This is a genomic window from Caulobacter sp. GW822-FHT07D08, assembly GCF_058798735.1.
The window spans coordinates 1-55,168 of sequence record NZ_JBXAKU010000012.1 but is presented as its reverse complement, the minus strand read 5'-3'; the positions used below and the strand labels follow the sequence as shown (position 1 = coordinate 55,168).

53 protein-coding genes and 4 pseudogenes (1 of these 57 cut by a window edge) are annotated in these 55,168 nt (G+C 67.9%); 36 read left to right on the top strand and 21 right to left on the bottom strand.

All coding sequences use genetic code 11. The features are described from left to right. The 9 genes and pseudogenes from ccmE to uczS form a co-directional block, all read left to right on the top strand. Window positions 1-120: pseudogene (ccmE, locus tag AC1RJ9_RS20185) on the top strand (cytochrome c maturation protein CcmE) (its annotated part extends 357 nt beyond the left edge of the window); the annotation flags it as partial. Window positions 121-230: 110 nt separating this feature from the next. Continuing rightward, entirely contained in the window at window positions 231-2,213 is a 1,983-nt protein-coding gene (locus AC1RJ9_RS20180; RefSeq protein ID WP_492839745.1) for a heme lyase CcmF/NrfE family subunit, read from the top strand. Next, window positions 2,210-2,662, top strand: a complete 453-nt coding sequence (locus AC1RJ9_RS20175) for a cytochrome c-type biogenesis protein (protein WP_492839744.1) — start codon at window positions 2,210-2,212, stop codon at window positions 2,660-2,662. The genes AC1RJ9_RS20180 and AC1RJ9_RS20175 overlap by 4 nt, the downstream gene beginning before the upstream one ends. Before the next feature lie 145 nt (window positions 2,663-2,807). Then, window positions 2,808-4,382 (top strand): Do family serine endopeptidase, encoded by a 1,575-nt coding sequence (locus AC1RJ9_RS20170; protein ID WP_492839743.1) that lies wholly within the window; start codon window positions 2,808-2,810, stop codon window positions 4,380-4,382. A gap of 2 nt (window positions 4,383-4,384) precedes the next feature. Beyond that, window positions 4,385-4,482, top strand: a pseudogene (locus AC1RJ9_RS20165) (hypothetical protein); the annotation flags it as partial. A 172-nt stretch (window positions 4,483-4,654) separates the two neighbouring features. Continuing rightward, entirely contained in the window at window positions 4,655-5,326 is a 672-nt protein-coding gene (uczR, locus tag AC1RJ9_RS20160) for a two-component system response regulator UczR (RefSeq protein WP_492839742.1), read from the top strand. Window positions 5,327-5,358: 32 nt separating this feature from the next. Continuing rightward, on the top strand, window positions 5,359-5,574 hold the full coding sequence (locus AC1RJ9_RS20155) for a hypothetical protein (protein ID WP_492839741.1): 216 nt from the start codon (window positions 5,359-5,361) through the stop codon (window positions 5,572-5,574). A gap of 13 nt (window positions 5,575-5,587) precedes the next feature. Continuing rightward, window positions 5,588-5,890 carry a type II toxin-antitoxin system RelE/ParE family toxin gene (locus AC1RJ9_RS20150; protein WP_492839740.1) on the top strand — a complete coding sequence of 101 codons (303 nt, stop codon included), beginning with the start codon at window positions 5,588-5,590 and terminating at the stop codon, window positions 5,888-5,890. A gap of 3 nt (window positions 5,891-5,893) precedes the next feature. Then, on the top strand, window positions 5,894-7,300 hold the full coding sequence (uczS, locus tag AC1RJ9_RS20145; RefSeq protein WP_492839739.1) for a two-component system sensor histidine kinase UczS: 1,407 nt from the start codon (window positions 5,894-5,896) through the stop codon (window positions 7,298-7,300). A gap of 5 nt (window positions 7,301-7,305) precedes the next feature. Here uczS and AC1RJ9_RS20140 read toward each other — a convergent pair whose 3' ends face one another. Together AC1RJ9_RS20140 and AC1RJ9_RS20135 are read right to left on the bottom strand one after the other, a co-directional pair. After that, on the bottom strand, window positions 7,306-8,184 hold the full coding sequence (locus AC1RJ9_RS20140; RefSeq protein ID WP_492839738.1) for a M56 family metallopeptidase: 879 nt from the start codon (window positions 8,182-8,184) through the stop codon (window positions 7,306-7,308). A gap of 1 nt (window position 8,185) precedes the next feature. After that, window positions 8,186-9,076 (bottom strand): M56 family metallopeptidase, encoded by an 891-nt coding sequence (locus tag AC1RJ9_RS20135; protein WP_492839737.1) that lies wholly within the window; start codon window positions 9,074-9,076, stop codon window positions 8,186-8,188. A gap of 107 nt (window positions 9,077-9,183) precedes the next feature. Between AC1RJ9_RS20135 and AC1RJ9_RS20130 the strand changes: the two genes are divergently transcribed. The 5 genes from AC1RJ9_RS20130 to AC1RJ9_RS20110 all read left to right on the top strand — a co-directional run bounded on the left by AC1RJ9_RS20130 (window position 9,184) and on the right by AC1RJ9_RS20110 (window position 14,320). Next, entirely contained in the window at window positions 9,184-12,078 is a 2,895-nt protein-coding gene (locus AC1RJ9_RS20130) for a bifunctional [glutamine synthetase] adenylyltransferase/[glutamine synthetase]-adenylyl-L-tyrosine phosphorylase (RefSeq protein ID WP_492839736.1), read from the top strand. An 86-nt stretch (window positions 12,079-12,164) separates the two neighbouring features. Continuing rightward, a complete protein-coding gene (locus AC1RJ9_RS20125; RefSeq protein WP_492839735.1) occupies window positions 12,165-12,611 on the top strand; it encodes an EF-hand domain-containing protein in 447 nt (148 codons plus the stop codon). 26 nt (window positions 12,612-12,637) lie between these two features. Further along, the gene (locus AC1RJ9_RS20120) at window positions 12,638-13,204 is read left to right on the top strand and encodes an RNA polymerase sigma factor (protein ID WP_492839734.1); all 567 of its coding nucleotides are present in this window, start codon (window positions 12,638-12,640) and stop codon (window positions 13,202-13,204) included. Between the two features lie 13 nt (window positions 13,205-13,217). Beyond that, complete coding sequence (locus AC1RJ9_RS20115; protein WP_492839733.1) at window positions 13,218-13,652, top strand: hypothetical protein; 435 nt, start codon at window positions 13,218-13,220, stop codon at window positions 13,650-13,652. Further along, window positions 13,649-14,320 (top strand): periplasmic heavy metal sensor, encoded by a 672-nt coding sequence (locus AC1RJ9_RS20110; RefSeq protein WP_492839732.1) that lies wholly within the window; start codon window positions 13,649-13,651, stop codon window positions 14,318-14,320. Before AC1RJ9_RS20115 ends, AC1RJ9_RS20110 begins: the two co-directional genes overlap by 4 nt. A gap of 3 nt (window positions 14,321-14,323) precedes the next feature. On the opposite strand, the gene AC1RJ9_RS20105 is transcribed toward AC1RJ9_RS20110, so the two are convergent. The 3 genes and pseudogenes from AC1RJ9_RS20105 to AC1RJ9_RS20095 all read right to left on the bottom strand — a co-directional run bounded on the left by AC1RJ9_RS20105 (window position 14,324) and on the right by AC1RJ9_RS20095 (window position 16,438). Beyond that, complete coding sequence (locus AC1RJ9_RS20105) at window positions 14,324-15,571, bottom strand: dipeptidase (RefSeq protein WP_492839731.1); 1,248 nt, start codon at window positions 15,569-15,571, stop codon at window positions 14,324-14,326. 119 nt (window positions 15,572-15,690) lie between these two features. Beyond that, window positions 15,691-15,855, bottom strand: a pseudogene (locus AC1RJ9_RS20100) (JAB domain-containing protein); the annotation flags it as partial. 190 nt (window positions 15,856-16,045) lie between these two features. Next, on the bottom strand, window positions 16,046-16,438 hold the full coding sequence (locus tag AC1RJ9_RS20095) for a MerR family transcriptional regulator (protein WP_062093426.1): 393 nt from the start codon (window positions 16,436-16,438) through the stop codon (window positions 16,046-16,048). A gap of 67 nt (window positions 16,439-16,505) precedes the next feature. On the opposite strand from AC1RJ9_RS20095, the gene AC1RJ9_RS20090 reads away from it, so the two are divergent. From AC1RJ9_RS20090 to AC1RJ9_RS20000, 19 genes are all read left to right on the top strand, one after another. Beyond that, complete coding sequence (locus tag AC1RJ9_RS20090) at window positions 16,506-17,162, top strand: cation efflux transmembrane domain-containing protein (protein ID WP_062093427.1); 657 nt, start codon at window positions 16,506-16,508, stop codon at window positions 17,160-17,162. A 51-nt stretch (window positions 17,163-17,213) separates the two neighbouring features. Then, window positions 17,214-19,169 carry an FTR1 family protein gene (locus tag AC1RJ9_RS20085; RefSeq protein WP_062093428.1) on the top strand — a complete coding sequence of 652 codons (1,956 nt, stop codon included), beginning with the start codon at window positions 17,214-17,216 and terminating at the stop codon, window positions 19,167-19,169. 214 nt (window positions 19,170-19,383) lie between these two features. Continuing rightward, entirely contained in the window at window positions 19,384-19,833 is a 450-nt protein-coding gene (locus AC1RJ9_RS20080; RefSeq protein WP_492839730.1) for a hypothetical protein, read from the top strand. Between the two features lie 61 nt (window positions 19,834-19,894). Further along, window positions 19,895-21,157 carry a TolC family protein gene (locus tag AC1RJ9_RS20075; RefSeq protein WP_492839729.1) on the top strand — a complete coding sequence of 421 codons (1,263 nt, stop codon included), beginning with the start codon at window positions 19,895-19,897 and terminating at the stop codon, window positions 21,155-21,157. Continuing rightward, window positions 21,157-22,323, top strand: coding sequence for an efflux RND transporter periplasmic adaptor subunit (locus AC1RJ9_RS20070; RefSeq protein ID WP_492839728.1), 1,167 nt, complete (start codon window positions 21,157-21,159; stop codon window positions 22,321-22,323). The genes AC1RJ9_RS20075 and AC1RJ9_RS20070 overlap by 1 nt, the downstream gene beginning before the upstream one ends. 31 nt (window positions 22,324-22,354) lie before the next feature. Then, window positions 22,355-25,600 carry an efflux RND transporter permease subunit gene (locus tag AC1RJ9_RS20065; RefSeq protein ID WP_492839727.1) on the top strand — a complete coding sequence of 1,082 codons (3,246 nt, stop codon included), beginning with the start codon at window positions 22,355-22,357 and terminating at the stop codon, window positions 25,598-25,600. Window positions 25,601-25,709: 109 nt separating this feature from the next. Then, entirely contained in the window at window positions 25,710-26,060 is a 351-nt protein-coding gene (locus AC1RJ9_RS20060) for a DUF190 domain-containing protein (protein ID WP_492086185.1), read from the top strand. 11 nt (window positions 26,061-26,071) lie between these two features. Beyond that, window positions 26,072-28,096, top strand: coding sequence for a heavy metal translocating P-type ATPase (locus AC1RJ9_RS20055; RefSeq protein ID WP_492839726.1), 2,025 nt, complete (start codon window positions 26,072-26,074; stop codon window positions 28,094-28,096). A 525-nt stretch (window positions 28,097-28,621) separates the two neighbouring features. Further along, the gene (locus AC1RJ9_RS20050) at window positions 28,622-29,146 is read left to right on the top strand and encodes an SRPBCC family protein (RefSeq protein ID WP_492839725.1); all 525 of its coding nucleotides are present in this window, start codon (window positions 28,622-28,624) and stop codon (window positions 29,144-29,146) included. Between the two features lie 84 nt (window positions 29,147-29,230). Beyond that, the gene (locus AC1RJ9_RS20045; protein WP_062095847.1) at window positions 29,231-29,596 is read left to right on the top strand and encodes a hypothetical protein; all 366 of its coding nucleotides are present in this window, start codon (window positions 29,231-29,233) and stop codon (window positions 29,594-29,596) included. A 59-nt stretch (window positions 29,597-29,655) separates the two neighbouring features. After that, the gene (locus AC1RJ9_RS20040; RefSeq protein ID WP_492839724.1) at window positions 29,656-30,888 is read left to right on the top strand and encodes a TolC family protein; all 1,233 of its coding nucleotides are present in this window, start codon (window positions 29,656-29,658) and stop codon (window positions 30,886-30,888) included. A gap of 11 nt (window positions 30,889-30,899) precedes the next feature. Then, a complete protein-coding gene (locus tag AC1RJ9_RS20035) occupies window positions 30,900-32,075 on the top strand; it encodes an efflux RND transporter periplasmic adaptor subunit (protein WP_492839723.1) in 1,176 nt (391 codons plus the stop codon). Beyond that, window positions 32,065-32,484 (top strand): hypothetical protein, encoded by a 420-nt coding sequence (locus AC1RJ9_RS20030; RefSeq protein ID WP_062099738.1) that lies wholly within the window; start codon window positions 32,065-32,067, stop codon window positions 32,482-32,484. Before AC1RJ9_RS20035 ends, AC1RJ9_RS20030 begins: the two co-directional genes overlap by 11 nt. Next, window positions 32,481-35,699, top strand: coding sequence for an efflux RND transporter permease subunit (locus AC1RJ9_RS20025; RefSeq protein WP_492839722.1), 3,219 nt, complete (start codon window positions 32,481-32,483; stop codon window positions 35,697-35,699). Before AC1RJ9_RS20030 ends, AC1RJ9_RS20025 begins: the two co-directional genes overlap by 4 nt. A 67-nt stretch (window positions 35,700-35,766) precedes the next feature. Further along, window positions 35,767-36,186 carry a flagellar basal body rod protein FlgC gene (gene flgC, locus AC1RJ9_RS20020; protein WP_492839721.1) on the top strand — a complete coding sequence of 140 codons (420 nt, stop codon included), beginning with the start codon at window positions 35,767-35,769 and terminating at the stop codon, window positions 36,184-36,186. Between the two features lie 103 nt (window positions 36,187-36,289). Continuing rightward, window positions 36,290-37,180: a cation diffusion facilitator family transporter gene (locus AC1RJ9_RS20015; protein ID WP_492839720.1), complete on the top strand. Its 891-nt coding sequence runs from the start codon at window positions 36,290-36,292 to the stop codon at window positions 37,178-37,180. Between the two features lie 74 nt (window positions 37,181-37,254). Further along, window positions 37,255-37,608 carry a DUF190 domain-containing protein gene (locus AC1RJ9_RS20010; RefSeq protein WP_492839719.1) on the top strand — a complete coding sequence of 118 codons (354 nt, stop codon included), beginning with the start codon at window positions 37,255-37,257 and terminating at the stop codon, window positions 37,606-37,608. A 58-nt stretch (window positions 37,609-37,666) separates the two neighbouring features. Continuing rightward, window positions 37,667-37,834, top strand: a complete 168-nt coding sequence (locus tag AC1RJ9_RS20005; RefSeq protein WP_492839718.1) for a hypothetical protein — start codon at window positions 37,667-37,669, stop codon at window positions 37,832-37,834. Window positions 37,835-37,912: 78 nt separating this feature from the next. Next, window positions 37,913-38,989: an acyltransferase family protein gene (locus AC1RJ9_RS20000; RefSeq protein ID WP_492839717.1), complete on the top strand. Its 1,077-nt coding sequence runs from the start codon at window positions 37,913-37,915 to the stop codon at window positions 38,987-38,989. A gap of 57 nt (window positions 38,990-39,046) precedes the next feature. On the opposite strand, the gene AC1RJ9_RS19995 is transcribed toward AC1RJ9_RS20000, so the two are convergent. Then, window positions 39,047-39,667 carry a hypothetical protein gene (locus AC1RJ9_RS19995; protein WP_492839716.1) on the bottom strand — a complete coding sequence of 207 codons (621 nt, stop codon included), beginning with the start codon at window positions 39,665-39,667 and terminating at the stop codon, window positions 39,047-39,049. Between the two features lie 26 nt (window positions 39,668-39,693). Beyond that, window positions 39,694-40,128 (bottom strand): hypothetical protein, encoded by a 435-nt coding sequence (locus AC1RJ9_RS19990; RefSeq protein ID WP_492839715.1) that lies wholly within the window; start codon window positions 40,126-40,128, stop codon window positions 39,694-39,696. 224 nt (window positions 40,129-40,352) lie between these two features. Between AC1RJ9_RS19990 and AC1RJ9_RS19985 the strand changes: the two are divergent. Beyond that, a pseudogene (locus AC1RJ9_RS19985) lies at window positions 40,353-40,579 on the top strand (heavy metal translocating P-type ATPase); the annotation flags it as partial. Between the two features lie 201 nt (window positions 40,580-40,780). Further along, entirely contained in the window at window positions 40,781-41,506 is a 726-nt protein-coding gene (locus tag AC1RJ9_RS19980) for a class I SAM-dependent methyltransferase (protein WP_492839714.1), read from the top strand. 20 nt (window positions 41,507-41,526) lie between these two features. On the opposite strand, the gene AC1RJ9_RS19975 is transcribed toward AC1RJ9_RS19980, so the two are convergent. From AC1RJ9_RS19975 to AC1RJ9_RS19915, 13 genes are all read right to left on the bottom strand, one after another. Further along, window positions 41,527-41,862 carry a copper resistance CopC family protein gene (locus AC1RJ9_RS19975; RefSeq protein ID WP_492839713.1) on the bottom strand — a complete coding sequence of 112 codons (336 nt, stop codon included), beginning with the start codon at window positions 41,860-41,862 and terminating at the stop codon, window positions 41,527-41,529. Window positions 41,863-41,925: 63 nt separating this feature from the next. Then, entirely contained in the window at window positions 41,926-42,567 is a 642-nt protein-coding gene (locus AC1RJ9_RS19970) for a hypothetical protein (protein ID WP_492839712.1), read from the bottom strand. Continuing rightward, window positions 42,567-43,316: a HupE/UreJ family protein gene (locus tag AC1RJ9_RS19965; protein WP_492839711.1), complete on the bottom strand. Its 750-nt coding sequence runs from the start codon at window positions 43,314-43,316 to the stop codon at window positions 42,567-42,569. The genes AC1RJ9_RS19970 and AC1RJ9_RS19965 overlap by 1 nt, the downstream gene beginning before the upstream one ends. A 91-nt stretch (window positions 43,317-43,407) precedes the next feature. Next, window positions 43,408-44,754 carry an MFS transporter gene (locus tag AC1RJ9_RS19960; protein ID WP_492839710.1) on the bottom strand — a complete coding sequence of 449 codons (1,347 nt, stop codon included), beginning with the start codon at window positions 44,752-44,754 and terminating at the stop codon, window positions 43,408-43,410. Window positions 44,755-44,800: 46 nt separating this feature from the next. Continuing rightward, window positions 44,801-45,916, bottom strand: a complete 1,116-nt coding sequence (locus AC1RJ9_RS19955; RefSeq protein ID WP_492839821.1) for a nickel/cobalt efflux transporter — start codon at window positions 45,914-45,916, stop codon at window positions 44,801-44,803. 7 nt (window positions 45,917-45,923) lie between these two features. Continuing rightward, on the bottom strand, window positions 45,924-46,199 hold the full coding sequence (locus AC1RJ9_RS19950; protein WP_492839709.1) for a metal-sensing transcriptional repressor: 276 nt from the start codon (window positions 46,197-46,199) through the stop codon (window positions 45,924-45,926). 220 nt (window positions 46,200-46,419) lie between these two features. Further along, the gene (locus AC1RJ9_RS19945; protein WP_492839708.1) at window positions 46,420-47,037 is read right to left on the bottom strand and encodes a class I SAM-dependent methyltransferase; all 618 of its coding nucleotides are present in this window, start codon (window positions 47,035-47,037) and stop codon (window positions 46,420-46,422) included. Between the two features lie 95 nt (window positions 47,038-47,132). Continuing rightward, complete coding sequence (locus tag AC1RJ9_RS19940; RefSeq protein ID WP_492839707.1) at window positions 47,133-50,273, bottom strand: efflux RND transporter permease subunit; 3,141 nt, start codon at window positions 50,271-50,273, stop codon at window positions 47,133-47,135. A 9-nt stretch (window positions 50,274-50,282) separates the two neighbouring features. Continuing rightward, window positions 50,283-51,542, bottom strand: coding sequence for an efflux RND transporter periplasmic adaptor subunit (locus tag AC1RJ9_RS19935; protein WP_492839706.1), 1,260 nt, complete (start codon window positions 51,540-51,542; stop codon window positions 50,283-50,285). Then, entirely contained in the window at window positions 51,539-52,831 is a 1,293-nt protein-coding gene (locus tag AC1RJ9_RS19930; protein WP_492839705.1) for a TolC family protein, read from the bottom strand. The genes AC1RJ9_RS19935 and AC1RJ9_RS19930 overlap by 4 nt, the downstream gene beginning before the upstream one ends. Window positions 52,832-52,899: 68 nt before the next feature. Next, the gene (locus AC1RJ9_RS19925; RefSeq protein ID WP_492839704.1) at window positions 52,900-53,211 is read right to left on the bottom strand and encodes a hypothetical protein; all 312 of its coding nucleotides are present in this window, start codon (window positions 53,209-53,211) and stop codon (window positions 52,900-52,902) included. Window positions 53,212-53,335: 124 nt separating this feature from the next. Next, window positions 53,336-53,584: a GDCCVxC domain-containing (seleno)protein gene (locus tag AC1RJ9_RS19920; RefSeq protein ID WP_492839703.1), complete on the bottom strand. Its 249-nt coding sequence runs from the start codon at window positions 53,582-53,584 to the stop codon at window positions 53,336-53,338. 5 nt (window positions 53,585-53,589) lie between these two features. Next, window positions 53,590-54,003: an MFS transporter permease gene (locus AC1RJ9_RS19915; protein WP_492839702.1), complete on the bottom strand. Its 414-nt coding sequence runs from the start codon at window positions 54,001-54,003 to the stop codon at window positions 53,590-53,592. 83 nt (window positions 54,004-54,086) lie between these two features. Between AC1RJ9_RS19915 and AC1RJ9_RS19910 the strand changes: the two genes are divergently transcribed. Further along, window positions 54,087-54,539: a MerR family transcriptional regulator gene (locus tag AC1RJ9_RS19910; RefSeq protein ID WP_492839701.1), complete on the top strand. Its 453-nt coding sequence runs from the start codon at window positions 54,087-54,089 to the stop codon at window positions 54,537-54,539. Between the two features lie 60 nt (window positions 54,540-54,599). On the opposite strand, the gene AC1RJ9_RS19905 is transcribed toward AC1RJ9_RS19910, so the two are convergent. Then, window positions 54,600-54,989 (bottom strand): copper-binding protein, encoded by a 390-nt coding sequence (locus tag AC1RJ9_RS19905; protein WP_492839700.1) that lies wholly within the window; start codon window positions 54,987-54,989, stop codon window positions 54,600-54,602. Window positions 54,990-55,168 lie beyond the last annotated feature (179 nt).

The following is a 55,168-nucleotide window of genomic DNA, read 5'->3' as shown; positions in this document are numbered from 1 at the left end:
GTCGCCAAGCAGGTGCTGGCCAAGCACGACGAGCGCTACATGCCGCGCGACGTCGCCAAGGCGCTGAAGAAGCAGGGCGAGTGGCGCGGCGAGGGCGCGGGGGCTCCGAGCTATGGATCCTCCCCCCAAGGGGGAGGCGGTCGCGAAGCGACCGGTGGGGGAAGTTCTGCCGCCCCGGCCACGCCCCCCTCCGACCTTCGGTCGCCTCCCCCACGGGGGGAGGATCGTCGATGATCGTTGAACTGGGCGCCTTCGCCCTGATCCTGTCGCTGATGCTGTCGGTCGCCCAGACCGGGCTGTCGGCCGTCGGCGGCGCGCGGCGTTCGCCGGTGCTGGCCGGGGCCGGACGCGGCGCGGCGGTGGCGACCTTCGTGGCCGTGGCCGTGGCCTTCGCGGCCCTGATCCACGCGTTCGTGGTGTCGGACTTCTCGGTGGCCAACGTCGCCGCCAACTCTCACACCGCCAAGCCGCTGCTCTACAAGGTGGCCGGGGCCTGGGGCAGCCACGAGGGCTCGATGCTGCTGTGGTGCCTGGTTCTGACCGGGTACGGCGCGGCCATGGCCTTCTTCGGCGACAGCCTGCCGCCGCGCCTGCGCGCCTACGCCATCGCCATCCAGGGCGCGCTGGGCGTGATGTTCCTGGCCTATACCGTGTTCGCCTCGAATCCTCTGACCCGCCTGGTCGATGTGCCGGTCGAGGGCCGGTCGCTCAATCCGCTGCTGCAGGACTGGGCCTTGGCCGTCCACCCGCCGTTCCTCTATAGCGGTTATGTCGGCTTCTCGGTGGTCTATTCCCTGTCGCTGGCGGCCCTGATCGAGGGCCGGATCGACGCGGCCTGGGCCCGCTGGGTGCGACCCTGGACCCTGGCGGCCTGGAGCCTGCTGACCGTCGGCATCACGCTCGGCGCCTTCTGGGCCTATTACGAACTGGGCTGGGGCGGCTGGTGGTTCTGGGATCCGGTCGAGAACGCCAGCTTCATGCCGTGGCTGATCGGGGCGGCCCTGCTGCACTCGGCCATCGTCACCGAAAGGCGCGGGGCGCTGCCGGGTTGGACGGCGTTCCTGGCCCTGGCGGCGTTCACCTTCTCGATGCTGGGCGCCTTCCTGGTGCGCTCGGGCGTGCTGACCAGCGTCCACGCCTTCGCCGTCGACCCGACGCGCGGCGTGCTTCTGCTGATCATGATGGGCGTCGCGGCGGGCGCGGGTTTCCTGCTGTTCGGCCTGCGCGCCGGTAGCCTGAACCCCGGCGGCCAGTTCCGCCCCGTGAGCCGCGAGAGCGCCATCGTGCTCAACAACATCCTGCTGTCGACGGCGACGGCGGTGGTGCTGCTGGGCACGCTCTATCCGCTGATCCGCGAGGCCATGGACGGCGAGGCCGTCTCGGTCGGCGCGCCGTTCTTCAACCTGACCTTCGTGCCGCTGATGGTGCTGGCCTTCGCCGTGCTGCCAGCCGGACCCCTGCTGGCCTGGAAGCGTGGCGATGCGAAAAGCGTGGCCCGCAAGCTGTGGATCGTCCTGGCCGTCGCCGCCGCGCTGGGCCTTGTCGCCTACGGCGTCGTCCAGCCGCGCAAGGCCCTGGCCAGCGCGGGCCTGGCGCTCGGCTTCTGGCTGCTGGGCGGGGCGCTGCTGGAGATGAGCGAGCGCTTGAAACTGTTCCGCGCTCCGGTGGCCGAGAGCGTCCGTCGCGCCCGAGGCCTGCCGCGCGGCGCCTGGGGCACGACCCTGGCCCACGCCGGTCTTGGGATCTTCGTGCTGGGGGCCTCGTTCGAGACCGCCTGGCGCGTCGAAGCCGCTCAGGCCTTGAGCCTGAACGAGAGCCACGCCCTGGGTGCCTACACCCTGACCCTGACCGATGTCGGCACGGTCGAGGGACCGAATTACCTGGCCGAGCGCGGGATCGTGAAGGTGGTCGACAAGGCCGGCAAAGAGATCTGCCACGCCGAGCCCGAGCGCCGCTTCTATCCGACCGGATCGCAGACCACCTCGGAAGTCGCCATCTGTCCGCGCATGCTGGACGACATCTATGTCGTGCTGGGCGAGCGCCGGGCGGGCGAGGGGGGCAAGCCGGCCTGGCTGGTGCGCGCCTATGTGAACCCGTGGGTGCGGCTGATCTTCCTGGGGCCGCTGATCATGGCCCTGGGCGGCGCCGTGTCGCTGTCCGACCGCCGCGTGCGCCTGGGCGTTGGCCGCCGCGCCGGCGAGGCCGTGTCGTGAGCCGCGTCCGCGCCCTGCTGGTGGCCCTGGCCGCCGTCGCCCTGATGGGCAGCGCCTCGGAACCCACCGAGCGTCTGCCCGATCCGGCGCAGGAGGCCCGCGCCCGCGTCCTCTTCAAGGAAGTGCGCTGCCTGGTCTGTCAGAACGAGTCGATCGACGACTCCGAGGCCCAGCTGGCCGGCGACCTGCGACGAATTGTCCGCGAACAGGTCAAGGCGGGCCGCAGCGATGGCGAGATCCGCGCGTTTCTTGTGCAGCGTTATGGTGAGTTCGTGCTGCTGAAGCCGCGCTTTTCCGCTGGCAATGCAGCGCTTTGGCTAGCGCCGGTTGGTGTTCTGCTGGTGGGCGGCGTCCTGATGGTCGGCCTTCTGCGGCGTCGCCAGACGGTCGAGACAGAGCTTTCGCAGGACGAAGAAGACCGCGTCGCTAAATTGCTGCAAGACGATTGACACGATTGCGCCGAAATGGAGCCGCAAGAAGCGGGCTCCAATGACGCGAAGGTAGTCCGAGAACCATTGCACCTTTCGCCGTCACGACTAGGTTCTCAGATCCAAAGGGACCGCGCGCGGGACGCGCGGGTGAGGAAAGCAGAGAATGACCGCTAGGAAGTCGGGTTTCGTTGTGGGCGCCATCGCTGGCGCGGGCGTGGCTTGCGCCGCTCTGGCCGGTGTGGGCATGCGCATGGGAACGGCGGCCGCAGAGGCCCCCGTGGCCCGTCCGGCCGTGGCCGGTTCGCCGTCGTTCGCGCCGCCGCCGGGCGCGCCTTTGTCGTTCGCCGACATCTTCGAGAAGGTTTCGCCCGCGGTCGTCCAGATCAACGTGACCTCCAAGGCCTCGCCGCAGGCGCTGCGCATTCCGGGTCTGGAAGGTTTCGACATCGTGCCGCGCGGCCAGAAGGGCAAGCCGGGCCAGGACGGTGAGGACGGCGACACGCCGACCACGCCGAAGCAGCAGTCGGCCGGTTCGGGCTTCTTCATCTCGGCCGACGGCTACATCGTCACCAACAACCACGTCGTGGCCGACGCCGACGACATCCAGGTGGTGATGAAGGACGGCCGCGAGCTGAAGGCCACCCTGGTCGGCCGCGACGAGGGCACCGATCTGGCGGTGGTCAAGGTCATCGACCCCAAGGCCAAGGGCGCGGACTTCCCGTATGTGAACTTCGAGAACCAGGCCAAGCCGCGCGTCGGCGACTGGGTCATCACCATCGGCAACCCGTTCGGTCTGGGCGGCACCGCCACGGCCGGCATCATCTCGGCCTATGGCCGCGACCTGGGCGACAACACCTCGTCGTTCGTCAACTACATCCAGATCGACGCGCCGATCAACCGGGGCAATTCGGGCGGTCCCAGCTTCGACATCTATGGCCGGGTGATCGGCGTCAACAGCGCCATCTACTCGCCGTCGGGCGGCTCGGTCGGCATCGGCTTCGCCATTCCGGCGGACATCGCCGAGGCCACAGCCAAGCAGCTGATCTCGGGCGGCAAGGTCGTTCGCGGCTATATCGGCGTCACCATCCAGGACTTCAGCGCCGAGTCGGCCGAGGCCCTGGGCCTGAAGGACGTGAAGGGCGCGATCGTCGCCGAGCTGGTCCCGGGCGGTCCCGCCGCCAAGGCCGGCCTGCTGCCGGACGACATCCTGACCGGCGTCAACGGCGTGACGATCGCCAACCGCTCGGAACTGACCCGCGAAGTGGCCAAGGCCCGTCCGGGCGAGAGCATCAAGATGTCGATCATCCGTGACGGCAAGCCGCGCGTGATCGACGTCAAGTCGGGCACCCGTCCGGCCGAGAACGCTCTTGGCCTGAACGACGACGACGACGACAAGGACGGCGGCGCCGCGCCCACCCCGGACAAGCCCGTCAGCCAGAAGGTCGACGCCCTGGGTCTGACGCTCGGCCCGATCGATCCGGCCTCGCGCCAGACCTACAAGATCGACAGCGAGATCAAGGGCCTGCTGATCACCGGCGTGAAGGGCGACAGCGACGCCGGCGAGAAGGGTCTGGCCAAGGGTGACGTCCTGTCGAACATCAACGGCATGGCGGTGAACAGCGTCGTCGACGTCAACAACGCCGTGGCTTCGGCCAAGAAGGCCGGCCGCAACAGCGTGCTGGTCAAGGTGATCCGCCAGAACCGCCCGGTCTTCGTGCCGCTGAAGATCGCGCCGTAAGGCTGGCGCTTGAAATCCTCGTCCTTCGACAAGCTCAGGATGAGGATTTCACGGCGACCGCGGTAGTCCTCACCCTGAGCCCGTCGAAGGGCGAGGGCGGGCCAACGATCAGCCCCGCTTCGGATCTCCGGAGCGGGGCTTTTTCTGTCCAAGGTTTAAGTTACGGCGCTCGCCGAAACCGCTATTGCAAGAGCAACTATCGCGCGATGCGTGGAATCGGGGGAACGTCGATCGTTCCGCCATTCCGCCCGAGCGCATGAGGGGCTCTGACGATGCGTATTCTGATTATCGAGGACGACCTGGAGGCCGCCGCCGCCATGGCCCACGGCCTGACGGAGGCCGGCTACGACGTCCAGCACGCGCCCGACGGCGAGGCTGGCCTGGCCGAGGCCCAGAAGGGCGGCTACGACGTCCTGGTCGTCGACCGCATGATGCCCAAGCTTGATGGTGTCCAGGTCGTCGAGACCCTGCGCCGCGAGGGCGACCAGACGCCGGTGCTGTTCCTGTCGGCCCTGGGCGAGGTCAATGACCGCGTGGTGGGCCTGAAGGCGGGCGCCGACGACTACCTGGTCAAGCCGTACGCCTTCCCCGAGCTGATGGCCCGCGTCGAGGCCCTGTCGCGCCGCCGCGAGACCGGCGCCGTCGCCACGACCCTGAAGGTCGGCGAGCTGGAGATGAACCTGATCAACCGGACGGTCCATCGCCAGGGCAAGGAGATCGACCTGCAGCCGCGCGAGTTCCAGCTGCTGGAGTTCATGATGCGCCACGCCGGCCAGTCGGTGACCCGCACCATGCTGCTGGAGAAGGTCTGGGAATACCACTTCGACCCGCAGACCAACGTTATCGACGTCCACATTTCGCGCCTGCGCAGCAAGATCGACAAGGGCTTCGACCGGGCCATGCTGCAGACCGTGCGCGGAGCCGGCTACCGGCTCGATCCGTAGGCGCTCGCGCGAGGGCGTGGTAGGATCAGACCATGAACAAGCTGACTAAGCCTGTCACGCCGCCGCAAGATGCGTTCGAGACTTCGATGTCCGACGCTGACGTGGACGCTTGGATCAACCGTAACCGCGAGGCGCTTACGGTTCTCATTGAGGAAGCCTGGGAAGAGATCGAGCGCGGAGAGTTCGACAATCGCGGCTTCGCCGAGATCATCGCCGAAGGAACCCTGAAGCTCCGCGACGAGCACTAATCGAGGGGCTGGGGTGGGGCGTGTTCTGAGAGCGAAGGCCGTCAATGGCGACCTTATGGCTATCTTTCGCGAAATCTCTCGAAACAACGGCGCGGCCGTCGCAACGGAACAAGTGGACCGTATCGAAAGCGCGCTCGAACGCTTGGGCGATTTTCCGAACTTGGGTCGGGAGCAACCAGAATTGAGACAGGGCTTGAGGATTTGGTCTGCATCGCCCTGGTTGGTGCTCTACCGCCTCAAGGGCCCTGACGTCGCGATTCTGCGAGTGGTTGATGGCCGCCGAAACCTTCGCGCCATCTTGCGCGGAAAGTCCTAACTCATGCGTCTGCCGCGCCTTCTCCGCACCACGCCGTTCCGGCTGACCCTGCTGTTCCTGGCCCTGTTCGCGGCGGCCGCCAGCGCCTTCCTGGGCTACATCTACGTGGCCACGGCGGGCGAGGTGAACCGCCGGGCCCAGGCCGAGATCAGCCGCGAATTCGAGAGCCTTGAGGCGGCCTACCGCCAAGGCGGCGTCGACGCCCTGAACCAGACCATCGTCGAACGGGCGACGGGCGAGAAGCCGTTCCTCTACTTCCTGGCCGACAAGACCGGCAAGCGCATCTCGGGCTCGATCGAGGAGTCGCCGGTCAGCGACTTCACCGGCGATGGCCCGCAGTGGGCCAGCTTCAAGGTCACCGAGACCGACCTGGACGGGGCCGAGGTCAAGGCGGCCGCGCGCGGGGTGCAGCAGCGTCTGGACCACGGCGAGATCCTGTTCGTCGGGGCCGATGTCGACGCCTCCGAAGCCTATGTCCGCAAGATCGTCCGGGCCCTGTGGGGCGCCGGGGCGCTGGTCATCCTGCTGGGCATGGCCGGGGGCGTCCTGATCAGCCGCAATGTCAGCCGCTCGATGCAGGGGCTGGTGGACGTGGTCAACGACGTCCGCGCTGGCGACCTGCACGCCCGCGCCCGGGTGCGCGGCACGCGCGACGAGTATGACGAGCTGGCCGAGGGCCTGAACGACATGCTCGACCGCATCGAACGCCTGATGGGCGGCCTTCGCCACGCCGGCGACGCCATTGCCCACGACCTGCGCTCGCCACTCACCCGGCTGCGCGCCCGCATGGAGGTCGCCCTGATCGACGCCGAGAACGGCAAGGGCGATCCGGTGGCGGCGCTGGAGACGGCGCTGCAGGACGCCGACGGCGTGCTGAAGACCTTCAACGCGGTGCTGGCCATCGCCCGTCTGCAAGCCGCCGGCTCGGCCCCGGACCAGCGCATTTTCGACGCCTCGGAACTGGCCAGCGACATGGCCGAGCTCTACGCGTTCTCGTGCGAGGACAAGGGCCTGGACTTCAAGGCCGAGATCGTCCCGGCCCTGACCATCAAGGGCAACCGCGAGTTCCTGGCCCAGGCGCTGGCCAACCTGCTCGACAACGCCATCAAATATACGCCCGAGGGCGGGGCGATCATGCTGCGCGCGCGGCGCACCTCGTCCGGCGAGCTGGAGTTCTCGGTCACCGACACGGGGCCGGGCGTGCCCGAGAACGACCGCGCCCGCGTGGTCCAGCGCTTCGTGCGCCTGGAGAACAGCCGCAGCGAGCCCGGGGCGGGCCTGGGCCTGTCGCTGGTGAGCGCGGTGGCCGTCTCGCACGGCGGCCGTCTGGAGCTGGCCGAAGGGCCAGGCGAATACAACGGCATGGGCCCCGGCCTGCGGGTGGCCCTGGTGCTGCCGCGGGTGGAGTAGGCAGGCTAGGGCAGCTTCCAGCCGTGCTCCGCGCTTGGGACGTAGAGGGCGTCCGGCGCCATGGCCAGGGAATCGAAACCGCGCGGCGCCATCGTCCACACGCCCACGAAGGTCGCGATCGCCAGGACCGGCAGAAGCACGTAGCCGGCGATCTGGCGACGGATACTGGGCTCGGTGCGGCCGAGAAAGCCGACGCGCAGCACCAGCGGATGCGCGCCCCAGCCGCAGGCCAGGGGCGAGGCGACGCCGAAGCGCGAGACCTTCAGCAGCGCCCGGGCGTAGTCGGCGCGGATGCCTTCGCGCAGGGCCAGCACCGTGGCGTCGCAGGCCAGTTCCTGGTCGACGCGGGCGAAGGCCGCGCCGAGGTGGATCAGCGGATTGCACCAGCCCGCCACGCGGCAGCCGGCCACGATGAGGTTGGCGACCGGATCGCCCCGGCGGATGTGGGTGCGCTCGTGCAGCAGGATCAGGTCACGCTCGCGGGCGCTGAAGCGGGTCTCGAAATCGGCCGGCAGCACCAGGCGCGGCCACAGGGCGCCCATGACGGCGGGACCGGCCTGGCCTCGTTCGGCCCGGCGGCGGAACGCCCGCTCCTGCAGCATCATGACGCCAGCGAGGAGCGCCGCCCCGATCGCCCAGACCAGCAGCAGCTTCAGCGCCAGGCTCGCCCCCAGCGGCTCGGCGGCGACGCCGGCCCGGGTGGTCTCGGCCAGACTCGGAAGCAGGCCGGCGACGGCGGCGGCGGGGACCAGCATCCACAGGCCATAGGCCAGGCGGGGCCCCAGCAGCCAGCGCACCGGCAGGCGCAGCAGCAGCACGGCCAGCACCCCGACGGCGGCGGCGATCTGCACGCGCATCAGCGCCAGGACCAGCAGGTCGATCATGTTAGTGGTCGGCCTTCACCCAGATGATCGCGCCCGTATAGGGGTCCATGCGCGCCACCACGCCTGGGTTCAGGTCGGTGGAGAGGGGGCCGCGCGGCGCGATGCTCCAGACCGTGCCCATGGCCGCAAGCGCCAGGAACGTCATCGTGAGGAAACCGGCGATGTCCCGCGTCAGGCTGGGCTCCCGGCGATTCAGCAGCGACACGCGCAGGATCAGCGGATGGGTGGCCCAGCCACAGGCCAGGGGCGAGACGGTCGCGTTCATCTGGGCCTTCATCAGCGCCCTGGCGTAGTCGGCGCGGATGTCGGAGCGCAGGGCCACGACGGTGGCGTCGCAGGCCAGCTCCTGGTCGATACGCACCAGGCCCGACGCCAGATAGATCATCGGGTTGCACCAGCCCAGCACGCCGATCACGGCGACGACCAGGTTGGCCATCGGATCGCCGCGATTGATGTGGGTGCGCTCGTGCAGCGTGATCATCTCGCGCTCGCGGGCGTCGAAGCGCTCGGCGAAGTCGGACGGCAGCACGATGCGCGGCCACAAGGCCCCGACGACGGCCGGGCCGACCTGGCCCTTGTCGACGCGGCGGTGGAACAGGCGCTCGCGGACAACCAGCACCGCCGTGGCGATCACGCAGCCGGCCAACCACAGCAGGACGAGCTTGCCGGCCCAGGCGCCCCACGGACGGGCCGGATCGCCGATCTCCATGGTTTCGGCCAGGCTGGGGAAGAAGGCGGCCGCCGCGGCGGCCGGCACGATGGCCCACAGGCCGTAGGCGCGGCGCGGTCCGAACAGCTGGCGCGCGGACGGGCGCAGCATCACGACCAGCAGCACGGCGGCGGCGGCGGCGATCTGGGCCCGGACCAGGGCGAGGGCGAAGAGCTCGATCATCGTCGGAGCGGTTCCTGCCGTTTCCTCGGGTTGAATGGTTACAACTGTAATTTCGAACGTCAAGGGCGAGTCTTGTTTGAAGGCCTGCGGCGGGTCACGGTGCCGGCATGACTCGCTTCCCCAACGCGCTCGGTGAACGCCTCGTCCCCTGCGGCCCGATCCTCGACGCCAAGGCCGCCGAGCGGGCCCATGAGATGATCGCCAAGCGCGCCGGCGAGGCCATGGCCGGCGTCGACGCGGCCTGGGACGCTCTGGCGCCGGTGTTCGGCGCCTCGCCCTATCTGGCCAGCCTGGCGCGGCGCGACGGCAAGCGCCTGCCGATGATCCTGGACGGCGATCCGGCGGAGACCCTGGCCGCCACCTTGGCCGCCGCCGAGGCCGTCGCCGCCGAGCCGGACTTCGAGACCGCGCGACGGGTTCTGCGCGAGCTGAAGGCCGACCTGCACCTGCTGACGGCCCTGTGCGACCTGGGCGGGGTCTGGGACCTGGACCAGGTGACCGGCGCCCTGACCCGCTTCGCCGACGCCACCCTGAAGGCCGCCCTGGCCCAGGCCGTCCGTCAGGAAGTCGATCGCGGCGCCCTGACCCATGTCGGGGAAGGGGACGACGGTCCCGCGCCGGGCCTGTTCTGCATCGCCATGGGCAAGCACGGTGCGTTCGAGCTGAACTATTCCAGCGACATCGACTTCTCGATCTTCTACGCGCCCCAGAAGCTGCAGGTGGCCGAAGGCGTCGAGCCGCAGGCCGTGGCGGTGCGAATCGCCAACCACCTGGGCCGGGTGCTGCAGGAGCGGACCGCCGACGGCTATGTCTTCCGCATCGATCTGCGCCTGCGCCCCGATCCGTCCTCGACCCCGCCGGCCATCCCGGTCGACGCGGCCATGGACTACTACGAGAGCGTCGGCCAGAACTGGGAGCGCGCCGCGCACATCAAGGCCCGGATCGCGGCGGGCGACCTCAAGGAGGGCGCGGCGTTCCTGGAAGGCCTGCAGCCCTTCATCTGGCGGCGGAACCTGGACTTCGCGGCCATCGCCGACATCCACTCGATCAAGCGCCAGATCCACACCTACAAGGTCGACGACCGCCTGACCGCCAAGGGCGCGGACCTGAAGCTGGGGCGCGGCGGCATCCGCGAGATCGAGTTCTTCGTCCAGACCCAGCAGCTGATCCTGGGGGGGCGTCAGCCCGACCTGCGCGGGCCGCGCACCCTGGACGCGCTGCTGGCGCTGGCGACCGCCGGTCACGTGAGTCTGGAGGACGCCGGCTGGCTGTCCAAGGCCTATCAGGACCTGCGGGCCCTGGAGCACCGCGCCCAGATGATCGCCGACGACCAGACCCACAAGCTCCCGGAGTCCGACAACGACCGCAAGAAGGTCGCCGCCCTGTGGGGCCAGGACAACCTGCGCAGCTTCGACGCGGCGGTCGGCAAGATCCTCAAGGGCGTCAACCAGCGCTACGGCCGCCTGTTCGCGGGGGAGGAGGAACTCTCCTCGCGGTTCGGCTCCCTCGTCTTCACCGGCGTCGAGGACGATCCCGAGACCCTGGCCACGCTCAAGCGCATGGGCTTTTCCAGCCCCGAGCGCGTCGCCGCCACCATCCGCGGCTGGCACCACGGCCACATCGCCGCCACCCGCACCGAGCGGGGGCGGGAGCTGTTCACCCGCCTAGCCCCGCGTCTGCTGGACGCGGCCAACGCCACCGGCGCGCCGGACCAGGCGTTCAACCGCTTCGCCGACTTTTTCGCGTCGCTGAGCTCGGGCGTGCAGATCCAGTCGCTGTTCCTGGCTCAGCCGCGCCTGTTCGAGCTGATCGTCGAGGTCATGGCCTTCGCCCCGCGTCTGGCCACGACTCTGGCCCGGCGACCCACGGCTCTGGACGCCCTGCTGGATCCGGCCTTCTTTGGCCCGATCGAGACCCCCGCTGTCGCGCCCTGGGACCCGGCCGACTTCGAAGGCGCGATGGACGCGGCGCGGCGGCTGTTCCGCGACCAGAGCTTCCGCATCGGCGTGCGGGTGATGAGCGGCAGCGCCGACGCCCGCGACATCGGCCGGGCCTTCGCCGAGCTGGGCGACCTGATCATCAGCGGCCTGGCCCCGGCGGCCCTGGCCGAGACCGAGCGCCTGGGCGGCGCCTTCCCCGGCCAGGTGGCGGTGGTGGCGCTGGGCAAGGCCGGCTCGCGCGAGATGACCGCCAAGTCCGACCTGGACCTGATGACGCTCTACGTCGCCGATGGGCCAGCGGCCCACTCCGCCACAAAGGAATGGAGCGCCGACACCTTCTACGCCCGCTTCACCCAGCGGATGATCGCGGCCCTGTCGGCCCCCACCGGCGAGGGAACGCTGTATGCGGTCGACATGAAGTTGCGGCCGTCCGGCGCCAAGGGACCGGTGGCGGTCAGCTTCGCGGCGTTCGAGGACTATTACGAGCGCGAGGCCGAGACCTGGGAGCTGCTGGCCCTGACCCGCGCCCGGGTGGTCTGGGCCAGCTCGCCGGACTTCAAGGCCCAGGCCGAGGGGGCCATCGAAGCGGCCCTGCGCCGGCCCCGCGACTGGAAGAAGACCGCCGCCGACGTCGTCGAGATGCGCGAGCTGATGGAGCGCGAGCGGCCGGGCAAGGGCGATTGGGACCTGAAGCTGGTCCCCGGCGGGCTGGTCGACATCGAGTTCGCCGCCCAGTTCCTGCAACTGGCCCACGCGGCCAAGGGCGGCCCCCTGCGCCAGAACACCGGCGAGGCCCTGGCGGCCCTGCGCGAAGCCGGCCTCGCCGACGCCGGCGCCCTGACCCGGCTGGAGACCGCCTGGCGGCTGGAACAGGACCTCTCGCAGCTGATCAAGGTGGCCCTGGAGGACGGCGGCGACCCCGAAGCGGAGCCCAAGGCGTTCAAGGCGCTGATGGCAAAGGCCGGCCGTGTCGGCCAGTTCAAGTCGCTGAAACCCAAGCTGGCCAAGGCCAAGGCCGAGGCCCGGGCGGCCTATTCCGCGATCGTGAAGGCTCCGGGCTAAGTTTCCGAAAAACCCGCGACGGAATCCGTTTCGCCGCGCGTTCAGTCTGATGGGACGGGCCTTCCTCCATGGAGACCTTAAGACTGATGATCGTACGCACCCTGATCGCCGCCGGCGCCGTACTGGCGCTGGGCGGACCCGCTCTGGCCCAGAACGCGGCTGCCCAAAACATGCCGGGGAAAGCCGCGCCCGCCGCCACCGACGGCATGACGTTGCAGCAGTTCCAGGCCAGGAACGGCGACAAGCTGTTCGCGCGGCTGGATGTCGACAAGGACGGCAAGATCTCGCCCGACGAGTTCGCCGCCTTCCGCAAGCAGAACGCCGAAGTCGACGCCAAGGCGTCGGGCAAGGCCGGCAAGCGCGGCCAGCGCCTGTTCGCCCGCTTCGACACCGACAAGGATGGCGCCCTGTCGCGAACCGAGGCCGACGCCCTGTTGGCCTGGCGGTTCAAGCGGATGGACACCAACAATGACGGCGTCCTGACGCTGGAGGAATTGCAGGCCAAGCCCGGCAAGGCCAAGGTTGGGGTCTGATGGTGACGTGCGCGGCGGAGTGACGGTTGGCGTCCGACGGGAACGACCCCGACGAAGCCTTGCTGGCGGGGGTGGGCCGGGGCGACCCGTCCGCCGTTCGCACGCTGCTGGACCGACGCCTGCCGCGCATCCTGGCCCTGGCCAGGCGCATGCTGAACGACTCGGGCGAGGCCGAGGACGTCGCCCAGGAGACCTTCCTGCGCGCCTGGAAGCAGGCGCGGGCCTGGAAGCCAGGCGCGGCCAGGTTCGATACCTGGCTGCACCGGGTGGCGCTGAACCTCTGCTACGACCGGCTGCGGCGACGGCGCGAGATCGCGACGGACACGCCGCCCGAGCAGGTCGACACTGGTCCGGCGCCGGATGCGGGCCTGATCGGCGCGGACCTGTCCAGGCGCGTCGAAGCGGCGCTGGCGGCCTTGCCGCCGCGTCAGCGCGAGGCGATCGTGCTCTGTCACCACCAGGGGCTGGGCAATATCGAGGCCGCCGGACTGATGGCGATCAGCGTCGAGGCGCTGGAGAGCTTGCTCTCCAGAGGTCGCCGGGCGCTGAAGGCTTCGCTGGCCGACCTGGCCGGTACGGGGGCGGGGGGATGAAGGACGCATGGTCATGATGACGCTCGAAAGGTTCGAGGCGCTGGCCGAGACCTATGGCGGCGAGATCGCCCGCTGGCCGGAAGGCGAACGCGAAGCCGCGCGCGCCCTGCTGGCGGCGAACGCGGCGCGCCTGTCGCCGGTGCTGAGCGCCGCCGCGCGGTTGGACCGCCTGCTGGACCTGGCGCCCGCCCAGAGCGCCGACGCCGCCCTGCTGGGCCGGCTGATCGCCGCCGCGCCGCGAGCGCCTGACACCGCCCGCCGCTGGATCGCCGGCCTGGGCGCGGCCCTGGGCCTGTCGGCCGCCGCCTTCGCGGGGATCGCCGTGGGCGTGGCCGTCGGTCGCCCCGAGGCCGCCGCGCCGACGATCGTGGCCGAGCAGCCGGTCATCACGGCCGTCGACACCTCCTCGGCCCTGCAGGACGCCATCGCGGAGCCCTCCGAACTATGACGTCGCGGCCCTGGATCATCGCTCTGGCCGCCTCGGCGGTGGTCAATGTGTTCCTGGTCGGCGGGCTGGCCGGCATGGGCTATGCGCGTCTGACGGCGCCGCCGGTCGCGCCGACCGTCGCGACCGCGCCGGCCCCGCGCATCGTCGCGCCGCCCAGTCCGACGCCGGTGGTTCCGGCCGCGCCGGCCGAGGCGCCGCCGAAGCCGCCCCGTCACGCGACGACCAGAGAGCCGCCGGCCGCGCCGGTCGCTACCCCGCCCGCGGTCGCCGCCACGCCGTCTGTCGAGAACCCACCGCCGACGGCCCAGGCCCGGCCGCCTCTGATCTCGGCCGGCGACGTGCTCTCGCCCGACAGCCGGCGGGCGTTCCGCAAGGCGCTGGGCGAGGCCAACAAGAAGAACAGGCCCCTGACCCAGCAGGCCCGCGCCGAGCGGCAGGCGGCCCTGGCGGCCCTGGGCTCGCCCGGCTACGACGCCGCCGAGGTGGCCAGGCGGCTGGGCGCGGCGCGCGCGCTCGATCTCCAGGCGCGCGGGAATGTCGAGGCGGCCCTGGCCAGCTATGCCGCCACCCTGACGCCACCGGAGCGGGCGGCGCTGGCCGAGGGCCTGGCGCGGGTCTACGCCCCGGCGGCGGCGCGACGGGCGGCCTTCGAGGGGCCGCCCCGCTAGGACCTACTTCCCCGCCACGCTCTTGGCGTAGGCCTGCGCCCCGGCGACCAGCCGCAGCACATTGCCGCTCCAGATCGCCTGAATGTCGGCGTCGCTATAACCTTCGGCCTTCAGGCGGGCGGTGATCTTGGGCAGGTCGGCCACGTCCTCCAGGCCCTCGACGCCGCCGCCGCCGTCCCAGTCGGCCCCGACGCAGACGGCCTTGGGGCCGGCGATCTTCAGGGTGTGCAGCATGCTGGCCATGAAGGTCTCGAAGTTGGTGCGCGGGAACGGGTGCTTGGCGTTCACCTCCATCAGCTTCTTCATCCAGACCTTCACCTGCGCCTCCGTTGCGTCCTCGGGCAGCGAGCCCAGGGCGTCGAGGGCCGCCTTGCGCTCGGCGCTCGGGGGAACGGGGGCCTTCAGATAGACCGAGTTGATGCAGACCGCGCCGCCGCTGTCGGCGATCTTCTTGATGCGGGCGTCATCCAGGTTTCGCGGATGGTCGAAGATCGCCTTGGCGCCGGAGTGCGAGGCGATGATCGGGGCCTTCGACAGGGCCACCGACTGATCGACGATGTCGTCCGACGCGTGGCTGACATCCACCAGGATGCCCAGGCGGTTGGCCTCGGCCAGCCAGCGCAGGCCCAGCGGCGAATAGCCATGCCAGATCTTGCCCTTGGGATCGGTCGAGCTGTCGGCGAACTGGTTGTTGCGGAAGTGGACCGGCCCGGCCATCCGCACGCCGGTGGCGTAGAAGGTCCGCAGCAAGGTCAGGTCCTCGCCGATCGGCCAGGAGTTCTCGATGCTCTGGAAGACGAAGACCTTGCCGGCCTTGTTGATCCGCGCGGCGTCCTCGGCGGTATAGGCGAGTTCGAACTGGTCGGGATGGGCTGCGATCATCTCGCGGATCTCGGTCGCGCGGTTCAGGGCGAAGTCGCGGGCCTTGCGATAGCCCTCGGCCGTCAGTTCGCCCTGGCCGGTGTAGATGACGAAGAACCCGCCATCCAGGCCGCCGGCCTTCATGCGAGGAAGGTCGACCTGGGTGCCGTCCTCGGTGACCACATGACGGTCCAGCATCGACCAGCCCTGACGCGCGAAGTGTTCGGGCGTGTCCAGGTGGGTGTCCAGGGTCAGGAAGCCGTCGTGCAGCGTCTTGATCGCCTTGGGGATCTCACCGGGCTTCTCCGGGGCCTTCTTGGCGTCGGCGGCGTGCGCGACGCCGGTCAGCAGGGCGGCCGAGCCGAGAAGAACGGTGAGCAGGCGACGCATGCGGGGACTCCGGAGCAACTTCAGGGGCGCAAACAGGAGCCGTGACGCTCACGGTTTCGGCGGAGGGCGTCAAGCCGAGCTTGCATGTCCTGTGTGGAAATTAATGTCCTGATCCGGATCTACATCAATCCCAGCGCCTTGAAGCTGGCGACGCCCTCGCGACCGACCACCAGATGGTCGTGAACGGCGATCTTCAGGGCCTTGCCGGCCTCGACGATCTGCTTGGTCATATCGATGTCCGGCCGGGACGGCGTTGGGTCGCCGGACGGATGGTTGTGCAGGACCCGATGTAAATTAGGTAAGTTATTGGATATTTTGAAGATAATTCCACCATCCGGCCGCCGATGGGGGCGGCAATCGGGGATGTTGCCATGCCGACCTATGCCTCGGTAGTTGGGCGCACATGATCTTACACGAGCGTCCATATTCAATCATCCCCGGCGCAAGACGACGAATGACCGCCCGCTGAGACGCCTAGCCCGCCAGCGCCTCGATCACCCGGCAGTCGGCGGCCCGTCCGTCGCAGGTCGCCGCCACCATCCGTTGCAGTTCACCGCGCAGGGTCTCCAGCTGGGCGATCTTGGCCTCGACATCGTCGAGCTGTCGCGCCGCCAGGGCGTTGGCCTCGCCGCAGGGGCGCTCGGGATTGTCGGAAAGATCCAGCAGATTGCGGATCGCCTCGACCGAGAAGCCCAATTGGCGCGCGTGGCGGATGAAGGCCAGGCGGCGGACGGCGTCCGCGTCATAGACCCGGCGATCATTGGCTGCTCGCCGGGGCTCCGGCAGCAGCCCGATCTCCTCATAGAAGCGGATGGTCGGGACCTTGACGTCGGCGGCCTTGGCCAAGAGGCCGATGGAAAGGGTCATGAGGTGCTCCTTAGTTTTGCAGATAGGCCCTTGATCCTCTAGTGGCTAGAGGATGCATGGTGGCCTCATGAGCGAATCCTGTTCCAGCAAACCGGCCGCGTCGGGCTGCGGTTGCGGAAGCGACGTCAAGTTCGACGGCGCCACGCCCGCCTATAGCCGCGCCCTGGCCTGGGTGATCGCCATCAACCTGGTCGGCTTTGTCGTGGTGCTGATCGGCGGCATGGTCGAAGGCTCGGCGTCGTTGTCGGCCAATGCGCTCGACTTCCTGGCCGACAGCGCCACCTACGCCATCAGTCTATGGGCCATCGGCAAGTCGGTGGGCATCCGCACCGGCGCGGCCCTGTTCAAGGGCGTCAGCCTGGGCCTGGTCGCCCTGTCGGTCGCGGGCTTCGCCGCCTGGCGCGCCTGGAGCGGCGCGGCGCCCTCGGGCGAGGCGATCTCGGCCCTGGGGCTGTTTGGCGCCCTGGCCAATCTCGTCGCCGCCGCCTTGCTCGTCCGCTATCGGGATGGCGACGCCAATGTCCGTTCGGTGTGGCTCTGCACGCGCAACGATCTGATCCAATGCCTGGGCGTGGCGGCTACCGGCGGGTTGGTCTGGCTGACCGGTTCGCGCTGGCCTGACCTGATCGTCGGCGTGCTCCTGGCCGGCGTCTTCCTGAGTTCGGCCTACCAGATCATCCGCCAGGCTCGCGACGAACACCGCGCCGACCTCGCGACTTCCTGACATATGCTCAAGCTCTTGCCACACGCGCCTTTTTGCGCCCATGGATTGATAATGATTACTGGTCTCAAGGGGCGTCTGGCCTCGATCCTTGGCGGGCTGCTGGCGGTCCTGATCTTCACGGCGGCGCCGATGGCCCATGCCCAGGAGGCCAGTTCCTCGCAAACCGCCTGGCGGCTGCTCGACTATCTGTCGGTCGACTACGCGGGCGCGGTGAAAGACGGCAAGGTCATCAGCCCGTCCGAATATGCCGAGATGAACGAGTTCGCCGGCCAGGTGCGTGAGCGCATCGCCGGCCTGCCGGCCACCAAGGCTCAGCCGGACCTGCTGGCTAAGGCGCAAAGCCTGCAAGCCACGATCGCCGCCAAGCAGGAGCCGGCCGTGGTCTCGGCCAAGGCCCATGCCCTGGCCAACGACCTCCTGGCCGCCTATCCCACGCCCCTGGCCCCCAAGCGCGCGCCGGACCTGGCGCGCGGCGCGGCGCTCTATGCGGAAAACTGCGCGGCCTGCCACGGCGAGACCGGCAAGGCTGACGGCCCCAACGCCGCGGGCCTGGATCCGCCGCCGATCGCCTTCGCCGACGCCGGCCGCGCGCGCCAGCGCAGCGTCTTTGGCCTCTACCAGGTGATCCAGCAGGGTCTCGACGGCACCGCCATGGCCAGCTACGCCCACCTGCCGTCCGACGACCGCTGGGACCTGGCCTTCTATGTCGGGCGCTTCGCTTTCAGCGACGCCGAGGCCGCCGTCGGCGAAAAGCTCTGGAACGAGGACGCCGCCGTCCGCGCCCGCTTCCCCGACCTGCAGACCTTGACCCAGACCACGCCGGCCGCCCTGGCCACCACCCTCGGCGAGACCAAGGCCCGAGCGCTGACCGCCTATCTGCGACGCCATCCCGAAGTCGTCACCCGCACCGGCGGCGGCTCGCTCGATGTCGCCCGCCAGAAGCTCGCCGCAAGCCTCAAGGCCTACGAGGCCGGCGACCGCAAGGCCGCCGCCGACCTCGCGCTCGCGGCCTATCTCGATGGCTTCGAGCCGGTCGAGCCGTCGCTGGGCGCGCGCGATCCGGCCCTGATGCGACGGATCGAAGGGGCGATGGGCGACGTGCGCGGCGCGATCGGTAAGGCCGCGCCGGCCAGCGAGGTCAAGAGCCAGATCGAGCGGCTCGACGCCCTGTTCGCGGCCGCAGGCAGAGCCTTGGCCCCGGAAAAGGCCAACAGCCTGTCGAGCTTCGCCGGCGCCTTCACCATCCTGTTGCGCGAGGGCCTGGAAGCCCTGCTGATCGTGGTCGCCATGATCGCCTTCCTGCGCAAGGCCGAGCGAACCGACGTGCTGCCCTACGTCCACGGCGGCTGGATCGCAGCCCTGGCGGCTGGTGGTCTGACCTGGGCCGCAGCGACCTTCTTCATTTCGATCAGCGGGGCCAGCCGCGAGCTGACCGAGGGCTTCGGTTCGGTGATCGCCGCCGCCGTGCTGATCTCGGTCGGACTCTGGATGCACGGCAAGGCCCAGGCCGACGCTTGGCAGGTCTATATCCGCGAGAAACTATCCCACGCGCTCTCCAAGTCGTCGGCGTGGTTCCTGTTCCTGCTGGCCTTCATCGTCGTCTATCGCGAGGTGTTCGAGACCATCCTGTTCCTGACGGCGCTGTGGACCCAGGGCGGGGCAGGGGCGGTGCTGGCCGGCGTCGGCTGCGCCGTCGTCGTCCTGGCCGCCATCGCCTGGGCCATGCTGCGGTTCTCCAAGCGCCTGCCGATCGGCAAGTTTTTCGAATACAGCGCCATCCTGATGGCGATCCTGGCGGTCGTCCTGGCCGGCAAGGGCGTGGCCGCGCTGCAGGAGGCTGGCCTCTTGGACCTGCACCCGCTGGCTCTGCCGCGCATCGAACTGCTGGGCTTCTTCCCGACCATCGAAGGCGTCGCCGCCCAGGCGCTCACCCTGGCCATCCTGGTCGGCGGATTCTGGTGGTCTCGGCACAGAGCCGGCGAAATGGGGGCAAAGAGGTCCGCCTAAGGGCCATCTGACCACTTCAAACGGGATGGGCAGGGCATCGAGAGAGATTCGATCATGGCGCGACAACGCGGTACGGGCTTCTGTAGCTTTCCGCTTTGCCCCAGTTATCGCGAAGTCTTCGCCAGGTGTTTGTTGCCGTAATTGGAGCGCTCGGCAATGTGACACTATAACATGTAATCATATAACGCATTTCAATCTGGACTGAGCGGAGGTATTGCAGATTTCGATGGCTGGAATCGCGCCCCTTCGTCGGCAAGTCGGCAGATATGCCGACACGTGGCGCTCGCGCCGCGCGCCGTCCTCGCGATTCAGCTTCGGCAAGGCATGGGCGCTGTTCGTAACCTGCACGTTCATCCTCGGCATCGTCATCTGCGGACCTGCTGAGCACGCTGCGCTGGAGACCGAAACTCAGGTCGCCAGCCAGATCGTCATGTCGAGCGTCCAGGCGCCAGCATTGATGAAGACCGCTGGCGACCAGAAGACCCCCATCAAGAGAACGCTCACGGCCTGCACCGGTCATTGTTCGGCGCATGGCATAAGCTTGCCCGTGTCCTTCGCGCCCGAGATGATAGCGTTTGAGCATCGTGCCGTTTGGCTGGCCGAGCCGGATGTGGGCCTGCTCATCGATCGTTCCGTCCTGCTCGAACGTCCGCCTAGAGCCTGACGCGACCCTTCCGCCCGAGGAGGCGGACCGTTTGCGTCTCAATCTCTAGGAACACATCTTCATGACTCTCATCATGCGTGGACGGTTGCGTTTCGCGGCCGTGAGCGCGGCCGCAGTCGCAGGCGCGTTGGCGTCCGCGAGCGGCGCGGTCGCCGATCCGGCGCCGCCGTTCAAGGACCTGCTCACGCAGGCCCAAACCAATGCTCCGAGGCTCGCCGAAGCCGCCGCTGGCGTGCGCCAGGCCGAGGGCCTGGCTCGCCAGGCCGGGGCTCGACCCAATCCCACCGTCGGAATGGAAATCGAGAACTTCAGCGGCAGTGGCATCTATAGCGGCGCAAACAACGCCGACACGACCTTTTCGCTGAGCCAGCCGCTGGAAGTCGGCGGCAAGCGCAGCGCACGCGTGGCCGCCGGCCGCGCCGCTCTCGATGCTGCGCGTGCGCGCCTCGTCCAGTCCAAAGCCGACTTCGCCTTCTCGCTGGCCGACGCCTACGCCCTGGCTGAAGCGGCCGAGCGCCGGGTCACCCTGGCCGAGGAGGCCGTGACTCTGTCGGACGAAACCCTGCGCGCCTCCCGGGCCCTGGTCGACGCCGGCAAAGAGGCCGAACTGCGGACCCTCCAGGCGCAAGCCGCGCTCACCGGCGCTCGCGCGTCGTTGGAAGAAGCGCGGGCCGAGCGGACGGGAGCATTCTCGCGGCTCACCGCCCTCGTCGGATCGACCACGCCCTACACCTCGCTCAGCGACAGCCTGCTGACCAGCCCCAAGCTCACGAGCCAGCCGGACGACATTGACGCGCTGTCGACGCCCGCCGTCCAGGCGGCCGAGGCCGATCGCGAAGCCGCCGCCCGTCGCGTGCGCATCGAGCGGACCCGCGCGGTGCCGGACGTCACCGTCTCGGCCGGTGTTCGCCGGTTCAGCGGTGATGACTCCACGGCCTTGGTCGCGGGGGTGTCTTTGCCAATCCCGGTTTTCGACCAGAACCGCGGCAACATCACCGCCGCCCAAGGCGAGCTGCAGGCTGCCGAGGCTCGGCTCAACGCCGCGCGGTTCGACGCCGAGGCTGACATCCGCACGGCCCGGTTCCAGCTGGGCGCGGCCCAGTCGCGCGCCGACGCGGCCGGCCAGGGCGAAACCAGCGCCGCCGAGGCCTTCCGCCTCACGCGGATCGCCTACGAGTCCGGTAAGGCCCCCCTTGTCGAGCTGATCAATGCGCGTCGGTCCCTGGCCGAAGCGCGTGACCAAACCATTCAGGCCCAATTGGCGCGCGTTCGCGCCGAGGCCGACCTGGCGCGCCTGCAAGGCCGCCTCTTCGGAGATCGCTGATGCGCAAGTCCAACTCCTCGAACCGGCAGTTGCTGCTGGCCGGCGCGGCCGTGGTAGTCGTGGCGATCGCCGCTTTCTCGGTCGGCAAGATGTCGGGCGGCAAACCCGTCGAGACGGCGGCCGCCGAAAAGCCGGCGGCGGCGGCCCCTGCGGCCGGCCCCCCGAGCTTGGCGATGGGCCCCGAGCGCATCACCGCCTCGGGCGTCCAGCTGCAGACGGTCAGCACCGGGGGCCTGGCTTCCGAAGTCGTGGCGCAGGCCACGGTTGAAGCCGAACCCGGTGGCGAGGCGGCTTTGACCGCCCGCGCCGCCGGGTCGATCACCCGGATCACCAAGCGCCTCGGCGACCCCGTGCGGGCCGGCGAGACCCTGGCCCTGGTCTCCAGCCGCGAGGCCGCCCAGATCTCAGCCGACCGTAGCGTCGCCTCGGCCAAGGCCGACCTGGCGCGCAAGAACCTGGCCCGCGAAAAGCGCCTCTTCGAACAGAAGGTCAGCCCGCGCCAGGACTACGAGACGGCTCAGGCCGAGGTGGCCGTGGCCGAGGCCGAGGCCCGTCGCGCGGCCACGGCCGCCGGCGCCTCGGCGGTGTCGGGTGGCTATGTCGCCGTAGTCAGCCCGATCAGCGGCCGCGTCACCGCCATGACCGCCAGCCTGGGCGCCTTCGTGGCTCCCGAGACGGAACTCTTCCGCATCTCCGATCCGGCCAAGATCCAGGTCGACGCGTCGGTTACCGCCGCGGACGCCCGGCGCGTTCAGCCCGGCGACCAGGCCATCGTCGAGACGACCAGCGGCGAGACCCGCACGGCCGTCGTGCGATCGGTGACGCCCGGCGTCAACGAGGAGACTCGCAGCGCCACGGTGGTTCTGACCCTGACGGGCGGGGCAGGGCTGTTGCAGCCGGGCCAGCTGGTCCGCGCCCGCATCACCTCGCGCCAGTCGACCTCCAGCGGGATCGTCGTGTCGGAAGAGGCGGTCCAGACCGTCAACGGCAACGACGTGGTCTTCGTCCGAACGAAGGAAGGCTTCCGGGTGCAGCACGTGCTGGTCGGCCAGCGCAGCGGTGGCCGTGTGGTCATCGTCGATGGGCTGAAAGGCGGCGAGACCCTGGCGGTCAAGAATGCCTTCCTGCTCAAGGCTGAGCTCGGCAAGAGCTCGGAAGAAGACTGACCCCTAACCGCTATTCTGGAGACACGCCGAAATGATCGGTCGCTTACTCTCGATGTCGGTGAAGGGGCGCTGGTACGTCCTGCTTCTCACCGTCATCATCGCACTCCTCGGCACCTGGCAGCTGACCAAGTTGCCTATCGACGCCGTTCCCGACATCACCAACAACCAGGTGCAGATCAACACCGTGGCCGGCGCGCTTTCGCCGGTCGAAATCGAAAAGCGAGTGACATTCCCGGTAGAAACGGCCCTGGCCGGCATCCCCGGCCTGGAGACCACCCGCTCGATCTCGCGCAACGGCTTCTCGCAGGTCACAGCGATCTTCTCTGAGAAGACCAACCTCTACTTCGCCCGCCAACAGGTGGCCGAGCGTCTGACCCAGGCCAGCGACAGCCTGCCCGCCGGGATCCAGCCGCAGATCGGGCCCGTCACGACGGGTCTGGGCGAGGTCTACATGTACTCGGTGGAGTACGCCAATCCGGGCGGCAAGGGCGCCAAGGTGCGTGACGGCCAGACCGGCTGGCAAAGCGATGGCGCCTATCTGACGCCGGAGGGCGAGCGCCTCACCGACGCCACCTCGCAGGGCGCCTATCTGCGCACCATCCAGGACTGGGTCGTTCGTCCGCAACTGCGCACCGTCAAGGGCGTGGCCGGCGTCGACTCCATCGGCGGCTTCCAGAAGCAGTACGTGGTCGAACCCGACCCGGCCAAGCTGGTCGCCTACGGCGTCTCTTACACAGATCTGGCCAAGGCCCTGGAAGGGGCCAACCTCTCGGTCGGCGCTAACTTCATCCAGCGCGCCGGCGAAGCCTACTTGGTCCGAGCCGACGCGCGGGTTCGCACGCTCGACGAGATCCAGAACGCCATCATCGCCACCCGCCGCACCGTGCCCGTCGCCGTCAAGGACGTCGCCACCGTGCGAGTCGGCGGCGACCTGCGCACCGGCGCGGCCAGCAAGAACGGTGAAGAAGTGGTCGTTGGCACCGCCCTGATGCTGATCGGCGAGAATAGCCGCTCGGTCGCCAAGTCGGTCGGCGACAAGCTGATCGATGTTCGCAAAGCCCTGCCGAACGGCGTGGTGATCACCACCGCACTCGACCGGTCGGTTCTGGTCAACGCCACCATCAAGACGGTCGAACGCAATCTGACCGAAGGCGCCATCCTGGTCGCCGCGACCCTTTTCCTGCTGCTCGGCAACATCCGCGCGGCCTTCATCGCCGTGCTGATCATCCCGCTCTCGTTCGTGATGATGGCCATCGGCATGAACGAGCTGAAGGTGCCCGGCAACCTGATGAGCCTGGGGGCGTTGGACTTCGGCCTGATCGTCGACGGCACTGTCATCATCATCGAGAACTGTCTGCTACGGCTTGCCGAGCGCCAGCACCACGAAGGCCGGCTGCTACGTCTGCCTGAACGCCTGGAGACCGTGCTGCGCGCGGCCCAGGAAATGATCCGTCCGACCGTCTTCGGCCAGGCGATTATCTTCCTGGTCTTCGCTCCGCTGCTGACCTTCACAGGCGTGGAAGGCAAGACCTTCTCGCCGATGGCCATCACCATCATGCTGGCTCTGGCCGCGGCCTTCATCCTGTCGCTGACCTTCGTTCCGGCTCTCGTCGCCATCCTGATGCGTGGCAAGGTCTCGGAAAAAGAGGTCAAGATCATCGCGGTTTCCAGACAGCGCTATGAGCCTGTCCTCAAGCGCGTGGTCGATCGTCCCTGGCCGTTCATCGGCGGCGCGGTGGCGCTCTTCCTGGTCGCTGGCGTGGTCTACACGACGCTGGGCCAGGAGTTCATCCCGCAGCTGGACGAGAAGAACGTCGCCATGGGCTCGCTGAAGATCCCGTCGACGGCGCTCGAACAGTCGCTGACCATGCAGCGCCAGGTCGAAAAGAGCGTCTCGTCCCTGCCCGAAGTGGAGATGATATTCTCCAAGACCGGCACGGCCGAAGTCGCCACCGATCCGATGCCGCCCAACGCCTCGGACGGCTTCATCATCCTCAAGCCGCAGAAAGAGTGGCCCAAGGACGTTGGCAACAAGGCCAAGGTCGTCGAGCGCATCGAAGGCAAGGTCGCCCCGCTGCTGGGCAACAGCTTCGAAGTCACCCAACCGATCCAGATGCGCTTCAACGAGCTGATCGCCGGTGTCCGTGGCGACGTCGCCATCAAGCTCTATGGCGACGATCTGGAGAAGATGAGCGTCACGGCTGCCAAGATCGGCGCGGTCCTGCAGTCGATCCAAGGCGCAGAGGGCGTCCGGGTCGAACAAGTCGGCGGGGCTCCGACCCTGGACGTCAAGTTCGACCGCGCCGCCATCGCCCGCTTTGGTCTCAGCATCGACCAGGTGGCCGATACCGTGGCTACGGCCATGGGCGGGCGTCAGGCCGGCGACGTCTTCGAGGGCGACCGCCGCTTCGACATTACCGTCCGGGTGCCGATGGCCCAGCGTGATGACCTGGACGTCCTGGGCGCTCTGCCGGTCATGCTGCCGGCCGGCGACAACGGCCTGCAACGTTCGGTGCCGCTGCGCGAGCTGGTGCAGTTCCGCTTCTCGGATGGTCTGAACCAGATCAGCCGCGAAGACGGCAAGCGCCGGGTCGTCATCCAGGTCAACGTGCGCGGTCGCGACATCGGCTCGTTCGTCAACGAGGCCCGCAGCAAGGTCGAGGCCATCCAGCTTCCGACCGGTTACTGGCTGACCTGGGGCGGCCAGTTCGAGAACCTGAAGGCCGCCACCCAGCGCCTGGCGATCGTCGTGCCGCTGTGCTTCGTGCTGATCTTCCTGATCCTCTACATGGCGCTGGGCGGGTTCAGGTCCGCTGCTTCGGTGTTCGCAGCCATTCCGTTGGGACTCTCGGGGGGGGTCTTCGCTCTGGCGCTGACCGGGATCACCTTCTCGATCTCGGCAGCCGTCGGCTTCATCGTGCTGGCCGGCGTGGCTGTCCTCAACGGCCTGGTCGTCATGACCAGCGTCCGAGAGCGGCTCGACGCCGGCGTCCCCGTCGCCCAGGCGATCTATGAGGGCTCGGTCGAACGCTTCCGGCCGGTCCTGATGACGGGCCTGGTGCCGGCCATCGGCTTCATCCCGATGGCCCTGGCCAGCGGCACTGGAGCCGAGGTCCAAAAGCCCCTGGCCATGGTGGTCATCGGCGGCCTGGTCACGGCCACCGCCGTGACCCTGCTGGTCCTGCCCGCCATCGCCAAACTCATCCTCCAACTGGGGTCTGGTCGGAAGACCCCGGACGAGGGACCGGCCGCGTCGCCCCTGAGCACGACGCACTAGGCCGGGGCGCCGGCGCGGCCCCTCAGCCCCACAGCGTCGCGCCGGCGCATCACCTCCACTCCATCGAAGCCTCCGGCCTTCGATCGAGGCAACCGAAAAGGGAAACCCCATGCAGATCCCCGGACAAGCTATCCTTCTCCGCATCTACACCGATGAAAACGCCCTGGTCGGCGACCGCTCGCTGATGGACGTCATCGTCCAACGCGCCCAGACCGCACGTCTGGCCGGCGCCACGGTCTTGCGGGGCCGCAAAGGCTTTGGCGAGTCCGCTCGCATGCACGAGCCGCGCCCGCTCGACTTCAACGACAACCTGCCCGTGGTGATCGAGTTCGTCGATGAAGAAGCTCGACTGCGCGACTTCCTGACCAAGCTCGACGACCTCAAGGACATCGGCCTGGTCACCTTCGAGAAGGTCGAGGTCCTGCGCTACGGCGGCCATCACGTCGAGCCGCACCGGTAGGAGCGACTAGTATGACCAGCAAGTCTGCGCACGATCATAAGGGCCACGACCATGGCTCGAATAAAGAACAAAAGCACGGCGAAGGGGAGAGCGGCCACGGCCACGCCCATGGTGGGCTTTTCGGCGAGCGAACGGAGTTAATCTTCGCCCTGTTGTGCGGCGCGACGCTGCTGGTTGGCTGGCTCATCAGCCTTAAGGCCGATGGCTGGATCTCGTTGGCCTTCTATATGGCCGCCTACGTGTTCGGCGGCTGGTTCACCCTGACCGAGGCGATCGAAAACCTGCGCAAGCGCAAGTTCGAAATCGACACCTTGATGCTGGTGGCCGCCGCTGGCGCCGCGGCTCTGGGCCAGTGGGCCGAGGGCGCGCTTCTGCTCTTCCTGTTCAGCATGGGCCACTCACTGGAACACTACGCCATGGGCCGGGCTCGTCGGGCGATCGAAGCCCTGGCCAAGCTGGCTCCCGAGCGCGCTACGGTTCGCCGCGATGACAAGACCGAAGACATCGCAGTCGAGGCCCTGGAGATCGGCGACATCGTCATGGTGCGGCCCAATGAGCGCATCGCCGCCGACGGCGTCGTCGTGGCCGGCGACAGCAGCGTCAACCAGGCCCCGGTCACCGGCGAAAGCGTGCCCGTCGACAAGCGCGCCAGCGCCGATCGCGATCTCGACTTCGCCAAGGCCAGCGCCGAACACCGCGTCTTCGCCGGCACCATCAATGGCGCAGGCGCGCTCGACATCCGCGTGGCCCGCAAGGCCGGCGAGAGCACCTTGGCCCGCGTGGTGCGCATGGTCGCCGAGGCTGAGGCCCAGCGCTCGCCCACCCAGCGCTTCACCGACCGGTTCGAGAAGGTCTTCGTGCCGGCCGTGCTGGTGCTGGTCGCGACCCTAATGCTGGCCTTCCTGGTGCTCGACGAACCTTTCAGCCGCAGCTTCTACCGCGCCATGGCCGTTCTGGTGGCCGCCAGTCCTTGCGCTCTGGCCATTTCGGTGCCCAGCGCGGTGCTCAGTGGCGTGGCCCGGGCCGGGCGCGGCGGCGTCCTGGTCAAGGGTGGCGGTCCCCTGGAAAACCTCGGCACGCTGACCGCTCTGGCCTTCGACAAGACCGGCACCCTGACCGAGGGCAAGCCCAAGCTGACCGATATCGTCCCTGCCGAAGGCGTCGATGAGGCCGAGCTGCTCGCCATCGCCGTGGCCGTCGAGGCGCTCAGCGACCACCCGCTGGCGGCCGCCGTGGTGCGCGACGGGGAGGCCAAGCTGACCGGCCAGGCTCGTCGTGAAGCCACCAACGTCAAGAGCCTGACCGGGCAGGGCATCCAGGCCCAGGTCGATGGCAAGGACGTCGTGATCGGCAAGCCGGGCCTGTTCGAAGGCGACCAGAAGGATCTGCCCGTATCGGTCTGGAGCGATGCCAAGCGCCTTGAAGCGCGCGGCAGGACGGTCGTCCTCGTCCGCTACGGTGATCGTTTCCTCGGCGTACTGGGCCTGATGGACACTGCCCGTCCGGCGGCCCGCGATGTCATCGTGCGCCTTCGGGCGCTCGGCATCACCCGCATGATCATGCTGTCGGGCGACAACCAGTCGGTCGCCGACGCCATCGCCAAGGACCTGGGCCTGGACGAGGCCCGTGGCGGCCTGATGCCGGAGGACAAGGTCGAGACCATCAAGGCCCTGCGCCAGCACTACGGCAAGGCCGCGATGGTCGGCGACGGGGTCAATGACGCCCCGGCCATGGCCAACGCCACCGTCGGCATCGCCATGGGCGCGGCCGGCTCGGATGTGGCCCTGGAGACGGCAGATGTCGCGTTGATGGCCGACGACCTGACCCATCTGCCGTTCGCCGTGGGCTTGAGCCGCCGCACCAGCGCCGTCATCCGCCAGAACCTGTGGGTGAGTCTCGGCATGGTCGCAGTGCTGATCCCCGCGACGCTGTTTGGCCTAAAGATCGGCGAGGCGGTGATCTTCCATGAGGGATCGACCCTCCTGGTGGTGGCCAACGCCCTGAGGCTGCTGGCCTACAAGGATCGCAAAGCATGAGCGGAGAGGAACCACAAGACAGAGCTTCGGCTTGGGCCCGCCGATCGGCCCGCCGTGCGATAATGGCCCTGGCTGCGGCGATGCTTCTGCTCGTCATGTCGATTGGGGTTTTGGCGATCGGCCTGGAGCATCGAACATGAACCGACAACACTTGCGCCACCTAGGCGGAAAAGGAATTGGGCTTCTGATCCTGGCCTTTTCGGGCGGGGCTACTGCAGACACGATCGAAAAGCCCATCGTGCTCAACACTCAGCGGGGCTTCGCACTTGAGTCGGTCCGCGCCATCGCCGAAGGTGAGGGGGTCCGTTTCCATGGCGCGATCTGTCGACGGTCCATAGGATCCTCGCCGCGGATCATCCGAGCGGATCGTCTTGACGCGGGTGGAAACGTCATCAGCACGGCGACGCGTGTCCTGTGGGGCCTGCGTGGGCGCGAGCGCCATTGCATTTTCTTCGACCTGCCGACCCCCGGCCCGGTCATGTCAGGCGAGCAGTTTCGGGTCTGTACGCTTTCCACCAACCGTCCGTGCCCGCAGCCTGTCTCGGCTGCATCGAGCTCAAGCGAGATGGCGACGAAAGGCCGCCCATGATCATTGAATCTGAGATCGATATCGCCGCCCCCCCCACTAAGGTCTGGCGAACCTTGTCGGAGTTCGGTGGCTACCCGCGTTGGCATCCTCATTGGGAAATCGACGGCGTCCCCATTCGGGGCGCCAGCGTCTACATCCGTATCGGCTCCAATCCGGAAAAGCGTCTGAGGGTCAGGGCTCGGGTCATTGGCATGGCGCCAGGCGAGGAGATCGCCTTCCAGTCCGGTCCATTCTTCGCGCGATCGTATGAATACTTCCACCTGGAGCGCAGCGCGCGCGGCACGCTGCTTCGCCACACCAACAAGATAACCGGCCTAGCGGCGCTGCAGTTCAAGTTTAAGGCCGAGCGCGAAAAGTTGATCAGAATCTATAGCTTCCGCCTGGACGCTCTTTCGAAATACGTGACCACCAGCACGCCGCTGCGAGCGGTGACACGGGCCCGTCCGCGAACTCGGATCTAACTCTCACTGCCGCGCTGATGCGCCACGCCAAGTGTATCTTGTAACGTATTTCCTCGACGCATCACGGACGCTATAGGCCCTTACATGTTCGATGTGGCGACATGGCTGAAAACCTGGACGGGAGCGCTTCTAGCGTGCCTGCTGGTGCTCGCCGTAGCTGCGCCATCATTGCGTTCAGGCTTATGCTCGGCCGACTCCCTGTCGAGCAAGAAGACGAGCGCCGTCGCCGAGGCCACGACCTTTGCCCAGGCCAATGACCAGGATCCCGCAGACCTGGCCGACGGCGAGGTCTGCGGGATTGGCCATTGCCATCATTCTCCGTCGCTGATCGGGCTCGCCACGGCCGGGCAGACCTACGTCTCCGTCACGCGCATCCGCCTGACTCCAGCGCCGCCCCACATGCCGCTCTCGCGCATGCCGGACGGCCCCAACGAGCCCCCTCGAGCCTGACCCTGGCCGCGCCCTCGCGCGCGTAATCGCCTTCGTCAGTTCTCACATAGGGACCTCTCATGCATTCCCGCTATGCTCGGTCCGCCGCCATTTTCGGCGCGGTCCTGGCGCTTGCCGGCAGCGGCGCGCTTTCGCGCGCGCTCGCTGAGCCGCTCACCCTGGACGCCGCTATCATGCGCGCCCAGACCCAGTCACCGCTTGTCACGGCAGCCGAAGCCTCGGTGAAAGCGGCTGAGGGCCGCGCTCGCCAAGCCGACCTGATGCCAAACCCTGAAGCCGGCCTCCAATCGGAGAACTTCGCCGGTTCGGGCCCCTATGGCCGCTTCGGCGCAGCCGAAACCACGGCCACCATCAGCCAGCGCCTGGAGCTGGGCGGCAAGCGTCGCACCCGCGCCGCCGCCGCCAACGCCGAGGTCGACGCCGCCCGGATCGGCTTCGTCATCGCCAAGGCCGACCTCACCCAAGAAGTCAGCGTCCGTTATGCCGAAGCCCTCGCGGCGCAGGATCGTCTGGCCCTGGCCCGAGAGACGGCCACCCGCGCCGAAGGCCTTTCCAAGGTCGCCGGCACCCTGGTCGAAGCCGGTCGCGAGCCGCCCCTGCGGGCGCTGAGGGCTGAGGCGGCCAGCCGTGAGGCCGCCGCCGCCGTCATTGCCGCCGAGGCCGAGGCCGCAGCCGCGCGCCGCGCCCTGGTAACCCTCTGGGGCGATGCGGCCGAGACCATCGAGCTGGCGCGGTCCCCGCAGCCGGCGACGCCGGTGATAGCCACGATCGACCCCGGAGAAACCCTGGATGTGCGCCAAGCGCGCGCCCAGCTAGAGACCGCTCGCGCGGTCATCGATCGCGAACGCGCCGCCGGCCGTCCGGACCTCACCGTCCAGGCCGGGGTTCGGCGGTTCGAGCAGACCGGAGACTCGGCGATGATCGTCGGCTTTACCGCCCCGATCCCGATCTCCAACCGCAACCAGGGCACGGTCGCGGCCGCCCGCGCGGACGCCACTGCGGCCGAGGCGCGCGAACGCCTGGCCCTGGCGCGCTCGGTTCGGGCCGTTCGGGACGGGGAGGCGGCATTGCGCGCCGCCACCGCCAGGCTGGAAGTGCTCGACAGCAAGGTCGTGCCCCAGGCCCAGACCGCCGTCGACCTGGCGCGAGGCGGCTTCGAGGCCGGCAAGTTCTCGCTGCTCGAAGTGCTCGACGCCCAGGGCGCCCTGACGACCGCCCGCACCGAACTCATCGTCGCGCGCCTCGAGCGCGCCAAGGCGCTGGCCGCGCTCGAACGCGCCGCCGCCCAATAGGAAAGCTCACCATGAAGTCCACCGATAGAAAGACCTTGCTGACGGCCGTGGCGGTCAGCAGCCTGCTGGCCGCTGGGGTCGGCGTGCTGGTCGGCAAGACGATGTTGTCCTCGCCACCGACGGAACCCTCGGCCGAGGCCAAGGAAGACCACGCCGGTGAAAAGCCCCACGTGGGCATGACCGCCGATCGCATCGTCTCCGATGGCATCCAACTGTTGACCCTCACCGGCGGCGGCCTCGACGCCGCCGTTTCGGCCCAGGCCACCGTGGTGGCCACGCCCAACGGCGCGGCGATCCTGGCGGCCCGCGCCGACGGGGCTATCGTCCGCATCAACAAGCGCCTGGGGGACCCCGTCGCCGCCGGTGAAGTGATCGCCGCCATAGAAAGCCGCGACGCCGCGGCCATCAGCGCCGACCGTAGCACCGCGGCCGCCAAGGCCGCCGCCGCACGCCAGGCCCTTGTTCGTGAGCAGCGCCTGTTCGAGGCCAAGATCACCGCTCGCCAGGACCTCGAAGCCGCCCAGCGCGAGGCGGCCATCGCCGAGTCGGAGTTGCGCCGCGCCAGCGGCGCCAGCGCCGCCGCCGGCGTCAGCGGCAACGGTCGTACGTTGGCGGTCACCAGCCCGATCTCCGGCCGGATCACCGCCGCTAGCGCCACGCTCGGCGCCTATGTCACGGCCGGTTCCGAACTCTTCCGCGTCGCCGACCCGGGCCGCATCGAGATCCAGGCGGCCCTGCCGGTCGCCGACGCCCAGCGCGTCAAGCCAGGCGACACGGCCATCCTGGAGACCGCCAGCGGCTCGGTGAACGCCACGGTGCGCAGCATCACGCCAGCCTTGGACGCCGAGAACCGCTCGGCTACCGCCGTGCTGGCCGTCAGCGGCCGCGCTCCGATGTTGACACCCGGCCAGGCCCTGCGCGCGCGGATCACCCCGCGCGGTCCGGCCGCCGGCCCAGAGGGTCGCATCTCCGCACCCGATGAAGCCGTCCAGACGGTCAATGGCGCGGAGGTCGTCTTCGTCCGCACCAAGGAGGGCTTCGAGCCGCGCCCGGTCCGGGTGGGCCGCCGCGGCGGCGGTCACGTCGAGATCCTCTCGGGCGTGCGCGCCGGCGAGCAGATCGCCGGCAAAGGCGCCTTCCTGCTCAAGGCCGAACTCGGCAAGGGGGAGGCGAGCCATGAGGACTAAGGTCATCCTCGCCGTGGCCGCCCTGGCCGCGAGCTTCACCGCCTCGGCCGCCGTGGCCAAGGATAGCGTGACCATCGACCGCCTCGGCGGTCGGGAGGTCGAGATCATCACTGCCTCGGCGCGCGACACCGCAAGCGGTCTGCGTGTCTTTGGCCTGATCCGGCGCGCGTCTGGTGCAAGCCTGCCACCTGTCACCGCTCACCTCGACATCAGCGCCTACGATCCTGACGGTCACTGGGCCATCACCGTGCCCACACGCCTGGCCGCGCTCAGTCCCCAGCGCATGGATCGCGAACCGGCTCGCTACGAGGCGACCTTGCCGCTGGTGCAGCGGGCGTCGGTGACCAGGCTGCAGGTCCGCTACGCCGCCAAACCACACGCCATGGAAACCGGCGAGGTGGCCCGATGATCGGCCGCATCCTCGACCTTTCCGTTCGCTTCCGCTGGGCGGTCATCGCTCTGGTCACGCTGGTCGCGGCCCTGGGCGTCTACAACCTCGTGCGCCTGCCGATCGACGCAGTGCCCGACATCACCAACAAGCAGGTGCAGATCAACACCGTCTCGGGGACCCTGGCCCCGGCCGAGGTGGAAAAGCTCGTCACCTTCCCGGTGGAGACGGCCATGGCCGGCATCCCCGGTCTGGAGTCGACCCGCTCGATCTCACGCAACGGCTTTTCCCAGGTCACCATCGTCTTCAAGGAAAAGACCGACATCTACTTCGCCCGCCAGCAGGTGGCCGAGCGCCTGACCCAGGTGCGCCAAAGTCTGCCCGCCGGCGCCGAACCGGCCATGGGCCCAATCTCGTCGGGTCTCGGCGAGGTCCTGATGTGGACCGTCGCCTACGAGCATCCGGGCGGGAAGGGCGCCAAGGTCACCGACGGCGCCCCCGGTTGGCAAAGCGATGGAACCTACCTGACCTCTACGGGCGAGCGACTGTCGGATTCCACAGCCCAGGCGGCCTTCCTGCGCGAAGTGCAAGACTGGATCGTCCGGCCGCAGATGCGCTCGGTCGCGGGCGTGGCCGGCGTCGATTCCATCGGCGGCTTCGAAAAGCAGTTCGTCGTCCAACCGGACCCGATCCGCATGGCCTCGGTCGGCGTCTCGTTCAACGACCTGGCCAAGGCCCTGGACGCGGCCAATCTCGCCGTCGGCGCCAACTTTGTCGAGAAGGGCGGGGAAGCCTTCCTCGTTCGCGCCGACGCCCGGGTCCGCACTGTCGACGAGATCGCCAACGCCACGGTCGCCGCCCGCGAGGGCGTCTCGATCCGCGTGCGCGATGTCGCCACCGTCAAGCTCGGCGGCGCCCTACGCACCGGCGCGGCCTCGGAGAACGGCGAAGAAGTCGTGGTCGGCACCGTCCTGATGCTGACCGGCGAGAATAGCCGCACCGTCGCCGGCGCCTCGGCCGAGAAGCTGACCGAGGTCGCCAAGAGTCTGCCGGCCGGCGTCAAGGTCCAGGTGGTCTACGACCGCTCCAAGCTCGTCGGCGCGACCATCAAGACCGTCGAGAAGAACCTGGTCGAAGGCGCGCTTCTGGTCATCGTGGTGCTGTTCCTGCTGCTCGGGAACTTCCGCGCCGCCCTGATCACCGCCCTGGTCATTCCGCTCTCCATGCTGATGACCGCCATCGGCATGAACAAGCTGGGCGTCTCGGGCAACCTGATGAGCCTGGGAGCGCTGGACTTCGGCCTCATCGTCGACGGCGCCGTCATCATCGTCGAGAACGCCTTGCGCCGCCTGGCCGAACGCCAGCACCACGAGGGCCGTCTCCTGACACTGTCCGAACGGCTTGGCGAAACCCGCGAAGCCGCTCGCGAGATGATTGCCCCGACCGTCTACGGCCAGGCCATCATCCTCCTGGTCTACGCACCGCTGCTGACCTTCACCGGCGTCGAAGGCAAGACCTTCTCGCCGATGGCCATCACCGTGATGCTGGCCCTGGCCGGCGCCTTCGTCCTGTCGCTGACCTTCATCCCGGCCATGATCGCCCTCTTGATCAACGGCAAGGTAGCCGAGAAGGAAGTCGCGCCTGTCCGCTGGACCAAGTCCCGCTACGAACCGGCCCTGCGCAAGGTCGTGGCCAAGCCCTGGCCGGTGATCGGCGCGGCGGCCGGCATCTTCGTCGTCGCCGCCGTGACCTTCGGGTTCCTGGGCCGGGAGTTCACCCCGCAGCTCGACGAGAAGGACATGGCCGTACAAGCCCTGCGCATTCCATCGACCTCGCTGGAACAATCGCTGCGCATGCAGCGGCGGATCGAGCGGGTGGTGGCCGGCTTCCCCGAAGTGGCCTTTGTCTACTCCAAGACCGGTACGGCTGAGGTCGCCAGCGACCCCATGCCGCCCAACGCTTCGGACGCCTTCATCATCCTCAAGCCCCAGAAGGAATGGCCCAACAAGGGTGAGACCAAGGCCGAGCTGATCGGCCGCATCGAAAGCAAGCTGGAAGGCCTGACGGGCAACGCCTACGAGTTCAGCCAGCCGATCCAGATGCGCTTCAACGAGCTGATCGCCGGCGTGCGCGGCGACGTGGCCATCAAGGTCTATGGCGACGATCTTGACGCCATGTCCCGTACGGCCGAGGAGATCGCCACGGTCCTGCGGACGGTAAAGGGAGCGGCGGACGTCAAGGTCGAACAGACCTCCGGCTTCCCGACGCTCGACGTCCAGCTCGATCGCGACGCTATCGGGCGTCTTGGCCTCACGGTCGAGGACGTCGCCGACACCCTGGCCGTGGCCATGGGCGGACGCGAGGCTGGTCTCGTCTTCCAGGGCGACCGCCGCTTCGACGTCGTGGTCCGCCTGCCGGACGCCAGCCGCAATGATCTGGACGCCGTCGGCGCTCTGCCGGTCATGCTGCCCGAACGGATCGGCGGCGGAACCCGCGCTTCGGTGCCGCTGCGTGACGTGGCCAAGTTCTCGTACTCGGAAGGCCTCAACCAGGTCAGCCGCGAGAACGGCAAGCGCCGCGTCGTCGTCCAGTCCAATGTTCGCGGCGCGGACCTGGGCTCCTTCGTCACGCAGGCCCAGCAGCAGGTCGACGCGCAGGTCAAACTGCCCGCGGGCTCCTGGTTGGTTTGGGGGGGGCAGTATGAGAACCTTAAGGCCGCTCAAGGCCGGCTGGCGCTCGTGGTCCCGCTCTGCTTCCTGCTGATCTTCGGCCTGCTCTATATGGCGCTAGGCGGCATCGCGCCGGCCGCGGCGGTGTTCTCGGCCATCCCGCTGGCTCTCGCTGGCGGCGTCTTCGGCCTGGCCTTGCGCGGCATCCCGTTCTCGGTCTCGGCCGCCGTCGGCTTCATCGCGCTCTCGGGCGTGGCGGTACTGAACGGTCTGGTGATGATGACCGCCATCCGTCAGCGCCTCGCCACCGGCATGGCGCTGGAAAAGGCGATCATCGACGGAGCGATGGAGCGGCTGCGGCCGGTGATGATGACCGGTCTGGTCGCGTCCCTGGGCTTTGTGCCCATGGCGCTGGCGACCGGCACCGGTTCGGAGGTCCAGCGCCCGCTGGCTACCGTCGTCATTGGCGGCCTGATCACCGCCACGGCTCTGACCCTGTTCGTCCTGCCGGCCATCTGTCGCTTCGTGCTTCGTAAGGCCGAAACCCGGAGTGTTGCTCAAACCTAACGCCGAGCGGCGCGCCGAAGCCGTCGGCGCGCCGCTCTCTCTTCAAACCCGAGTGCGGAGACAGTCCATGACCAAGTCGTCCATCGAAGGGGGAAGCACGGCCATCGCCGTGTCAGGGCTGCAGGCCCAGAAGAAACGCATCCAAGTCCTGGCCGAAAACATCGCCAACGCCAATTCGACCGCACGCACCGCCGGCGGCGAGCCCTATCGCCGGCAGATCCCTGTGTTTAAGGTCGAACCCATGGGCGGCGACGAAGGCGTGGTGATGAGCGGCGTGAAAGCCGATCCCAAACCATTCCCGCAAGCCTACGATCCCGGCCACCCGGCCGCCAACGCCGCTGGCTACGTCCTGCTGCCAAACGTCAACAGCCTAGCCGAAAGCCTGGACCTCAAGCAGGCCATGAAGGCCTACGAGGCAAACCTCAACGTCCTCGACGCCCAGGACGCGATGGAAAAGGCGACCCTCTCCATTCTCGACAAGAAATAGAGCCCCGGATCGCGCGCGACGCCCGCCTTTGACGGGTTTCGCGCGTTGATCCCTCAAATTTGACGGCCACGCTCAGAAACGCGGGCAAAGGGAGATCGAAACGATGGGAGCAGGACACGATCACGGCGCGAGCCAGGCCAATGGCCGAAGGCTCGCCATAGCCCTGGCGCTGACCTCCACGTTCCTGATCGCCGAGGTCGTGGCGGGCATCGTCTTCAACAGCTTGGCGCTCTTGTCCGACGCCGCCCACATGTTCACCGACGCCGCTGCCTTGGCCATCGCCTTGGCGGCAATCCGGGTCGGCCAGAAGAAGGCGAACGAGGAGTTCACGTTCGGCTATCGCCGTTTCGAGATCCTGGCGGCGGCTTTCAACGCCATCCTGCTATTCGGCGTCGCTATCTACGTGCTGGTGGAAGGGGTCAAGCGCATCGTCGCGCCCGAACCGGTACAGTCGACCGGAATGTTCATCGTCGCCGTGCTGGGCCTGGTCATCAACCTGATCTCCATGCGCCTACTCAGCAGCCACAAAGACAAGAGCCTTAACATCAAGGGCGCCTATCTTGAGGTTTGGGCCGACATGCTCGGCTCGCTCGGCGTAATCGTCGGTGCCATCGTCATCAAGTTCACCGGCTGGCGCTTCGTCGATCCGATCGTGGCCATCGGCATCGGCCTGTGGGTGCTGCCGCGCACCTGGATTCTGCTGAAGGACACCAGCCGCATCCTGCTGGAAGGCGCCCCTCCAGGCATGGCGCTGGCCGGCGTGCGCAAGGCCATTTCCGAGACCGCGGGCGTCGCCAGCGTCCACGAGCTGCATCTGTGGACCACCGGCGCCGACCAGGCGGTCTGCACCGTCCATGTTGTGCTGTCGGACGGCGCGGACGGCGAGACGGTCCGCAAGGCGATCGCGACGCGGCTGGAGACCGATTTCGACCTGCATCACGTCACCATCCAGACAGAGGTCGTCGAGTGCGCCGAAGAGGACCGGAACGCTTAGGGCGCCGGTCGCAACCTGGTTTGCCCGTCCCAGGGTTTGCGGCGGGCCATGGCTTTGGAGAGCGAGGTAAGCGCGTGATCGAAGATGAACTACACATCCTTCGGATCTACCTGGACGCCGGCGCGACCCTGAACGGTCTGGCCTATGACGCGGTGCTGATTGAGCGGGCCCGGGCCATGGACATCGCCGGCGCGGCGGTACTGCGCATCGAGGAGGCCTTCGGCGCGGCGGTCTTGCACGGCGCCAACGCGCGCGATCTGGCGCCCGACCAGCACCTGATCGTCGAGATGGTCGACATCCGATCCAAGCTCGACGCTCTGGCGGCGACCCTCGAGGTGGCCGCTGACGTCGGGCTGGCGACCTTGGGCAAGGTCCAGATCATCGCCCATGGCGGCCATCGTCACCACACCGGCGCGCCATCCGCCTAGCGTGGGCGCGCCACGCAACAACCACGACCTGACAGGGTCCTGTCTCCAGGAGCAGCCGATGACCTCTCCCAACAAGCCGTCATCGTCCGATGCGCCGGCGCCCGATGCGCAACCCAGCAAGGACGGCGGCATGATCGACGAGGGCGGCCCTACCGGCGGTCCCGTCGAGGGTGTCGAAGACGAGACCGAGACCCGCCGCGACGGCGGCATGATCGGCGAGGGCTAGACAGCGCGCGGACATTTTGGGGCCGTCACGGCTACTGGTGACGGTCCGCCGCCAGACCACCAACCGCCGGGGGGCGACATGTATCCAGCTGATCTCAAATCCCTGACAGGCCTGCGCATCGTCGCGGCCGCCTGGGTGCTCGTCTACCACTTCCGCAACCGGCTGGGCTTGGACCTCGAGCGGTTCGGCCTGATCGACAAAGGCTATCTGGGCGTCGACCTCTTCTTCATCCTGTCGGGCTTCATCCTGTCCCACGTCTATGTAAAGGCTTGGACCGAAGGACGCTCTGCGTACGGCTCCTTCCTCTGGGCCCGTCTGGCCCGACTCTATCCGGTGCATCTGCTGACCTTGGGGGCGACCATCGTCCTGTGGGCCCTGGGCCGCTGGGCGGGCGCCAGTTTCGAGGCCCAGGCCTTCGACCCGAGCGCCATCCCTCAGCACCTCCTGCTGATCCATGCCTGGTGGTCGACGCCGACCGTGCAATGGAACTTTCCTTCCTGGTCGATCTCGGCCGAATGGTTCGCCTATCTAGCGTTCCCGGTCGCGGCCATCGCCTCCGTCGCTTTTCGCGCGCGTCCGGTGCTGGCGGTGGTCCTGGCGGCGGTCTTGTTCTTCGCGCTCGACGCCATCGTCCAGGCCTTCGGCGGATCACTGACCCGCCTGACCGCGCAGGGCGGGGCGCTACGCATCGTGCCGTCGTTCGCCATGGGCGTGGCCTTGCATCGGCTTGGCGCGACGCGGTCGATGCCGCCGGCGATGGCCCCGCTGGGCGCGGGCCTGGCCGTGGCCTGGATCGTGCTGTCCACAACTCTGGGGCTGGCCGATCGCTGGACCTGGCCGGGCCTGGCGGCCTTGATCTTCTGCCTGGCCGAAGGCGACAAGTCCGGGCGCGCCAGTGTCCTGGCCCTGCCTCTGGCGATCTATCTCGGCGAGGTCTCCTATGCGGTCTACATGACCCATTTGCCGGTCGACATCGCCTATTTCGAAGTGCTTGACCGCCTCACGACGCCGTTGACTGGCGTCTTGGCATGGACCGCGTGGTTCGGGGTGCTGGCGGTCTGCTTGCTGGTGTCGGTGCTGGTCTATCATGTCGTCGAACGACCTGCGCGGCGCTGGCTGCGCGAGAACGATCCATTCCGCGGGTTCGCCAAGTAATGCCCAGGAGGCCTGTCGCCCGCCAGGCGGTCCTGGCGGGCGTGTCTGGACGATGCTCTAACCTTCGTCGCTGGCCGTCTCCGGGCGCCGGATCACTTCGGACCGGGCGCGGATTGGCGCGACGGCGCCGCCAAAGCCGATCACGAAGGTGGAGTCGATGCCGCCCCAACTGATCGACACGTGGGCCACGAAGATCAGCGGCTCGCGTACCTTGACCATAGATTCCAGGCGGCGGCCACGCCGGGCGAAGTCAAAGCGCTGGCCAAGGCCATCCGGGCGGATCGTGGTCACGACGACGTCGCCCGGTTTGAGATCATGATCACGGCAGGTCACCTGAAATCGCCAGCCGGCGTGGCGGCGGACGATGTCCAGCCGAAACCGCCCATTCTCCAGGTCGATGCGGTGTGAGTCGTCGGGCTGGCGATAGAGGCTGAGGATCTCCTCCGCCTGACGCTGCCAGAGCCAAACCAGGGTGGCGATCAGGACAATCAGAATCAGGAGCAAGGCGGCCGTCAAAGCCCAGGGATGGGCGGCGGCATAGAGCGTCAGATCGTGGATCGGGGTCACGGAGCGACGCTCCCGTGCTGGGCCGATGACGACAGAATAGAGCCGCGCATGGGCGCGTGGAGCCGCGGCGTGCGGCCGGAAGACTTCAGAAACATGGGAATCCTCGAACACGAAGGGCGCGGTTAGGGCCGCGCGAGCTAGGCGATGGGTTCGAGGTGAGCTCTAGGAGGGCGGTCTTGCGGGTTGCCAGTCAGGCCGGCGCGATAGTCGTTCTCGAGCTGGAACAGGGCGGCCGACAGGGCGGAAACGGTTGGTCCCGCCGCAGCGGAGGTAAGGCCGTGTAGGGGTGGGCCATCGGCATGGTGGTGATGCGGGCTCGACGCCGGCGCATCGGAGGTATGCGGTTCGCTCGCCGGCTGGATTGCGACGTTGATCAGGTCGGCCGGCGTTTCTTCTGCGACGGTCGGCCGGATGCTGGCGGAAGCATGGGGAGCGCTGGCGCCGAGGGCCAGGAACCGTTCGGCATGGAGATGGGCCTGTTCGACCGGCGTCTGCACGGCAAGCGCGGTCAGCAGGAGAATGGCGAGGGCCACCACCACCTGACGAACCCGAATGAACGCGACAGTGCCCACGGCTTTCCCGGTCAAATCAACCTAGCCATTGTCGCGCTTTCGCCCGTCATCTTCAACGTCCAATGCCCTTGGTGAAGCCGGCTCGCCGCCGGTTTCTCGTTCCGGCGTTGGGACGAGATCGAGGCCTTGGCCAGACCGCGCAAGCGTCCAGCGCGGCGACGCGGTCATTGACGTCGCCGTCGAAGCGCTTAGTGATCACCCCCTGACTGCGGCGGTTGTTCGGGATGGCGGACGACCTGAACCATCTGCCCTTCGCCGTGAGTTTGAACCGGCACACCAGTCGGATCATTAAGCAGAACCTCTAGGTCAGTCTGGGCATGGTGGTGGTGCTGATTCCGGCCACGCTGTTTGGCCTGAAGGTCGGCGCGGCCGTGATCTTTCACGAGGGTTCGACCCCGCTGGTCGTCGCGAACGCCCTGCGACTGCTGGCTATCGCGACAGGACCGCGTGACGGCGCCCAGTTGACCCGCAGCATCGGGCGGTGGAGCGACACGGCGTTGGGTAATCGTTTCAGCAAGATGCTGGTCGATTTTGAAATGGTCGAGACGGACGCTGGACGAGGCCCCAGATGGTGGTTCAGATCGGAGGCGCCGTGGCCGGGGCTAGCGCCAACTCGACACCTATGACCCTGCTCTGCGACAAGGATCGTCCGATGAAGCGTTCCGACAGGCTTGCGCGTCAAGGCCGTCAACCCAGCGGTTGGCTCGGCCATATCGTTGGCCGGATCATGGCTCGAGAGACCCACCAGGCCAATCTGGTCGCCCTGGATCAATTGGATCTGCAGCCGGAAGATCGCTTGCTTGAGATTGGGTTCGGCCACGGCCGGACCCTGGCCACGGCGGCCAAGCGCATCACCAGCGGTCGGCTGGCGGGAATTGATCCTTCCGAGGTGATGATGAAAATCGCGCGCGGGCGAAACGCCAGAGCGCTGCGCAGCGGAAGAATGGCTTTGGCCTTGGGGGGGAGTGATCGATTGCCCTATCCGTCGGGCGAGTTCGACAAGGTGCTCAGTGTCCACACCATCTACTTCTGGACTGCCCCCGAACGCGACTTGGCGGAAGTCCATCGTGTCATGGCGCCGGGCGCGCGTCTGGTTATCGGCTATCGGCCCAGCGAGGATCTGGGGTTTGGTCGGGATTTTCCGGCAACGATCTACAACATCCGTTCGGTCGCCCAGATCGAGCGCTTGGTGGGCGAGGCCGGGTTCACCGATATTGTCACGTTACGCCGACCGCACGGCGCGGGCCTAATGGCCTGGACGAGCGCGCGCTCGAAGACCTCCGGGGCGGCCGGCGGCGCGTCGGACACCCTGATGCTCGCCGGCGCACTGGCCTCGGGGCAGATCCAGGGGCCGGTTCGGCAAATCCTTGGACGCTAGAGCCCGCCGCAGGGCGGCCCCTAGGGCTTGATTTCGAACCGATAGCGCCCGGGCATGTCATGTTCCTCGGTCGCGATTGTCCACGATACGGTGTAGACGCCGGCCTTCAGCCTGCCCTTGATCGGGATGATCAGGGCAGTGCGGGTCTTGTCGGTGGCTAAGGGGCCTGTGGCGATGAGCTTGCCGTCCGGTCCCTCGATCTTGGCGTTCGAGAGCAGGATTTCCAGTTCTTCGCTGAACACGACCTTCACTTCCTGTGGCGCCGCCTTCAGCACCGCCCCGGCGGCGGGACTGCGGGTGATGATCTGCGGATGAGCCATGACGGCGGTGGCGGCCAGAAGGCCGGTGACCGCCACGGCGGCCAGGAGCTTGGGTTTGAAAATCGAAGGTCCTTCTACAGCGGAATAGAGCGGATAGGGCTATGGCGCGGGGATCGTGCGGATCGGCAGGATTCTGGCCTTGTTGCCGGCCTCGCCGGGCGCCACGAGTTGGTAGAAGCCGCTGATCCGCAGCTTGACGACCACAGACTTTGCCGACTGGTTTTGCAGATACCACCCATGGATGCCGTCCATCGGCGCGATCAGCGACCCGCTGGAGGCCGTGCCCGTGGCTTGGCGATACTCGATCACCTTGACCTTCGGCGTCGGCGGGCTTTCGGAATGGAAGTCGTAGTAGAACTCCTCGGGATTGGCGATCCCATCGACGTTCCAGCTATAGACAAGGCTGTCTCCCGCCTTCATCCGAACCTTGTATTCCAGCTCCTCTCCGCCCTGACCGGCGTCGGCGGTGTTGAGCGCAATGTCGATGACGTCCGAGCGATACGGGGTGGTGGAATAGCGCGCCACGGTCTGATCGCTCGGCGCCGCGACGGCGACCTCGTCCTTGGGTGCGGCCAGTCGCGACAGGCCGGTCAGCTTGCCAAGGCCCGTGGGATCCTTGCCGAATTCGGCCGGCAGGACGACGCCGATGAACAGCGCCGCGGCGACGGCCGCCGCACTGGCGACGATGAGCGCCAGACGCTTGCGGCTTGGCGGAGAAACCATGGCGTTGTCGTGAACCATCAGGCCGCGCCTTTCCGAAAGAAGCCGGCGAGCTGGTAGGCGACCAGCAGGAAGCCGGCGGACATCAACGCGCCATTGGCGAGGGTTGCCTGCTTGTCGAAGGCAGGCCGCGAACGCCACCAGGCGACCAGGCCAAGGATCAGGCTCAAGGCCAGCAGCTGACCCAACTCGACCCCGACATTGAAGGCGATCATGTTGCTCAGCAGGCCGTCCGGCGAAAGGTTCAAGGCCTGGAGCTTGGTGGCCAGGCCAAAACCATGGATCAGGCCAAAACCCAGAACCGCGAGCTTGAGGTCAGGCTGGATCCCAAAGGTGGTGCGAAATCCCCCGAGGTTGTCGAAGGCCTTGTAGGCCACAGACAGGCCGATCACCGCATCGACCAGGAACGGGTTGACGTGGATCTGCCCCAGGACGCCGGCCAGCAGGGTAAGGCTGTGACCCAGGCTGAACAGGCTGACATAGATCGCCACGTCCTTCATGCGGCGCAAAAAGAAGATCACCCCCAGCAGGAACAACAGATGATCATAGCCCGTGATCATGTGCTTGGCGCCCAGGTAGAGGAACGCGATCGGCTGGGGGCCATTGCTGGCGGCGACGAAGGCCGCATCCTTGCCTTGCACGCCGTGCGCGCAGGCGAGGCTGGCCGCGCTCAGGACCGTCAGCCATACGAACGTCAAGCCGGCCACGCGCAGCGCGTCGGCCCAAGGCGGACCCTTGGGCCGACGCCAGATCGATGAGTCGGCGATCATGCAAAGCCCCCGTCGTATAGCGATGTCATTACGCGATTGCGAGTGACTTGCAAATCCTGTGGTCGCCGCCAGGCGACGGAGCTTGCTGGCGTCAAGTCGGCCCGGTGCGCGGCCAATGCGCGTGCAACGCGTCGATGACCATTGGATGTTCGTGCTCGGAGCGGGCCGTCGCATGTCCGTCCTTGAGGTGAGGATGATCGGCCGGGAGGTCGTCGTGGCGGTGACGCACGATCTCGGGATCGTGGCGTGGCCAGACATAGAGGGCGACGATCAGGCCTATCAGGGTCAGGCTGGCCAACACCGCCAGGGTCGCGGGCATGCCGATCATGGCGCCTAGCGGGCCGGCGACGGCGTAAGTGACGAGCCAGCAGCCATGCGACAGCGCGAACTGGGCGGCGAACACCGCGCTGCGGTCGGCGTCAGACGCCGAACGCTTCAGCAATCTGCCCGAAGGCGTCAGGATCGCCGAGTAGCAGGCTCCCAGCAGCGGCCATATCACCAGCAGCGCCACCCAATGATCGACGCTCGGGGTTGCAGTCAACCCGAGCATGGCCAGCAAGGCGGCCAGGAGGCCGGCGGCGGCGCTGGCCATGACCGTGCGGTCGCTGATCTTCTCGAGCAGTCGCGGCAAAAGCAGCGCGGCGACCATCGAGCCGCCCCCGAACGCGCCCAGGGCGATGGCGACGTCGTCGGCGCCGCGGCCCAGCAAGGTGCGGACATAGACCACGCTGTTGACGATCACCATGGCGCCGCCAGCGGCCGCGGCGAGGTTCAGCGCGAGCAGGCCACGCAGACGAGGCGTGTGCAGATAGATACGCGCGCCTTTGGTCGTGCGCGCATAGATCCCGCCCTCGCGCGGCGCGGGCTTGGGTTGTGGAACGACCACCGAAACAACGAGGGCGGCCGAGGCCAGAAAGCCGATCACCGTTCCCCCGAACAGCCCATGAAAACTGATCACCGTCAGCAGGGCGGCCGCCAGCATGGGACTGACCAGGCTCTCCATATCGTAGGCCAGGCGCGACAGGGATAGGGCCCGGGTATAGCGGTCCTCTTCGGGCAGAATGTCGGGAATGGCCGCTTGGAAGGCTGGCGTGAAGGCCGCCGAGGCTGACTGCAGCAAGAAAATCAGGACATAGGCCTGCCAGATCTGGGTGACGAACGGCAGCAGGATCGCCACGCTGGCCCGCACCAGATCCATCGACACCAGGAAGGCCCGACGTGGCAGGCGATCGACAAAGGCGTTCGCCACCGGGCCGACCCCGATATAGGCGATCATCTTGATGACCAATGCGCCGCCGAGCACCGCTCCGGCGTTGGCGCCGGCCAGATCATGAGCGAGCAATCCCAGCGCTACGGTCGCCAGACCCGTGCCGACAAGAGCGATGACCTGGGCCAGGAAGAGGTGGCGATAGGTGCGATCGGCAAGCACGCTGAGCATGGCGGGGTCTCCCGGTGAGCCTGGGTCAGGCTTTGAGGGCTAGGGTTCAGGTTATGATCGCGCGGGCCGCCTGGGCGGCGAGAGCCAGGCCGACGATGGTGATCAACGCGCCGGAGGCGTATGGCGCACGCCGGGCAAAGGTCGAGAATGCGTTTCCAAAGCGCCTTTCAGCGTGGCGCATGCCCAAGGCCGCCACGACCCCGACGGTGACCATGGTGATCGCCAAACCGATCGAGAAGCACAGCACCAGTGTCGCGCCCAACGCGATTTGCTTGAGCTGAAGACATAGCAACAGCACCGTGATAGCGGCCGGGCAGGGGATCAACCCGCCGGTCAGGCCAAACAGAATGATCTGCCCGGTGGTGATGTCGCGGCCGGCGAAGCGCTGCTTGATGTCGTTGGCGTGGGCGCGCTCGTGAGCGTCCTGATACCCGGGATCGGAGACGTCGAGGCCGCTATCGCCGTGGCCATGGTCGCCTTCCGCGAAGGCGACATCGAAGTCGTGGCGATGAGCGCCGTGCGCGATCGATAGCCGCGCATCGAAGGCATGGGGCTCAGGGATCGTCTCGATCGATTCCAGGAACTCGCCCTTGTCGGTGAAGGCGAAGATTTGTTTCGCGCCGTCGGGCCGCGTCGTCGTGACGGTGAGTTCGTTGGCCCGCGGCGCAGGCCCGCGTTCGGCGGTGATGCGGAAGCAGGGTGGTATGCCATCCTCGAAGATCGCCAACGCGACCACGCCGTGGCCCGTGTCGATCCGCCGGACTTCGTCGCCATGGTCATGGTCATGACCATGATCCTGCTCGCTGGTCGCGGCGCGCTGCTCGCACCACGTGCGCCAGACCATCCAAAGCGCGACGGCAATGATGATCCCCGCCGAGGCCAGCTGGAACCATGGCTCGGCGGTGTCGAGGTTGAGGTTGCGGCCGAAATAGAGCCCGGCCAGGCCGATGATCCAGACGATCAAGGTATGGGAGGCCGTGGCCGACAGACCCAGCAAGATCGCCTGCCACACCGTGCCGCGCACCGCGACGATGAAGGCCGCCATCATGGTCTTGGAGTGCCCAGGCTCCAGGCCGTGTAGCGCGCCCAACAAGAGGGCGGAGGGAATGAACAGCCAGGCATGCCCTGCGCCTTGGGCGAGAAGTTCGGCGAGGGAAGTCATCGGCGCCTCAAAGGTACTTGGTGATGGTCTTGAGTTCGTCGATCGCCTTGGCCGCCGCCTTGGGGCCGTCTTCGGCGGCATGGGCCAGGCAGTGATCGATGTGGTCGTGGATCAAGGTCTTCTTGGCCGCCGAGACCGCTTTTTCGATGGCGTGCAGTTGCTGAGCTAGGTCCAGGCAGGTGCGGCCGGCCTCGATCATGGCGATCGTCTTACGCAGATGCCCTTCGGCGCGTTTGAGCCGATTGACGATCTCGGGGTGGGTCTCGTGAACGACGTGGGCCATCCACTTATCCTATCCCCCTGGAGGGGATCTTGCAAATCGCGACTTGTTGCGAGTCGGGCTTCGTCAATTGTCAGGCAGGGTCGATGCTGACCTCCAAGGCTCGCTGGCGGCGGCTGGCGACCGCGGCCGGATTTGAGGTTTTCGAAGGCGTCTTCAATCGCGGTTGGTTGGTGGTGCTGGCCAAGCCGCGTGAGTGAACGGCGCCGCCCTGCCTGGCGGATCAGCCGGTCTTGCGGAACAGGCACCAGTTGAAAGCCTGGACCCCGCCCGCGGGCGTCACGTGATCTTCCCGCCAGCTGGCTTGCAAACGAAAGGCCGCGCCCAACTCGGCCGCTAGGCTATCAGGGCCGTACTGGACGATTGGCAGACCGCTGCAGCGTTCGGGACCGCCCAGGGCAAAGGTCGCCATCAGAAGCGCGCCGCCAGGCTGGAGGCCTTGCTCGAGCGCGGCGCGGTAGCCGGCGCGATCCGCAGCGTCGGTCAGGAAGTGAAACACCGCGCGGTCGTGCCAGATCGCATAGCTGCGGCCTGGCCTCCAGGCGGTGATGTCCGCGGCGATCCACTGCACGTCGTCGGCCCGCTCGCCCAATTGGATCCTGGCCACATCCAGGGCCGGCTTGGCGATGTCCAGCACGGTCAGGTCCCGCCAGCCCAAGTCGAGCAGGGCGGCGGCAAGGGTGGAAGCCCCGCCGCCCACATCGATGAGCGAAGCGGGGCCCGCCAAATCTAGTCGGGCCAGGGCGTCGAGCGACGGCTCGGGCTTTTGTTGATACCAGCTGACCGTGTTGGCCGGCTTGGTGGCATAGACGGTGTCCCAATGGTCGGCGCGCTCGGTCATGGTCGTCCTCAGGTCTTTGGGCGGCAAGATCGCTCCGAAGATGGAGACGCCCCCGCCGCTTGGCCATCGCCAAAGGGCAGGGGCGTCGTCCAACGTCACTGCGGCAGACGGCGCGCAGCCCCGCGGCGGCGCGAGGCCAGGGCGTAGAGCGCCGGCAGCACCAGAAGGGTCAGGATCGTCGAGGAGACGATGCCGCCGATCACCACGGTCGCCAGTGGTCGCTGGACCTCCGAACCGGCCCCGACATTGAACGCCATCGGCACGAAGCCGAGACTGGCGACCAGGGCGGTCATCAGCACCGGCCGCAGGCGCGCCAGGGCGCCCTCACGGATCGCGTCCTCAAGGTCCTTGCCTTCGTCGATCAGGCTGCGAATGAAGGTGATCATCACCACCCCGTTCAGCACCGCCACGCCGGAAAGAGCGATGAACCCGACCGCCGCCGAGATCGACAACGGCAGGCCGCGCATCATCAGGGCGGCGACCCCGCCGGTCAGGGCCAAGGGCACGCCTGAGAACACCACGCCGGCGTCCTTCCAGGACCGGAAGAGCAGGAACAGCAGGCCGAAGATCACCAGGAGCGCGGCGGGCACGACCAATTGCAGACGCCGCGCGGCCGAGGTCAGCTGCTCGAACGTACCGCCATAGTCGACCCAGTAACCGGTCGGGACCTCCACCTGTTCGTCCACCGCCTTCTGGAGGGCGATGACGAACGAGCCCAGATCGCGTCCCCGGACGTTGGTGGTGACCACGACCTTGCGCTTGCCGTCGGCGCGGCCGATCTGGTTGGGACCGATCACCATCTCGACCTTGGCGACGTCGGCGAGCGGGACAAAGCCCCGGGCGCCGTCTGAGGCGGGCAGGGGAATCTGCAGCCGTCCGATCGCATCGACATCGCGCCGCAAGGTCTCAGGCAGGCGCACCACGATGTCGAAGCGCCGGTCCCCCTCGAAGATCTGACCGGCGCTCTCGCCGCCGATGGAGGCGGAAACCACGTCCTGCACGTCGGCGATGTTGAGGCCGAACCGCGCCAGGGCGTCGCGGTCCGGGGTGATCTGCAGCACCGGCAGGCCGGTGGTCTGCTCGACCTTGACGTCCTGGGCGCCCTCGATCGTGCCGACCACTTCTTCGATGGCCTGACCGGTCTTGAGCAGGACCTCGAGATCGTCGCCGTAGACATTGATCGCCACGTCCGAACGCACCCCGGAAATGAGTTCATTGAACCGCATCTGGATCGGCTGGGTGAACTCGTAGTTGTTGCCGGGAACCTTCTCGACGGCCTCCTGCAGTTCGGCGACCAGTTGAGCCTTGGGTTTACGCGGATCGGGCCAATCCTTGCGATCCTTCAGCAACACGAAGGTGTCGGCGACGCTGGGCGGCATCGGGTCGGTGGCGACCTCGGCGGTGCCGAGCTTGGCGACGACCTTGTCGACCTCGGGAAACTGCTTGATCCGCGCCTCCAGCGCCGTCTGCATCTTCACCGCCTGGGTCAGGCTGGTGCCGGGGATACGAAGCGCGTGCAGGGCGATGTCGCCTTCATCCAGGTTTGGAATGAACTCCGATCCCATACGCGAGGCCGCCAGACCCGCGAGCAGCACCAAGACGACGGCGGCGGCGACGAAGGCGGTCTTGAACCGCAAGGCCGTGGCCAGGGCGGGCTCATAGGTCCGCCGGGCCAAGCTCATCAGCTTGCTCTCCTTCTCCTCGACCTTGCCGGTGACGAACAGGGCCACCGCGGCCGGAACGAAGGTCAGGGACAGCAGCAGGGCTGAGGTCAGGGCGATGACGACGGTGATCGCCATCGGGTGGAACATCTTCCCCTCCACCCCGGTCAGGGCGAAGATCGGCACATAGACCAAGGTGATGATCAGGACGCCAAACAGCGAAGGCTTGATCACTTCGCCGCTGGCCTCGGCGGCCAGGGCGAAGCGCTCGTCGCGCGACAGCAGGCGACCCAGCTGGTGCTGGGCCATGCCAAATCGCCTCAGGCAGTTTTCGACGATGATCACCGCGCCATCGACGATCAGGCCAAAGTCCAGCGCCCCCAGGCTCATCAGATTGCCGGAGGTGCGGGTCTGGACCATGCCGGTGATGGTCATCAGCATCGCCAGCGGGATGACCGCGGCGGTGATCAGGGCGGCGCGGATGTTCCCCAGCAGCAGGAAGAGCACCACGATCACCAGAAGCGCGCCTTCGACCAGGTTCTTCTCGACCGTGGCGATGGTGCGATCGACCAGCTTGGTGCGGTCATAGATCGGCTTGGCGGTCACCCCGGCCGGAAGCGCCTTCGCGGCGACCTCAAGCTTGGCGGCCACGGCGCGCGAGACCGTGCGGCTGTTCTCGCCGACCAGCATCATCACCGTACCCAGCACCACCTCGTGACCGTTCTCCGTGGCCGCGCCCGTGCGCAGTTCTTCGCCCATCACCACGTCGGCGACATCGGCGACACGGATCGGCGCACCGCCACGATTGGCCACCACGATCCGTTCCAGGTCGGCGATGCCGGCGGCCTGGCCCGGCGTGCGGACCAGATACTGCTCGCCATAGCGCTCGACATAGCCGGCCCCGACATTGGCGTTGTTCTTTTCGAGCGCCGCGATCACCTCGTCCATGGTCACGCCATAGGCCGCCAAGCGCTGTGGCCAGGGCGTGACGTGATACTGCCGAACATAGCCGCCGATGGTGTTGACCTCGGTGACCCCAGGCGTGTTGCGCAGCTGCGGCCGGATCACCCAGTCCTGAAGCGTGCGCAGGTCCTCGGGCGTATAGGCGCCGCCGCCGGGCTTGCGCGCCCCGGGGCTGGCTTCGAGCGTGTACATGAAGATCTCGCCCAGGCCGGTGGCGATCGGGCCGAGCGCGGGTTCGATCCCCTTGGGAAGTTGGCCTCGAACCGTCTGCAGGCGCTCGTTGATCAACTGGCGCGCGAAATAGAGATCGGTCCCATCGCGGAACACGGCGGTGACTTGGCTGAGGCCATAGCGCGAGATCGAGCGGGTGTATTGCAGGCCCGGCACGCCGGCGATGGCGGTCTCGACCGGGAACGTGACCCGTTGCTCGGCCTCCAGGGGCGAGTATCCCGTCGCCTCGGTGTTGATCTGGACCTGGACGTTGGTGATATCGGGCGTGGCGTCGATGGGCAGGCGCTGGAAGCTCCAGACGCCCAGACCCGCCAGAACGACGACGAAGGCCATGACCGCCCAGCGATGGGCGATCGAGGCGGTGATGATGCGGTTCAGCATGACGCCCCCCTAGTGGTCATGGCTCGCGCCGGACTTTTCGATGTCCGCGCGAATGAGGAAGGCGCCGTCGGTGACGTACCGAGTCCCGGGCTCCAGCCCGCCCAAGACTTCCGTCCACTCGGGCGTGCGCACGCCAAGCTCCAGCATCCTCACCTCGTAGGTGTCGCCGACCTGGGCGAAGACGACATCGAAATCGCGGAAACGCTGGATGGCCTTGGTCCGCACCGCCAGCGGCGCGGGTCGCGAGGCGACGGTGACCGCCCCCTCCACGCCCAGGCCCGGGCGCCAGGCAGGGCCTGCGCCGTCCGGCAGATGGACGTGGGCCAATTGGGTCTGGCTGGTCATATCCGCCGAGGGCAGAATCGACTCCACAGTGGCCAGGATCCGGTCGGCTCCCGACAGGCTGCGCACCTCGACCTGTTGGCCCACGCGCACCCGTTCGGAATCACGCGGATAGACGAACAGTTCCGCGTGCAGCTTGGTGGGATCGGCGATCACGAAGATCGGCCGATCATAGGCGACATCGCCGACATTGCTGTTCTTCTCGATGATCTGCCCCGAAATCGGGGCCGGGATCGAATAGGTCTGCAGACTTTCCGAAGACTCCACGCGGGCCAGGATCTGGCCCTTGCGGACCATTTGCCCCAGCTCTCCGCGCAGGCTCATGATCCGGCCGGGATACCAGGCGCGAACCTCGCCCTTGCCTTCGGGGGTCACTTCGATGCGACCGCTAAGTCTCACCGTCTCGCCCAAGGCGGCCGGACCGGCGACCTCCACCTTCACGCCGCCGGCCTGGGCGGCCTGGGCCGACAGGGTGGTGCGGCCTTCATAGGAGGCATAGCGCCAGGCGTGCGCCTTGCCGCCCTCGCGGGCGCTGACCGACACATCGAACGAGTGCGGCTCGCGAACGACGCCCGCCCCGCGCAGATAGTCCTCCTGCGGATTGAAGGTGAAGCGATCCACCTTGCCGCCCAGGCGCGTCAGGGCGACGTCGAGCGCGACTTGGCGCGGATCGATCGGCTTGTCCTTGCGATAGGGATAGAAGCGGAATTCTGGCTCCACGCCCGTCTCGAAGATCGTCACTTCCAGACTGAAATCGCCGTCGCGCAGCAAGCGGCCGTTGTGAGGGCCGCGCTCGAACTCGGCTTCGGCTTGACCATGTTCATCGGGCTTGGCGGTCTTGTCGCCCGCGCCGCAGGCGCTCAGGCCCAGCGCGGCGGACGTCAGCAGCAAGGCCCAGAAGGGGCGGCGGGTCAGGGTCGGGCTCATGGCTGCATCTCCGTGCGGGCGAGCATCGCGTGCGCGCCGGTCAGGCGATCCAGGGCCGCCCCGTCTTGATGGAAGGATTTGAGGATCTCGACGCGCCGGGTCTTGGCGTCGATCAAGGCGCGCTGAGCCGCCAGGACGTCGAGATAGCTGAAACCGCCGCGATTGAAGCCGTCGCGCACCAGGGTGACGGCGCGCTCGGCGTTGGGCAGCACGTCCGTATCGGTCTTGCGCAGTTCGGCCGCCGCCGCCGCCCGCCGGGCGATCAGGCGCGCGATCTCGCGCTCGCGCTCGATCTGGAAGGCGCCCAGATCGGCGGCGATTGCGGTCCGCTCGGCTCGCGCCCGGTCGATGGCGCCGCGGTTGGTGTCGTAGCGCCCCAGGGGAATTGTGGCGCCGACCACAAGGGCCACCGCGCCGTCGTCTTGCAGGTGGCGAACGCCCAGGCTGACGGTCGGGTCCTGAACCGCACGGGCCTGTTCCAGGGCGATGCGGGCGGCGGCGACATCTTGCTCGACGGTAAGCAGTTTGACGTCCGGGGTTTGGGCGCCCGCCAAGCCTCCGGGGTTCTGGGTGTCCTCGAAGAGCCCGCGGGGAACTGAAAAGGCCGCAGACCCACCCCAATAGGCGGCCAACGCTGTGCGTGCGTCGCGCTCGTTGGTCTGGGCGCGATCGAGGCTGACCTGGGCTTGGGCGACTTCGGCGTCAGCGCGAGCGCCGGCGAACAAGGGGTCGCGCGCGCCGGCGACCCGGCGGCTGACCTCGCGCTCGGCCCGCTGAGCGACCGCCAGGCGCTCTCGCGCCACCTCGACCTCGGCTTGGGTGGCCAGGACGTCGACCCAGGCCAGTTGCACGGCCTTGGCCAGATCCAGCCGTCGGACCTGGGCGCGGGCCTCGACCAGGCCGATTTCGCGCTCGGCCAGGGTCGTGCGCGCCTGGCGTTTGCCCCCACGCTCGAAGGTCTGCTGGTAGGAGAATGTCGTTTCGCTTCGCCCCAGGACCGAGAACGGTCCGCTGCCGGTGAAGTTCTCGACCTCCAGGCCGAGGCTGGGATTGGGCCGAACATTGGCCTGGCGGACGCCGGCTTTTGACGCGTCGAGGCGAGCTTGGACACCGGCCAGCGAAGGATCGGCGCTCAGGCTTCGACGCAGGACGTCGTCCAAGGACAGGGAGGATGGCGGGGACTGGGCGAGAGCGGGCGCGGCGGCCAGAAGGGCGGCGCTCACCATGAGCGCGCGCACAGAGGCCGTCAGGCGACGCGCGGGCGCGCGGCCCGGCGAGGTCGGGGGCATGGAAATCTCCAAGGCAGGGATCGGCGCGGCCAAAAGGTCCACGCGGGTTCAGACGATAGGAGTCTGGATCAGGCCTTGGGGGGGCGTTCGATACCGTAGCCGGAAAGGCCGGTGCGCATCAGGCTGGTCGCGGGAGGGGCGTCCTGACCTCGAAAGGGCTGGTGCTTGGCGGCTGCGGGGTCGCACAAAAGGCCGACAGAATGATGATCCGTGTGATGGTGGTCCGGCTTGTCACCCGGATCGGCCGGCTTGTCTCCACCATCATCGTCGTGATCATCGACCGCATCGGCCATGGCTTCAGCGAAGTGATGGCCAGTGTGGTCCGCCATCTCGAAGGCTTGCGCGGTCGTGTGAATGGCGAGCAACAGCGCCATCGCCATGCACAGCATGGGGATCCAACCGTTCGTCCTTCGCAGTATCGCAAGGCTCATAGGGGTCCTGATGCGTCAACCACGCCAGGGATGCAAGGCGTCTGGACGTCGCGGGCGGCTTGAAGCCAGAGCTTCAAGCCTTCCCCGCATGACCGTCGCCCCCTTTACGGCCCGTCCCGCAACACGCGCCGCCATCCTGCTGGATAGGGGGACAGGGAACGTCGCCATAGGAGCAATAGACGCAGCAGTCGCCGAACTTAGGCTTGAGCACAGCGCCGCAACCGCGGCAGTCGTAGAAATACTGGCAGGCGTCGGTGGGCATGGTCTCGGTCGCCCGGTGGCCGCACTGTGGACAGGTCAGGGTGGAGGTCGGTTCGATCATGGTGGCTATCCGCGCATGTTTCGGATCAGGGCCAGGGCCCAGGGCTCGATCATCGGCCGCCAGATCAGCGACAGAACCACCAAGACGGTGGCCACGCCCAGCAGGTTCGTCCCAAGCCGCGAGGGCGCAGCGCAGGCGCTGTCGGTCCGGCACGCCCGCGCCCGCCGCCAGGTCAGGACCCAGCCCGCGCCGACGGCGCCCAGCGACAGGAGGGTAAGCCAGCTTCGCTGACCCGCCATCCAGCCCAGGCCGCTGAGGCCCAGGCCCGCGAGGGCCAGGGACATCGGCAGGACGCAACAGGCAGCCCAGGCCAGGACAGCGCCCGTCGCCGCGGCCAGAGCCGCCCAGGTCAGGGCCGCCTCGGCTGGCGCGCCGCTGCGGTCCTTGTCCGGAGTTGCGGGTCCATTTGATGTCGTCATGCCGTGGTCTCCTGGTTCGACGCGCGTCAGGATGCCATCTGTAGTCACTACAGACTCAAGTCCCGATTTTAGGCCACCCTCCCATGACCGACACCGCGCTCCAGATCGGCGAACTCTCCCGCCGCACGGGCTGCAACATCGAGACGATCCGTTACTATGAACGGATCGGCCTGATTTCCGCCCCGCCGCGGCGTGGACGCTATCGAAGCTATGGCGCGCGGGATGTCGAGCGACTGAGCTTCGTGCGCAGGGCGCGAGAGCTGGGGTTCAAATTGGACGAGGTGCGGGCCTTGCTGGCCCTGGCGACCGACGACCCGGCCGCCTGCGCCGAAGCGCGTGACCTGGCCGCGGCGCATCTTGTCGACGTGCGTGCGCGGATCGCCGATCTTCGGCGCATGGAACGGGTCTTGGCGGACTCGGTGAAGGCTTGCGAGGCCGGGCGCGAGCCTGGGTGCCCTCTGATCCAGACGCTCTGCGCGAAGGGCGACGGCGCGGTGGGCGTCCAGATGCTGTCCGAGACGACTTCGAGGCCTTGAGCGCCTTTGGCGATGAAGCCGCGGACGCGGATCGTGGTCCGCGTCCGCGGCCCGGCGTCGCTATCGCCGGGTGATCGCGGTGACCTCGCCCGCGCCGTCATGGAGCTTGAGGTCGAAGGCGACCTTGTCGCCGACCGCCACGCCGTCCAACAGGGCCGGCGCGATCTTGAATCCCATGGTCATGGCCGGCCAGCCGGCCTCGGGGATGGCTTCGTGGTCGAGGGTGATCGTCCCGGCGGCCTTGTCGATCGCGGTGACCACGCCGACGCCCTTGGCCATCTTGTCGGCGGGCGCCATGTCCATGCCGGCCATGGCGTTGCTCGCCGCCGGGGCGGGCGCGACGGCCGGCGCCGGCGTGGCGGGCACCGCCGGGGCCTCGGTCTTGCGGCCGCAGGCGGCCAGGCTGGTCGTCGCCAGAAGGGCGGCCAGGGTCAGGGCAAGGGTTTTCATCGGCAGTTCTCCTAGGTTGAGGGGATAGCGGAAAGGGTGGTTCGGGCCTGCCGGCGGCGCAGCAGCAGGTATCCGGCCGGGATCACGAACATCGACAGCAGCGGCGCGGTGAGCATGCCGCCGATCATCGGGGCGGCGATGCGGCTCATGACTTCGGAGCCGGCGCCATGGCCCCAAAG

Excerpts from the sequence above, each read along its gene's own strand:
- AC1RJ9_RS20180 (WP_492839745.1), top strand. The coding sequence starts at position 231 with ATGATCGTTGAACTGGGCGCCTTCGCCCTGATCCTGTCGCTGATGCTG.
- AC1RJ9_RS20170 (WP_492839743.1), top strand. The coding sequence starts at position 2,808 with ATGACCGCTAGGAAGTCGGGTTTCGTTGTGGGCGCCATCGCTGGCGCG.
- uczR (WP_492839742.1), top strand. The coding sequence starts at position 4,655 with ATGCGTATTCTGATTATCGAGGACGACCTGGAGGCCGCCGCCGCCATG.
- AC1RJ9_RS20155 (WP_492839741.1), top strand. The coding sequence starts at position 5,359 with ATGAACAAGCTGACTAAGCCTGTCACGCCGCCGCAAGATGCGTTCGAG.
- uczS (WP_492839739.1), top strand. The coding sequence starts at position 5,894 with ATGCGTCTGCCGCGCCTTCTCCGCACCACGCCGTTCCGGCTGACCCTG.
- AC1RJ9_RS20140 (WP_492839738.1), bottom strand. The coding sequence starts at position 8,184 with ATGATCGACCTGCTGGTCCTGGCGCTGATGCGCGTGCAGATCGCCGCC.
- AC1RJ9_RS20135 (WP_492839737.1), bottom strand. The coding sequence starts at position 9,076 with ATGATCGAGCTCTTCGCCCTCGCCCTGGTCCGGGCCCAGATCGCCGCC.
- AC1RJ9_RS20130 (WP_492839736.1), top strand. The coding sequence starts at position 9,184 with ATGACTCGCTTCCCCAACGCGCTCGGTGAACGCCTCGTCCCCTGCGGC.
- AC1RJ9_RS20125 (WP_492839735.1), top strand. The coding sequence starts at position 12,165 with ATGATCGTACGCACCCTGATCGCCGCCGGCGCCGTACTGGCGCTGGGC.
- AC1RJ9_RS20115 (WP_492839733.1), top strand. The coding sequence starts at position 13,218 with ATGATGACGCTCGAAAGGTTCGAGGCGCTGGCCGAGACCTATGGCGGC.
- AC1RJ9_RS20110 (WP_492839732.1), top strand. The coding sequence starts at position 13,649 with ATGACGTCGCGGCCCTGGATCATCGCTCTGGCCGCCTCGGCGGTGGTC.
- AC1RJ9_RS20105 (WP_492839731.1), bottom strand. The coding sequence starts at position 15,571 with ATGCGTCGCCTGCTCACCGTTCTTCTCGGCTCGGCCGCCCTGCTGACC.
- AC1RJ9_RS20095 (WP_062093426.1), bottom strand. The coding sequence starts at position 16,438 with ATGACCCTTTCCATCGGCCTCTTGGCCAAGGCCGCCGACGTCAAGGTC.
- AC1RJ9_RS20090 (WP_062093427.1), top strand. The coding sequence starts at position 16,506 with ATGAGCGAATCCTGTTCCAGCAAACCGGCCGCGTCGGGCTGCGGTTGC.
- AC1RJ9_RS20085 (WP_062093428.1), top strand. The coding sequence starts at position 17,214 with ATGATTACTGGTCTCAAGGGGCGTCTGGCCTCGATCCTTGGCGGGCTG.
- AC1RJ9_RS20075 (WP_492839729.1), top strand. The coding sequence starts at position 19,895 with ATGACTCTCATCATGCGTGGACGGTTGCGTTTCGCGGCCGTGAGCGCG.
- AC1RJ9_RS20070 (WP_492839728.1), top strand. The coding sequence starts at position 21,157 with ATGCGCAAGTCCAACTCCTCGAACCGGCAGTTGCTGCTGGCCGGCGCG.
- AC1RJ9_RS20065 (WP_492839727.1), top strand. The coding sequence starts at position 22,355 with ATGATCGGTCGCTTACTCTCGATGTCGGTGAAGGGGCGCTGGTACGTC.
- AC1RJ9_RS20060 (WP_492086185.1), top strand. The coding sequence starts at position 25,710 with ATGCAGATCCCCGGACAAGCTATCCTTCTCCGCATCTACACCGATGAA.
- AC1RJ9_RS20055 (WP_492839726.1), top strand. The coding sequence starts at position 26,072 with ATGACCAGCAAGTCTGCGCACGATCATAAGGGCCACGACCATGGCTCG.
- AC1RJ9_RS20045 (WP_062095847.1), top strand. The coding sequence starts at position 29,231 with ATGTTCGATGTGGCGACATGGCTGAAAACCTGGACGGGAGCGCTTCTA.
- AC1RJ9_RS20040 (WP_492839724.1), top strand. The coding sequence starts at position 29,656 with ATGCATTCCCGCTATGCTCGGTCCGCCGCCATTTTCGGCGCGGTCCTG.
- AC1RJ9_RS20035 (WP_492839723.1), top strand. The coding sequence starts at position 30,900 with ATGAAGTCCACCGATAGAAAGACCTTGCTGACGGCCGTGGCGGTCAGC.
- AC1RJ9_RS20030 (WP_062099738.1), top strand. The coding sequence starts at position 32,065 with ATGAGGACTAAGGTCATCCTCGCCGTGGCCGCCCTGGCCGCGAGCTTC.
- AC1RJ9_RS20025 (WP_492839722.1), top strand. The coding sequence starts at position 32,481 with ATGATCGGCCGCATCCTCGACCTTTCCGTTCGCTTCCGCTGGGCGGTC.
- flgC (WP_492839721.1), top strand. The coding sequence starts at position 35,767 with ATGACCAAGTCGTCCATCGAAGGGGGAAGCACGGCCATCGCCGTGTCA.
- AC1RJ9_RS20015 (WP_492839720.1), top strand. The coding sequence starts at position 36,290 with ATGGGAGCAGGACACGATCACGGCGCGAGCCAGGCCAATGGCCGAAGG.
- AC1RJ9_RS20005 (WP_492839718.1), top strand. The coding sequence starts at position 37,667 with ATGACCTCTCCCAACAAGCCGTCATCGTCCGATGCGCCGGCGCCCGAT.
- AC1RJ9_RS20000 (WP_492839717.1), top strand. The coding sequence starts at position 37,913 with ATGTATCCAGCTGATCTCAAATCCCTGACAGGCCTGCGCATCGTCGCG.
- AC1RJ9_RS19980 (WP_492839714.1), top strand. The coding sequence starts at position 40,781 with ATGAAGCGTTCCGACAGGCTTGCGCGTCAAGGCCGTCAACCCAGCGGT.
- AC1RJ9_RS19970 (WP_492839712.1), bottom strand. The coding sequence starts at position 42,567 with ATGGTTCACGACAACGCCATGGTTTCTCCGCCAAGCCGCAAGCGTCTG.
- AC1RJ9_RS19965 (WP_492839711.1), bottom strand. The coding sequence starts at position 43,316 with ATGATCGCCGACTCATCGATCTGGCGTCGGCCCAAGGGTCCGCCTTGG.
- AC1RJ9_RS19960 (WP_492839710.1), bottom strand. The coding sequence starts at position 44,754 with ATGCTCAGCGTGCTTGCCGATCGCACCTATCGCCACCTCTTCCTGGCC.
- AC1RJ9_RS19955 (WP_492839821.1), bottom strand. The coding sequence starts at position 45,916 with ATGACTTCCCTCGCCGAACTTCTCGCCCAAGGCGCAGGGCATGCCTGG.
- AC1RJ9_RS19950 (WP_492839709.1), bottom strand. The coding sequence starts at position 46,199 with ATGGCCCACGTCGTTCACGAGACCCACCCCGAGATCGTCAATCGGCTC.
- AC1RJ9_RS19945 (WP_492839708.1), bottom strand. The coding sequence starts at position 47,037 with ATGACCGAGCGCGCCGACCATTGGGACACCGTCTATGCCACCAAGCCG.
- AC1RJ9_RS19940 (WP_492839707.1), bottom strand. The coding sequence starts at position 50,273 with ATGCTGAACCGCATCATCACCGCCTCGATCGCCCATCGCTGGGCGGTC.
- AC1RJ9_RS19935 (WP_492839706.1), bottom strand. The coding sequence starts at position 51,542 with ATGAGCCCGACCCTGACCCGCCGCCCCTTCTGGGCCTTGCTGCTGACG.
- AC1RJ9_RS19930 (WP_492839705.1), bottom strand. The coding sequence starts at position 52,831 with ATGCCCCCGACCTCGCCGGGCCGCGCGCCCGCGCGTCGCCTGACGGCC.
- AC1RJ9_RS19925 (WP_492839704.1), bottom strand. The coding sequence starts at position 53,211 with ATGGCGATGGCGCTGTTGCTCGCCATTCACACGACCGCGCAAGCCTTC.
- AC1RJ9_RS19920 (WP_492839703.1), bottom strand. The coding sequence starts at position 53,584 with ATGATCGAACCGACCTCCACCCTGACCTGTCCACAGTGCGGCCACCGG.
- AC1RJ9_RS19915 (WP_492839702.1), bottom strand. The coding sequence starts at position 54,003 with ATGACGACATCAAATGGACCCGCAACTCCGGACAAGGACCGCAGCGGC.
- AC1RJ9_RS19910 (WP_492839701.1), top strand. The coding sequence starts at position 54,087 with ATGACCGACACCGCGCTCCAGATCGGCGAACTCTCCCGCCGCACGGGC.
- AC1RJ9_RS19905 (WP_492839700.1), bottom strand. The coding sequence starts at position 54,989 with ATGAAAACCCTTGCCCTGACCCTGGCCGCCCTTCTGGCGACGACCAGC.